The 57,671-nt window shown below is 51.8% G+C and carries 44 protein-coding genes, 1 tRNA gene and 1 other RNA gene (1 of these 46 running past the window's edge); 13 read left to right on the top strand and 33 right to left on the bottom strand.

The window, feature by feature from the left end; all coding sequences use genetic code 11:
• Positions 1 to 1,702, bottom strand: partial view of a 3-hydroxyacyl-CoA dehydrogenase NAD-binding domain-containing protein gene (locus BCM14_RS01145; protein ID WP_106226173.1) — the 5' portion only. The gene continues 398 nt to the left of window position 1, outside the view; the window shows 1,702 of its 2,100 coding nt (coding positions 1–1,702); the start codon lies at positions 1,700 to 1,702; the stop codon falls past the left edge of the window.
• Positions 1,703 to 1,970: 268 nt separating this feature from the next.
• Here BCM14_RS01145 and BCM14_RS01140 point away from each other — a divergent pair, with 268 nt between their 5' ends.
• Positions 1,971 to 2,645, top strand: coding sequence for an outer membrane protein (locus tag BCM14_RS01140; RefSeq protein WP_106226172.1), 675 nt, complete (start codon positions 1,971 to 1,973; stop codon positions 2,643 to 2,645).
• A gap of 16 nt (positions 2,646 to 2,661) precedes the next feature.
• On the opposite strand, the gene BCM14_RS01135 is transcribed toward BCM14_RS01140, so the two are convergent.
• From BCM14_RS01135 to BCM14_RS01120, 4 genes are read right to left on the bottom strand one after another with little or no spacing between them, the layout of a single operon-like run.
• Complete coding sequence (locus BCM14_RS01135) at positions 2,662 to 3,858, bottom strand: acetyl-CoA C-acyltransferase (protein WP_106226171.1); 1,197 nt, start codon at positions 3,856 to 3,858, stop codon at positions 2,662 to 2,664.
• Between the two features lie 21 nt (positions 3,859 to 3,879).
• Entirely contained in the window at positions 3,880 to 6,321 is a 2,442-nt protein-coding gene (locus tag BCM14_RS01130) for a 3-hydroxyacyl-CoA dehydrogenase/enoyl-CoA hydratase family protein (RefSeq protein WP_106226170.1), read from the bottom strand.
• Between the two features lie 10 nt (positions 6,322 to 6,331).
• On the bottom strand, positions 6,332 to 8,119 hold the full coding sequence (locus tag BCM14_RS01125) for an acyl-CoA dehydrogenase C-terminal domain-containing protein (protein ID WP_106226169.1): 1,788 nt from the start codon (positions 8,117 to 8,119) through the stop codon (positions 6,332 to 6,334).
• 35 nt (positions 8,120 to 8,154) lie between these two features.
• Entirely contained in the window at positions 8,155 to 8,796 is a 642-nt protein-coding gene (locus tag BCM14_RS01120; protein WP_259673347.1) for a TetR/AcrR family transcriptional regulator, read from the bottom strand.
• Positions 8,797 to 9,030: 234 nt separating this feature from the next.
• Here BCM14_RS01120 and BCM14_RS01115 point away from each other — a divergent pair, with 234 nt between their 5' ends.
• Together BCM14_RS01115 and BCM14_RS01110 are read left to right on the top strand one after the other, a co-directional pair.
• Positions 9,031 to 10,728: a long-chain-fatty-acid--CoA ligase gene (locus tag BCM14_RS01115; protein ID WP_106226168.1), complete on the top strand. Its 1,698-nt coding sequence runs from the start codon at positions 9,031 to 9,033 to the stop codon at positions 10,726 to 10,728.
• 116 nt (positions 10,729 to 10,844) lie between these two features.
• Positions 10,845 to 12,059, top strand: a complete 1,215-nt coding sequence (locus BCM14_RS01110; RefSeq protein WP_106226167.1) for an ABC transporter substrate-binding protein — start codon at positions 10,845 to 10,847, stop codon at positions 12,057 to 12,059.
• An 18-nt stretch (positions 12,060 to 12,077) separates the two neighbouring features.
• On the opposite strand, the gene BCM14_RS01105 is transcribed toward BCM14_RS01110, so the two are convergent.
• Positions 12,078 to 12,683: an MSMEG_1061 family FMN-dependent PPOX-type flavoprotein gene (locus tag BCM14_RS01105; protein WP_106226190.1), complete on the bottom strand. Its 606-nt coding sequence runs from the start codon at positions 12,681 to 12,683 to the stop codon at positions 12,078 to 12,080.
• A gap of 88 nt (positions 12,684 to 12,771) precedes the next feature.
• On the opposite strand from BCM14_RS01105, the gene BCM14_RS01100 reads away from it, so the two are divergent.
• From BCM14_RS01100 to BCM14_RS01085, 3 genes are all read left to right on the top strand, one after another.
• Complete coding sequence (locus BCM14_RS01100; RefSeq protein ID WP_106226166.1) at positions 12,772 to 14,580, top strand: tetratricopeptide repeat protein; 1,809 nt, start codon at positions 12,772 to 12,774, stop codon at positions 14,578 to 14,580.
• 102 nt (positions 14,581 to 14,682) lie between these two features.
• A complete protein-coding gene (locus BCM14_RS01095) occupies positions 14,683 to 15,954 on the top strand; it encodes an NRAMP family divalent metal transporter (protein WP_106226165.1) in 1,272 nt (423 codons plus the stop codon).
• A gap of 369 nt (positions 15,955 to 16,323) precedes the next feature.
• Complete coding sequence (locus BCM14_RS01085; RefSeq protein ID WP_106226163.1) at positions 16,324 to 16,611, top strand: hypothetical protein; 288 nt, start codon at positions 16,324 to 16,326, stop codon at positions 16,609 to 16,611.
• Between the two features lie 104 nt (positions 16,612 to 16,715).
• Here the strand turns inward: BCM14_RS01085 and BCM14_RS01080 are convergent.
• From BCM14_RS01080 to BCM14_RS01065, 4 genes are all read right to left on the bottom strand, one after another.
• Positions 16,716 to 16,791 (bottom strand) — tRNA-Lys (locus BCM14_RS01080).
• Between the two features lie 36 nt (positions 16,792 to 16,827).
• Positions 16,828 to 18,066 carry an amidase gene (locus tag BCM14_RS01075; RefSeq protein ID WP_106226162.1) on the bottom strand — a complete coding sequence of 413 codons (1,239 nt, stop codon included), beginning with the start codon at positions 18,064 to 18,066 and terminating at the stop codon, positions 16,828 to 16,830.
• A complete protein-coding gene (locus tag BCM14_RS01070) occupies positions 18,066 to 20,234 on the bottom strand; it encodes a glycoside hydrolase family 31 protein (protein WP_106226161.1) in 2,169 nt (722 codons plus the stop codon). Before BCM14_RS01070 ends, BCM14_RS01075 begins: the two co-directional genes overlap by 1 nt.
• A gap of 44 nt (positions 20,235 to 20,278) precedes the next feature.
• On the bottom strand, positions 20,279 to 21,880 hold the full coding sequence (locus BCM14_RS01065; protein ID WP_106226160.1) for an FAD-dependent oxidoreductase: 1,602 nt from the start codon (positions 21,878 to 21,880) through the stop codon (positions 20,279 to 20,281).
• Between the two features lie 108 nt (positions 21,881 to 21,988).
• Here BCM14_RS01065 and BCM14_RS01060 point away from each other — a divergent pair, with 108 nt between their 5' ends.
• The 3 genes from BCM14_RS01060 (at position 21,989) to mgtE (ending at position 25,569) form a co-directional block, all read left to right on the top strand.
• Entirely contained in the window at positions 21,989 to 22,834 is an 846-nt protein-coding gene (locus BCM14_RS01060) for an inositol monophosphatase family protein (protein WP_106226159.1), read from the top strand.
• A gap of 67 nt (positions 22,835 to 22,901) precedes the next feature.
• The gene (locus BCM14_RS01055) at positions 22,902 to 24,098 is read left to right on the top strand and encodes a M20 aminoacylase family protein (protein ID WP_106226158.1); all 1,197 of its coding nucleotides are present in this window, start codon (positions 22,902 to 22,904) and stop codon (positions 24,096 to 24,098) included.
• A gap of 4 nt (positions 24,099 to 24,102) precedes the next feature.
• Positions 24,103 to 25,569, top strand: coding sequence for a magnesium transporter (gene mgtE / locus BCM14_RS01050; RefSeq protein ID WP_106226157.1), 1,467 nt, complete (start codon positions 24,103 to 24,105; stop codon positions 25,567 to 25,569).
• Positions 25,570 to 25,597: 28 nt separating this feature from the next.
• On the opposite strand, the gene ydiK is transcribed toward mgtE, so the two are convergent.
• Complete coding sequence (gene ydiK / locus BCM14_RS01045; RefSeq protein WP_106226156.1) at positions 25,598 to 26,644, bottom strand: AI-2E family transporter YdiK; 1,047 nt, start codon at positions 26,642 to 26,644, stop codon at positions 25,598 to 25,600.
• A gap of 126 nt (positions 26,645 to 26,770) precedes the next feature.
• Here ydiK and BCM14_RS01040 point away from each other — a divergent pair, with 126 nt between their 5' ends.
• A complete protein-coding gene (locus BCM14_RS01040; RefSeq protein ID WP_106226155.1) occupies positions 26,771 to 28,456 on the top strand; it encodes an N-acyl-D-amino-acid deacylase family protein in 1,686 nt (561 codons plus the stop codon).
• Between the two features lie 27 nt (positions 28,457 to 28,483).
• On the opposite strand, the gene BCM14_RS01035 is transcribed toward BCM14_RS01040, so the two are convergent.
• Genes BCM14_RS01035 through BCM14_RS01025 form a run of 3 tightly spaced genes read right to left on the bottom strand, consistent with a single transcriptional unit; the run spans position 28,484 to position 33,096 of the window.
• Positions 28,484 to 29,611: a M20 family metallopeptidase gene (locus tag BCM14_RS01035; protein WP_106226154.1), complete on the bottom strand. Its 1,128-nt coding sequence runs from the start codon at positions 29,609 to 29,611 to the stop codon at positions 28,484 to 28,486.
• A 27-nt stretch (positions 29,612 to 29,638) separates the two neighbouring features.
• Positions 29,639 to 32,395: a preprotein translocase subunit SecA gene (secA, locus tag BCM14_RS01030; protein ID WP_106226153.1), complete on the bottom strand. Its 2,757-nt coding sequence runs from the start codon at positions 32,393 to 32,395 to the stop codon at positions 29,639 to 29,641.
• A gap of 35 nt (positions 32,396 to 32,430) precedes the next feature.
• On the bottom strand, positions 32,431 to 33,096 hold the full coding sequence (locus BCM14_RS01025; RefSeq protein WP_259673344.1) for a M23 family metallopeptidase: 666 nt from the start codon (positions 33,094 to 33,096) through the stop codon (positions 32,431 to 32,433).
• On the opposite strand from BCM14_RS01025, the gene BCM14_RS01020 reads away from it, so the two are divergent.
• Entirely contained in the window at positions 33,090 to 33,569 is a 480-nt protein-coding gene (locus BCM14_RS01020) for a DciA family protein (RefSeq protein ID WP_106226151.1), read from the top strand. The genes BCM14_RS01025 and BCM14_RS01020 overlap by 7 nt on opposite strands.
• A 14-nt stretch (positions 33,570 to 33,583) precedes the next feature.
• Here the strand turns inward: BCM14_RS01020 and lpxC are convergent, their stop codons facing one another.
• The 16 genes from lpxC to rnpB all read right to left on the bottom strand — a co-directional run bounded on the left by lpxC (position 33,584) and on the right by rnpB (position 52,423).
• A complete protein-coding gene (gene lpxC / locus BCM14_RS01015; RefSeq protein ID WP_106226150.1) occupies positions 33,584 to 34,507 on the bottom strand; it encodes a UDP-3-O-acyl-N-acetylglucosamine deacetylase in 924 nt (307 codons plus the stop codon).
• Between the two features lie 127 nt (positions 34,508 to 34,634).
• Entirely contained in the window at positions 34,635 to 35,816 is a 1,182-nt protein-coding gene (ftsZ, locus tag BCM14_RS01010) for a cell division protein FtsZ (protein ID WP_106226149.1), read from the bottom strand.
• A 232-nt stretch (positions 35,817 to 36,048) separates the two neighbouring features.
• Positions 36,049 to 37,272: a cell division protein FtsA gene (gene ftsA / locus BCM14_RS01005; RefSeq protein WP_106226148.1), complete on the bottom strand. Its 1,224-nt coding sequence runs from the start codon at positions 37,270 to 37,272 to the stop codon at positions 36,049 to 36,051.
• A gap of 4 nt (positions 37,273 to 37,276) precedes the next feature.
• Positions 37,277 to 38,083 (bottom strand): cell division protein FtsQ/DivIB, encoded by an 807-nt coding sequence (locus BCM14_RS01000; protein WP_106226147.1) that lies wholly within the window; start codon positions 38,081 to 38,083, stop codon positions 37,277 to 37,279.
• Between the two features lie 12 nt (positions 38,084 to 38,095).
• On the bottom strand, positions 38,096 to 39,070 hold the full coding sequence (locus tag BCM14_RS00995) for a D-alanine--D-alanine ligase (RefSeq protein WP_106226146.1): 975 nt from the start codon (positions 39,068 to 39,070) through the stop codon (positions 38,096 to 38,098).
• Positions 39,067 to 40,464 carry a UDP-N-acetylmuramate--L-alanine ligase gene (gene murC, locus BCM14_RS00990; RefSeq protein WP_106226145.1) on the bottom strand — a complete coding sequence of 466 codons (1,398 nt, stop codon included), beginning with the start codon at positions 40,462 to 40,464 and terminating at the stop codon, positions 39,067 to 39,069. The genes BCM14_RS00995 and murC overlap by 4 nt, the downstream gene beginning before the upstream one ends.
• Positions 40,461 to 41,534, bottom strand: coding sequence for an undecaprenyldiphospho-muramoylpentapeptide beta-N-acetylglucosaminyltransferase (gene murG / locus BCM14_RS00985; RefSeq protein WP_106226144.1), 1,074 nt, complete (start codon positions 41,532 to 41,534; stop codon positions 40,461 to 40,463). The genes murC and murG overlap by 4 nt, the downstream gene beginning before the upstream one ends.
• Entirely contained in the window at positions 41,531 to 42,718 is a 1,188-nt protein-coding gene (gene ftsW, locus BCM14_RS00980; protein WP_106226143.1) for a putative lipid II flippase FtsW, read from the bottom strand. The genes murG and ftsW overlap by 4 nt, the downstream gene beginning before the upstream one ends.
• Positions 42,715 to 44,241: a UDP-N-acetylmuramoyl-L-alanine--D-glutamate ligase gene (gene murD, locus BCM14_RS00975; RefSeq protein WP_106226142.1), complete on the bottom strand. Its 1,527-nt coding sequence runs from the start codon at positions 44,239 to 44,241 to the stop codon at positions 42,715 to 42,717. The genes ftsW and murD overlap by 4 nt, the downstream gene beginning before the upstream one ends.
• Positions 44,242 to 44,246: 5 nt before the next feature.
• The gene (gene mraY / locus BCM14_RS00970; RefSeq protein ID WP_106226141.1) at positions 44,247 to 45,419 is read right to left on the bottom strand and encodes a phospho-N-acetylmuramoyl-pentapeptide-transferase; all 1,173 of its coding nucleotides are present in this window, start codon (positions 45,417 to 45,419) and stop codon (positions 44,247 to 44,249) included.
• Positions 45,409 to 48,249 carry a bifunctional UDP-N-acetylmuramoyl-L-alanyl-D-glutamate--2,6-diaminopimelate ligase MurE/UDP-N-acetylmuramoyl-tripeptide--D-alanyl-D-alanine ligase MurF gene (gene murF, locus BCM14_RS00965; protein WP_106226140.1) on the bottom strand — a complete coding sequence of 947 codons (2,841 nt, stop codon included), beginning with the start codon at positions 48,247 to 48,249 and terminating at the stop codon, positions 45,409 to 45,411. Before murF ends, mraY begins: the two co-directional genes overlap by 11 nt.
• Positions 48,249 to 49,979 (bottom strand): peptidoglycan D,D-transpeptidase FtsI family protein, encoded by a 1,731-nt coding sequence (locus BCM14_RS00960; protein ID WP_106226139.1) that lies wholly within the window; start codon positions 49,977 to 49,979, stop codon positions 48,249 to 48,251. Before BCM14_RS00960 ends, murF begins: the two co-directional genes overlap by 1 nt.
• A complete protein-coding gene (gene ftsL / locus BCM14_RS00955; protein ID WP_106226138.1) occupies positions 49,976 to 50,278 on the bottom strand; it encodes a cell division protein FtsL in 303 nt (100 codons plus the stop codon). The genes BCM14_RS00960 and ftsL overlap by 4 nt, the downstream gene beginning before the upstream one ends.
• Positions 50,278 to 51,342: a 16S rRNA (cytosine(1402)-N(4))-methyltransferase RsmH gene (gene rsmH / locus BCM14_RS00950; protein WP_106226137.1), complete on the bottom strand. Its 1,065-nt coding sequence runs from the start codon at positions 51,340 to 51,342 to the stop codon at positions 50,278 to 50,280. Before rsmH ends, ftsL begins: the two co-directional genes overlap by 1 nt.
• A gap of 3 nt (positions 51,343 to 51,345) precedes the next feature.
• Positions 51,346 to 51,774: a division/cell wall cluster transcriptional repressor MraZ gene (gene mraZ / locus BCM14_RS00945; RefSeq protein WP_106226189.1), complete on the bottom strand. Its 429-nt coding sequence runs from the start codon at positions 51,772 to 51,774 to the stop codon at positions 51,346 to 51,348.
• Positions 51,775 to 52,013: 239 nt separating this feature from the next.
• An RNA gene (gene rnpB / locus BCM14_RS00940) (RNase P RNA component class A) lies at positions 52,014 to 52,423 on the bottom strand.
• A 100-nt stretch (positions 52,424 to 52,523) separates the two neighbouring features.
• Here rnpB and BCM14_RS00935 point away from each other — a divergent pair.
• Positions 52,524 to 54,335, top strand: coding sequence for an ATP-binding cassette domain-containing protein (locus BCM14_RS00935; RefSeq protein WP_106226136.1), 1,812 nt, complete (start codon positions 52,524 to 52,526; stop codon positions 54,333 to 54,335).
• Here BCM14_RS00935 and pyrC read toward each other — a convergent pair.
• Together pyrC and BCM14_RS00925 are read right to left on the bottom strand one after the other, a co-directional pair.
• Positions 54,332 to 55,402, bottom strand: a complete 1,071-nt coding sequence (gene pyrC / locus BCM14_RS00930) for a dihydroorotase (RefSeq protein ID WP_106226135.1) — start codon at positions 55,400 to 55,402, stop codon at positions 54,332 to 54,334. The genes BCM14_RS00935 and pyrC overlap by 4 nt on opposite strands.
• 2 nt (positions 55,403 to 55,404) lie before the next feature.
• Positions 55,405 to 56,598: a M20 aminoacylase family protein gene (locus BCM14_RS00925; RefSeq protein ID WP_106226134.1), complete on the bottom strand. Its 1,194-nt coding sequence runs from the start codon at positions 56,596 to 56,598 to the stop codon at positions 55,405 to 55,407.
• 166 nt (positions 56,599 to 56,764) lie between these two features.
• Between BCM14_RS00925 and BCM14_RS00920 the strand changes: the two genes are divergently transcribed.
• The gene (locus tag BCM14_RS00920; RefSeq protein WP_106226133.1) at positions 56,765 to 57,040 is read left to right on the top strand and encodes an SWIB/MDM2 domain-containing protein; all 276 of its coding nucleotides are present in this window, start codon (positions 56,765 to 56,767) and stop codon (positions 57,038 to 57,040) included.
• A 70-nt stretch (positions 57,041 to 57,110) separates the two neighbouring features.
• Here the strand turns inward: BCM14_RS00920 and BCM14_RS00915 are convergent, their stop codons facing one another.
• Positions 57,111 to 57,458 carry a DUF4870 family protein gene (locus BCM14_RS00915; RefSeq protein WP_106226132.1) on the bottom strand — a complete coding sequence of 116 codons (348 nt, stop codon included), beginning with the start codon at positions 57,456 to 57,458 and terminating at the stop codon, positions 57,111 to 57,113.
• Positions 57,459 to 57,671: the final 213 nt, after the last annotated feature.

Here is a 57,671-nt window from a genome sequence, read left to right as displayed (position 1 = left end):
CTTTGCCGACTTTTTGACCATAGCGACCTTGTTCGCAAAGCAGGTCAGCGATCTTGCTGTATTTCATATGGGGCTTTTCTAAATAACGACGCTTGCGGATCGCCCAACCAATATCGTTGCCAGCTAGATCCCCCATTCTGAATGGGCCCATCGCAAAGCCAAACTTCTCGATTGCCTTATCGACTTGTTGTGGTGTGCAGCCTTCTTCGATTAGAAAACCTGCTTGACGAACATACTGTTCAATCATACGGTTGCCAATAAAGCCATCACAGACACCAGAAACGACAGCCGTCTTCTTAATCCGTTTCGCGACATCCATGACAGTCGCCATGACATCTTTAGCGGTCGCCGCACCACGAACCACTTCGAGCAGCTTCATGACATTAGCAGGACTAAAGAAGTGCATGCCCACCACGTCTTGTGGCCGTTTGGTGAAGTGAGCGATCGCATTGACGTCAAGTGTCGAGGTATTTGATGCCAGAATAGCACCTGGTCTCATCACCTCATCGAGCTTTTTAAAGACCAGTTCTTTCACGCCAATTTCTTCAAACACAGCCTCGATAACCAGATCAACATCCTTGATGTCTTCATAACTCAGTGTCGGTGTCAACAAACTCATGCGTTGTTGAAACACTTCTTCTTTGAGCTTGCCCTTCTTGACTTGCGCTTGATAGTTTTTCTGAATGGTCGCAAGCCCTTTATCCAAGGCCTCTTGCTTCGTTTCAAGGATCCTGACCGGAATCCCCGCATTCAAGAAGTTCATGCTGATGCCGCCACCCATGGTGCCCGCACCAATCACGGCGACTGTTTTGATTTCACGCTTGGGCGTATCAGCGGGTACGTCGTCAATCTTGGAGGCGGCGCGTTGGGCAAAGAACATGTGCCTCAGCGCTTTCGACTCGGGCGTTGTCACCAGACTCAGAAAACCCTCCCGCTCAACACGCATCCCATCATCGAACTTGTTCGTTGTTGCGGCTTGCACCGCTTCGAGACACTTCAATGGAGCAGGATAGTTTTTCGAAACGCCCGCAATCATGTTGCGAGCAAATTGAAAATACGCGTCGCCTTGTGGGTGCGAACAGGGCAAATCGCGCACGCGCGGCAGAGGCCGAATGGCAGATATGCCACGAGCAAATGCAATGGCTTCGTCCAACAAAGAAGCAGCGCTCGCGGCCATCTTGTCGAATAGCTTCTGACCGGGCAAGGCTGCAAGCTTTTCACTCTTGACAGGCTCGCCACTTACGATCATGTTGAGCGCAGGCTCAACACCAAGCACGCGCGGCAGGCGCTGCGTGCCCCCTGCACCGGGCAAGATACCTAGTTTTACTTCGGGCAAAGCGATATCTGCGCCAGGTGCGGCCACTCGATAATGGCAACCCAAGGCCAGCTCCAAACCACCACCCATGGCAATGGAGTGGACGGCAGCAACAACAGGTTTAGTACAGTTTTCGATCAGACTAATCACGCTGCTCAAGTGAGGCTCTTGGGTTGCCTTAGGCGTACCGAACTCGCGAATGTCCGCGCCACCTGAAAACGCCCTGCCTTGCCCTGTCAACACGATGGCGTTAACCGCCGGATCAGACAGCGCTTTTTGTACCCCGTCCGCGATCGCCAGACGGGTAGAGAGACCAAGACCATTAACAGGCGGATTATCGAGCGAAATCACGGCCACCTCGCCATGAACAGCGTATTGAGCACTCATGCAGTCTCCTTTATTAATTTTTTTGAATGGCTAATTTTATTTGTTGTCATCCAATATAAAACAGGTTGATCCCAAAAATTCACACAGACGAGGAAATCACCTTCTCGACTGGCTTGCATTGACTATGTCTCAGGGCTTTTTTAGTCCTCCAAGCATTGATTTGCAAGGGAAAACGATTATTGTCCTTTGCAAAATCAATCTCTAAAGTTGATCCTATGGTTACGCTGCAAAGCTATCCACAAAAACATTAAATAAAATCGGAGCAATCATGAAAAAAGCCAAATTATTAGCCGGCATCGTGGCAACGGGCGTACTGAGTCTAGGTGCGAGCGCTTCTTTTGCGCAGTCAGAGGCATGGAAAGGATTCTCGGTACAAGCTGGCGTTGGTGTAGCAGACTTCTCGCCCGGATTTTCTGGTGGCAAATACTTGAATGCCTATCCCTATACTGCAACGAAAGATGACCTGGTCACAGCTGTTGGCACCGTTACCGCTGGTTACACGTTCGCCTTGTCAGGCCCCTGGACCTTGGGTATCGCAGCAGGCATCATCCCCGGCACCAGTTCATCCGCAAATTACACGGTATTGATAACCACACCGCTGGGGGTGAGTCAGTCACCCGGCACCTACAGCATCAGTAACTCTTACTCAATTTCGCTGCAGCCGGGTTTCGCTATCGATAGTGAGAAACTGATTTACGCTAAAGCAGGCTTTACCGGGACCACGGCCAACACCAATTCAGCCGCCTATGGCACTGCCACCTCTACTTTGAATGGCTATGTAATAGGCCTTGGCTATAAGCAAATTATCACCGGTGGTTTGTATGGTTACGCGGAAATCAATTACGCCAACTACGGCAACGTGAATGTGCCTTACTCTGCCTTGAGCGGCACAATCAATGCATCAGCTGTGGACGGTTATATTGGTATCGGCTGGAGATTCTAAACTCGGGCGCTGTCGTTCAACAGCGCTCAAATAAACCTGCGGCACCCATGCCCATGCCAACACACATGGTGACCATGGCGTATCGCAGGTTTCTTCTTTGTAAAGCATGAAGCGCTGTTGCAGCCCTGAGCGCACCGGTAGCACCCAGTGGATGACCCAAGGCGATTGCTCCACCTAAGGGATTCACTTTACTTGAGTTCAGTTGCAAATCCCTTATGACGGCTAAAGCCTGAGCTGCGAAGGCCTCGTTCAGCTCAATCCAGTCTATGTCTTGCAAGCTTAAGCCGGCCTTTTTCAAAACCGCAGGAATCGCCTCTTTAGGCCCAATACCCATAATCTCAGGCGGTACACCCCGCACTGCAAAACTGACAAAACGGGCTAACGGCGTCAGGCCAAAGGTCTTGATAGCGTCTTCGCTAGCAAGAATCAACGCACCCGCGCCGTCGGACGTTTGAGAGCTGTTGCCAGCTGTTACGCTACCCCCATAAGCAAAAGGCGACTTTAACTTGCCAAGTGCTGCGAGAGAGGTATCGTGGCGAGGACCTTCGTCTTTGCTGAACTCGCTCCACTGAAGAGCCACTTCACCTCGCGCTAAATCCATGGATCGGTTGGCAAGCTTGACCGAGAATAGCTCATCAGCAAACTCTCCCGCCGTTTGCGCAGCGATCGCTTTCTGATGCGACGCTAAGGCAAAGGCGTCTTGGTCTTCACGACTGACCTTCCATTGCTGCGCTACTTTCTCAGCAGTTAAGCCCATCCCGTAAGCGAGACCAATGTTTTCATCGCTCAGAAAGATACTCGGGGAAAGCGATGGCGTGTTCCCGCCCATCGGCACCATGCTCATGGACTCGACACCACCAGCGATCATGACGTCAGCCTCGCCCACTCGAATACGATCTGCCGCCATCGCTATCGCATTCAAGCCTGAAGAGCAAAAGCGATTGATCGTCACGCCACCAACCGTATTGGGGAGTCCGCCAAACAGTAAGGCTTGACGTGCAATGTTTAATCCTTGCTGAGCCTCGGGCATTGCGCAGCCGATGATGGCATCTTCAATCGCAGCCGGATCCAGCGTTGGGACTTGCGTAAGAACGTGCTTGAGCGCGTAACCAAGCAAATCGTCTGGGCGTGTGTTCCTCAAGGCCCCTCTGCCTGATTTGCCGACAGGGCTTCTTGTCGCGGCAACGATGTAAGCTTCTTTAATTGGTTTCATGATGAATATTTTCTCGAGCAATCAATTTCTAAGGGGTTTGCCAGTTTGGATCAGGCCCATTATTCTTTCCATCGTCTTGGGATGCCCGATCAAGTCTATAAAGGCTTGACGTTCCAGCTTGAGCAACCAATCCTCAGTGACAAGCGTTCCTGCATCCACATCACCACCCGCCAGAACATGAATGATTTTGTGCGCAATGTGGGCATCGTGCTCAGAAATAAAGCCCCCGTCGCGCATATTGGCCAGTTGTCCCCTCACCGTTGAAATCACCGACCGTCCGCCAACTGGGATCAGCGTCTGGATTGGCGCTCGATAGCCTGCATAGTGCATTGACTTAACTTGATTCTGGGCCTGCGCCAGCAACTCATAAACGTTTGCCACCAGGATGTCGCCTTTTTGAAGATAAGCCATTTTCATGGCCTCTTGTGCAGACGATGACACTTTAGCCATCGCCGCATTCTCAAAGGAGGTTTTGAGGAAGTCCAGATAATTTGTGTTGCCTGCGTGTTCAATACCGACCGCTGCGCGAATCGCGGCTTCTTTAAGCCCTCCGCCTGCCGGCAGCAAGCCCACACCAATTTCTACCAGACCGATAAAACTTTCCATGGCAGCCACCCGCCTTGAGGCGTGCAACAGCAATTCACAGCCACCACCTAGCGCAATACCGGCAACCGCAGCAACCACCGGCACTTGCGCGTACTTCACTTTCATCATGGTGTCTTGAAAAAGCTTCACCAGCGGTTCGACACCTGCAGGGCCAGACTTCATGACGAGTGGGATTGCACCTTCGAGGTTGGCACCGGCAGAAAAAGGCCCACCAGGCGTACCGAGCTTCAAGGACGCTGTTTGCCAGATAACTAAACCCGCATAATTCGCCTCAGCCAGATCGACTGCTTGTTGCAGTCCGTTCAATACGTCAGCACTGAAAGTGTTCATTTTGGATCGGAACGACGCAATCAATACCTCGGGCTGACTGGTCTCGACCCATACCCGAAGGTCTGAATTTTCATAAACAGTCGAACCCGCAGTGCTGGGATCGGGCGAACCATCACCGAGCAGGGGTGCACGGAAAACCTGCTTTTTGTAGACGGGCAAGCTCGAGCGCGAAATATATTGATTGGCCGACGCTGACCACGAACCCTCTGGAGTATGAACAGCTTGACTTGCACTCATGCTCGCCGCAAATACCCACTCAGGCAAGGGCGCATTGCTTAAGGCCTTTCCTTGATCAATATCCTCTTTAATCCAGCCTGCAACTTGTATCCAGCCTGCCGCTTGCCAATCCTCGAACGGACCGCTATCCCAGCCATAACCCCATCGCATGGCTAGATCAATCTCTCGTGCCGACTCGGCAATATCACCCAAATGAATTGCACAGTAATGGAAAATATCCCGAAAGATCGCCCATAAAAACTGAGCCTGCGGATCATCCGTTGTTCTGAGTAGCTCAAGTCGCTCGGCTATCGGTTTCTTGAGAATGCGATCAATCAGTGGCGAACTGGTTGTGTCAGAAGGTTGGTAATCCATCGTATCCGGGTTCAGGACGAGAACTTTTTTACCCTCTTTACGATAAAACCCTGCTTGCGTTTTTTGTCCTAGCGCGCCCTTCGCAATCAATTTCGCTAAGACATCTGGTGTCTTGAATAAGTGAGCGAAAGGATCGTCTGGTAAGGAGTCTTCCATGGTCTTGATGACATGCGCGAGCGTGTCTAACCCAACCACGTCGCTGGTTCGAAACGTTGCAGATTTGGATCGGCCTAATTTGCTCCCCGTGATTGCGTCCACTGCATCAAAGCTCAGCCCATATTTTCTTGCTTCCTCAATGACAGCCAAAATGGAAAAAACGCCTACACGATTACCCACAAAGTTTGGCGTGTCCTTAGCTCTCACTACCCCTTTACCCATCGTCGACGTCATGAACGTTTCAAGTTCATCCAACACCGCCGAATCGGTATCGTCTGCAGGAATCAACTCCAGCAAATGCATGTAACGTGGTGGATTGAAGAAATGCACGCCGCAAAATCGTTTCTTCAGATCATCCGGAAACCCTTTAGCCAAGGCGCCGATAGACAGGCCCGATGTATTCGTTGCAAATATTGCATGCTCAGGGATATGCGGCGCCACCTTTTCATAGAGGGTATGCTTCCAGTCAAGTCTTTCTGCGATTGCCTCGATAATCAATTCGCAATCGGCCAGCAGATTCAGATCGTCATCGTAGTTGGCTGCTTGAATCAGGCTGGCTCGGTCAGCCAATCCAAGGGGTGCTGGTTTTGCCTTCTTCAGATTTTCAATTGCCTTTAACGCGATCGCATTTTTATTGACGGCTTTACCTTCGACAGGTTGAGACGCCAGATCGAACAGCAAGACAGGAATCCCAACGTTAATGCAATGCGCTGCAATTTGCGCACCCATCACGCCTGCGCCAAGGACGGCTACTCTTTTAATCAGTTTTCGGTCAGTCATAGCAGTTCACTTAAAAAAGATCGGCAGGCATTGCCATTAAGGTCTTTGATCCCGCGCTGGCCGCACGAATCAACTGGGCTGTTTCAGGTAACAGTTTTGCAAAGTAGAACCTGGCCGTGAAAAGTTTCGCCTGATAGAAAGAATCCGGGCTGGCTTTATTCGTCAGGGCGATCTTGGCCATGCGTGCAAAGAAATAGGCATAGACCAGATGACCGACCAACCTGAGATAAGGTACGGCAGCAGCCCCCACTTCGTCATGATTCATCATGGCCTTCATGCCAATTTCTTTAGTCAACTTCTCGACTTTCGAAGCCAGATCTGCCAAGGGATCAATAAATTCCTGCATATCCTTACGAACACCCTCGTCTTCAATGAAAGCCTCGACAATCTTGCCAAACTTTCGCAGCTTCTGTCCCATATCACCCAGCACTTTTCGCCCTAATAAGTCGAGCGACTGGATCGTGTTGGTGCCCTCATAAATCATAGTGATTCGCGCATCCCTGACATATTGCTCCATCCCCCATTCAGCGATGTAGCCATGTCCGCCGAATACCTGCAATCCTTCGTTTGTTGCAGTAAATGCGTTATCTGTCAGGAAGGCCTTCACAATCGGTGTCAACAAGGTCACCATATCTGCCGTATCTTTGCGAACGTCGTCGTCGGGATGATTGAGCTCAGTGTCGATCATCAGTGCGACCCAATAGGCAAAGGCTCGGGCACCCTCCGAATACGCCCTTTGCGTCAACAGCATTCTGCGGACATCTGGATGAACGATGATCGGATCGGCTGCTTTATCCGGCTCTTTTGGCCCGGTCAGGCTGCGCATTTGCAGGCGGTCCTTTGCATAGGCCACTGAATTTTGATAAGCCACCTCTGTCAACCCGAGGCTTTGCATGCCGACGCCAAGGCGGGCTGCATTCATCATGACAAACATTGCGCTGAGGCCCTTGTGAGGTTCGCCGACCAAACTACCCAGCGCGCCATCAAAGTTCATCACACACGTTGCATTGCCGTGAATACCCATTTTGTGTTCAAGCGATCCGCACGAAACACGATTTCGCTCGCCCAGTGAACCATCAGGATTAACTAAAAATTTCGGAACAGCGAAAAGAGAAATCCCTTTTGTCCCCTTCGGAGAATCGGGAAGCCTTGCCAGCACGAGGTGGATGATATTTTCAGACAAATCATGCTCACCGCTCGAGATGAAGATTTTGGTGCCGGTAACAGAATAAGCACCATCCGACGTGGCGTGCGCTGTGGTTCTCAGCATCCCGAGATCTGTCCCACAATGTGGTTCAGTCAGGCACATCGTCCCTGTCCAAAGGCCCGAAACGAGTTTGTCCAGATAAAGTTTCTTCTGCTCCGGCGTGCCGTGCGCGTGAAGGCATTCGTATGCACCGTGAGACAGTCCGGGATACATAGCCCAAGCTTGATTCGCTGAATTCAACATTTCATACAAAACCGTGTTGAGCAATTGCGGTAATCCTTGGCCACCGTATTCAGGATCGCACGAAAGAGAGGGCCACCCACCTTCGACGTATTGCGCGTAAGCCTCTTTAAATCCAGCCGGTGTGCTAACTGAACCGTCATCTCGGCGCACGCAACCCTCTTTATCGCCCACTTGATTCAAAGGAAAAGCGATCTCACTGGCAAATTTGCCTGCCTCTTCAATAATCTGATTAAGTGTCTCTTTATCGACCTCTTTGTAGGCTGGCAAGCTGGCAAATATTTTCTCAGCACTCAGCAATTCGTGGATAACAAAATGAATATCGCGCAACGGTGGGGTGTATTTAGGCATGATTTTTCAGAGTAGCCAGGAAAATAATGGGATGATCACTTTGCTTGGTGATCAGAGATAATTTGTTTGATCAACTTCTTAGCCAGGGCGAGGCTTTTAGTGTTCTGCAAAAAGCGGGCGTCATGGTGCACACCTAGTACGATGCTGTACACCTGAAACAAAAGAGCGTTTGCGTCTACCGTTTTCTTGAGATGTCCGCTCGACACTGACTCGTTAATCGCCCTGAGCAGTGCGGCCCGCCAGTCTTCCACGCTTTGTTTCAGCTCGTCTCGTACGATACCGGGGCGATCATCGAATTCGGCCGCGCCAGCGATAAAAAAGCAGCTTGACGTGTCAGCACCCGTGCTCATCTTCAGCCATGCATTAAGCATATGTAATAAACGCGGCAAACCCTTTGACTTTGAAAGAGCAGGCAAAAAAACCAATTCTTTAAAGCGCTGTCGGTATTCTCTAACGACCTCGACCTGCAAGTCTTCTCGTGATCCAAAATGCGCAAACACCCCACTCTTGCTCATACTGACCGTTTCGGCCAGCGTACCAATTGTGATTCCTTCAAGCCCAGACTTGCTAGCAATGTCTAAAGCTGCGCTAAGGATTAACGCTTTAGTCACGAGCCCTTTTTTAGGCTCGATCGAGAAAGTTGGGTTGATCGTTTGCTCAAGCATGAGTTCGCGCATTTAAGAATGGTAAACAGAGATAATAAATAATACGATCGTTCGTTTATATTAAATCAGATATTGCTAAATGACGCAGTAAGAAAACAGTTTTTGCAGTGCCGCATAAATAATTGCGGGAAAACCCGATCTACCGAAGGGCCTGAATTAGTGATGTTATTGCGTCAACAGACTTACGCATGATGAAAACTTGTTGTTAATACCCTGATCGAATAACCATTACTAAGAGCTGTCACGATGACGAACCCCAGTAAGCCCTGGCTCAAAAGCTACCCCGAAGGTGTCCCACACGACCTTGGCACGCTGCCATATGACTCGTTAGTAGACATGTTCGAAGTGTCTTTTGCTCAGTATCCGGATCGCAATGCTTGCGAGTACATGGGCAAGTTCATGACTTATCGTGATCTGAACAATTTTTCACAAAACTTTGCTGCTTATTTGCAAGGTCTGGGCTTAGAACCTGGGGCGCGCGTTGCCATCATGCTGCCTAATATCCCGCAGTTTCAGATTGCAATGCTAGGCATCCTGCGAGCTGGCTATATCGTGGTCAATGTCAATCCACTCTACACTGCCCGTGAGCTGCAGCACCAGTTAACAGATAGTGGGGCGTCCGTTTTGATTATTCTAGAAAATTTCGCCCACGTCCTTGGGCAAATTTTGACCGAAGTCTCGCTCAAGAAAACGATTGTCACGAGCCTGGGTGAATTGATCGGATTGAAGGGAAAACTGGTTGACTTTGTCGTGCGTCATGTGAAAAAAGCAGTGCCCGCTTGGCATCTGCCTCACATAAGCTTTAGGGCCGCGGTGAAGCTTGGAGCCAAGCGAACGGTGATCAGACCAGAGATCTCTTTAAACGATATCGCGTTTCTGCAATACACGGGCGGTACAACAGGGGTGGCAAAAGCTGCCACACTTATGCACAGAAATATTCTTGCCAATGTGATGCAGACCGATTTGTGGCTTGAGCCGGCGATGCGAAACAAGCATATTGAACAGCTCGTGTTCTTATGTGCTTTGCCTATGTATCACATCTTCGCTTTAACTGCCTGCGCACTTTTCGGGATGCGTAAGGGCGGTCTGCTGATACTAGTCCCTAATCCACGCGACATAGCGAGTTTGATCAAACTACTGGATTCTCATCCCGGTATCCATATTTTTCCTGCGGTAAACACCTTGTTTAATGCGTTGGTTCGGCGTCCCGAATTCTTAGAAGTTAAGCTACCCAACCTCCTTGTTGCCATCGGTGGGGGCATGGCCGTCCAACAAGTGGTGGCAGACCAGTGGCAGGCCGCAACAGGCGTGCCGATTGTCGAGGGCTATGGCCTGTCTGAGACATCCCCTGTTGCTTGCGTCAACAGCACCTTAATTACTGGCTTTACTGGAACAATCGGATTGCCGGTACCCGGTACTGAAGTCGTTATTCTGGATAATAACGAGCGTGAAGTGCCATTTGGGACGCCGGGCGAGGTATGCATCAGAGGCCCACAGGTGATGGCGGGCTACTGGAACAGGCCAGAAGACACCAAACAAGTGTTCACCAAGGACGGATTCTTCAAGTCCGGCGACATCGGCGTCATGAACCAAGACGGCTACACCAAGATTGTCGACCGAAAGAAAGACATGATTAATGTGTCAGGGTTCAATGTGTATCCCAATGAGCTTGAAGAAGTCATCGCCAAAATGCCCGGTGTATTGGAAACTGCAGTCATCGGTATCCCGAATGAAAAAAGCGGCGAAGCCGTGATGGTCTTTATCGTGAAAAGTGATCCCAGTCTGACTGAGGAGCAGGTATTTGAATACTGCAAGCAAGAGCTCACAAATTACAAACGCCCCAAACTGATCCAGTTCAGAGACGAGTTACCAAAAACTAACGTCGGAAAGATTCTGCGCCGTGAGTTACGAGAGATCGCCGCACGCGAGAATCGGACAAAGTAGAGAGTGAGGGATGACCGACGGATCCCCGTGTAAGCCACCATTGACAGGACTAAACCGAAGAACTAAACAGTATTCAAGGCAACGTAAACGTGGCCAAAAACCGGAGGAGGATAAAAATGACAAAAAAACGATCGTTGCTCTCGAATCTGCTGATCGGCATAATGTGTGGGCTTGCAATCAGCCCTGCTTTAGCTGAAAAAAAATATGATGTTGGCGCAAGCGACACAGAAATCATCATCGGTCATTTCGGGCCTTACTCCGGACCCGCTTCTGCATACGGCGCGATCGGCAAGATAGAAACCGCTTACTTTGAAAAAATCAATGCTGAGGGCGGCATCAACGGGCGCAAAATCAAATTTATCAGCTACGACGACGCCTATTCACCACCAAAAAGTGTCGAGCAGACTCGCAAGCTCATTGAGCAGGATAAGGTTCTGTTTATTTTTCAAAGTCTGGGTACTGCGCAAAACAGTGCGATCCAAAAGTACATGAATAACAAGGGAATCCCTCAGCTATTCGTCGCAACGGGTGCAACCAAATTCGGCGATCCGAAAAATTTCCCCTGGACGATGGGATGGCAGCCGAATTATTACGCCGAGGCAAAAAACTACGCTCAACACATACTTGAAACCAAGCCCAACGCAAAAATTGCGGTGCTGATGCAGAACGATGATTACGGCAAGGATTATCTCAAAGGTTTTGAAGATGGCTTGGGTGATAAAGCGGCAACCATGATCGTTGCCAAAGTCACCTATGAATCAACGGATCCAACGGTTGATAGTCAAATGATCCAGCTAAAAGCATCGGGAGCCGATACATTTTTTAATGTGACGACACCAAAGTTCGCAGCTCAGGCGATCAAAAAAGCAGCTGAAATCGGCTGGAAACCAACTCAGTATCTGAACTCGATCTCAAACTCGGTTGGTTCTGTCATGAATCCAGCTGGTGCTGAGAATGGGCTTGGCATTGTCACGGCTCTATACCAAAAAGACCCTACCGACCCTCAGTGGTTTGACACCAAAGAATTCAAAGACTGGGCTGACTTCATGAAGAAGTATGCCCCTCAAGGTGATTTGAAGGATATCAATAACGTTTTTGGCTACAACGCCGCTCAGACACTAGTCGAAGTGCTCAAGAAATGCGGAGACAACCTGACTCGTGAAAACATCATGAAACAGGCTGCTAGTATCAACGATCTGCAATTGCCAATGTTACTGCCGGGCGTCAACATTCAGACTGGGGCCGATGATTTTTCGCCGATCGAGCGTGAGATGATGGCTCGCTGGGATGGAAAAGGCTGGGTGTTATTTGGCAAGCTCTACGGTAAATAATGCTTTTTACGTTTCAGGTCAAAGCTCTGCCTGATATCTAGCCAACATCTGCTCCTGGGTCTCCATTGGCCCAGTGCTGTTGGTTTGCTTATAAATCATCTCATTCATGGTGGGCATGACGGAGCGATTGGCAAGCGCCTCAGCGGTCCAGAGTTGCGACCGCATGAAAGCCTTAGGACAATGCAGGTATACATCCTCGATCTGCACTTGAATAACCGCTCTCGGGGCTCGCTCAAGGCCAGAGAATCGGGCAAGCAACGCGTCATCATTACTAATCAAGGCCCGACCATTAATGCGCAAGGTCTCGTCAAACCCGGGGATCATAAACAGCATAGCAATTCGACCGGTTTCGACAATATTTTGTAATGAATCAAGCCGATTATTACCGGATGAATCCGGTATCAGTAAAGTCTGTGAATCGATGACTTGCACAAAACCAGGCACGCCCCCACGAGGAGACGCATCAGTCTGATAGACGGCATTCGTGGTCGCCAAGACAAAAAAGGGGGACAGCGACAAGTATTGCCTTGCATACTCGTCAAGCGACGCTAGCTGCTTCTTGATGGCTCGTTCTTTGGCGGCTGGATAAACTTGCCTGAGTTGTTCAAAACTCTCAATTTTCATTTCATCCTCACGATTGATGCGATACATCTTAAACTAAGTCGCTATTATTACTTGACTGCGCCCCAACTAAACCTCTTAGAAGCCTCACATGGACTCTCAACCCAATCCGTCAGTAGAAGCAAAGCAGGGAGAAGCCGAGAGACTGGCGAGACTTGGCGCCATGCTTTATCAAATCGGATCGATTGAAGATGCGATCAGCACTTACGAGCAAGTTCTAGCACTCGCGCCAGAACATTTTGATGCGTTGCAACTGCTGGGCGTTGTTGCGGCAAGAAAGAAAAACTACGTCCAGGCACTGGATTTCTTGTCAAGAGCGATTGCCATCAATCCAACTCACCCACAGTCTTACAACAACCTCGGTAACGCACTACAGGATTTGAACAGGCTAGACGAAGCGCTCGTCAATTATGACCAGGCAATCAGTCTCAAACCAGATTTTGCCGAAGCGCACAACAACCGAGGCAATACGCTGGCGCACCTCAAACGCTGGGATGAAGCAATCGCAAGTTTTATCAGCGCAACAACTTGCAAACCCGACTATACGGATGCTTATCTCAACTTAGGCGACAGCCTGGTAGAAATAAAGCTTTACGACGAAGCACTCATTATTTACGCCGAGGCAGGTCGGGTCGAACCAGGCTCTTTTGAAGCGTTCTTTCGGCACGGCAACGTTCTTTTGCTGCTCAAGCGCTGGGACGACGCGCTCGCAAGCTTTGCAAAAGTCGTCGAGATCAAGCCGGATCACCTTGATGTTTATATCAATCAAGGGATCGCGTTACACCAATTAAAGCGCTTGGACGACGCCCTGATCAGTTATGAAAAAATCCTCGCCATTAATCCAGGTCATGCCGAAGCACATAACAATCGCGGTGGCGCCCTGCTTGCCTTAAAAAGGGTTGACGAGGCGATCAATGCGTTCACCAGTGCCATTCATTGCAAACCTGACTTCGCCGACGCTCACGTCAATTTATCTCTCAGCCATTTGTTGCTTGGCAACTTCCGCGAAGGCTTTCTCAGATACGAGTGGCGCTGGAAGAAATCTGGCCTGCCATCCTTCAACGAAAAAAGAAATTACCCACAGCCTCTCTGGCTTGGCGATCAGTCCTTACAAGGAAAAACCATCTTGCTCTACGCGGAGCAAGGATTAGGAGACACGATTCAATTTTGTCGTTATGTTGATTCAGTAGCCAAGCTTGGCGCAACCATCATCCTGGAAGTGCAACGACCGCTAGCTCAATTATTAAGCAATCTACGGGGCATCAGACAAGTGGTGGCATCCGGCGATGCGCTACCTGATTTCGATTACCACTGCCCCTTAATGTCGTTACCGTTGGCCTTCAAGACAGAGTTAGACACTATCCCTTCAGTTAGTCCTGACATCCAAAGCAACCCAGAAAAGTTAAGGCAATGGGGCCTGAAGCTGGGCAATAAAAACAGGTCACGCATCGGACTTGTTTGGGGTGGGAATTCCGTCAATATGAACGATCATATCCGTAGCGTAAGCCTGTCACTGCTTCTAAGACAGTTGCCCGCGGGGTTTGACTACATCAGCTTACAAAAAGATTTCTCTCCTGACGATCTGACTTTATTGGATCAAGAAAAAAAGATCATCTGCTTTGGCGACGATATACATGACTTCAGCGACACAGCTGCTCTCTGCGAACTGATGGATGTCATCATCAGTGTTGATACCAGTGTGGCCCACCTGGCCGCGTCACTGAACAAACCAACATGGATTCTTCTACCTTATACGCCTGACTGGCGCTGGCAATTAGGTAGGACTGACAACCCGTGGTACCCCTCGGTAAAACTCTATCGACAAGAGTCCCTCTACGACTGGGATACCGTTTTGACCAAGGTAGCTGTGGATTTAAAAACCGAACTGAAACGCCTTTAGTCTTTTGCTTAAGGGCTCAAAGGTCTCAATTTTTTAATTTGCGACTCAAAGCAAGTTCAGGGATACACTGACCCTCATGACAATCGCCCAATCAGACCTCAGATGAAAGTAGCCGAATGGTGGGGCAGGATCAGACAGCATCCGCTAACAAAAGTGGGGCCAGGTTTTGTAACGGGCGTCGCCGATGACGACCCTAGTGGCATCGTCACCTATTCTCAGGCGGGTGCGCAGTTCGGCCTGAACATGCTATGGACGATGCCACTGGCTTACCCTCTCATGTCAGCCGTTCAAGTCTTGTGCGCCCGGATTGGCCGGGTGACGGGACAAGGCTTAGCTGCGAATATTAAAGCCAGCTTTCCACCTATCGTTCTGGTGTCGTTGGTGGGTCTTCTCTTAGTTGCAAACATCTTAAATATTGCTGCAGATTTGGCTGCGATGGGGGAAGTTGCCTCTTTGGTGACTGGCCTGAACTGGCATCTGATGACCGCGCTGTTCGTATTTATCACGCTCATCTTGCAGATACTGTTGCCTTATCATCGCTATGTATATTTTCTTAAGTGGCTAACCGTCTCGCTGTTGGCTTATGCAGCAGTGTTGCTGACTATCCATGTTCCTTGGGACGAAGTCGTTTGGCGCACATTTGTACCGTCCTTTGAAATGAACGCTAGCGCAGCCGCAGTCATCGTTGGCGTCTTCGGTACCACCATCAGCCCTTATTTGTTTTTTTGGCAAGCCTCGCAAGAAGTCGAGGATATGAATCTTCGCCATCAGAAAAGCTTACTGGATGAGAATGACTCAGTGGTTCAATCCGAGTTGACGAGAATCAAATGGGATACTTGGGGTGGGATGTTTTACTCTAATCTAGCCGCGTACTTCATCATTTTGGCAACGGCTTTGACATTACATACCGCAGGCATTACTGACATCACCACGGCGGCACAAGCTGCCTCGGCCCTCAAGCCTCTTGCCGGGGATTTTGCCTATTGGCTCTTTGCCGCTGGCATTTTAGGGGTTGGGCTGATTGGCGTGCCTGTTCTGGCTGGCTCAGCAGCCTATGCAGTGGCTGAAGTCTTTAACTGGCGCTCCAGCCTTGAGGACACGGCACAACAGTCCAAAAAATTCTATACCGTCATCGCCACCAGCGTTCTCGTTGCTCTGGCGATTCAATATTCACCCATTAGTCCGATGAAGGCGTTGTTCTGGAGTGCTGTGATTAACGGCGTTGTCGCGGTCCCGTTGATGGTTGTCATTTTGCTGCTCTCTGCAAAACCTGCTGTGATGGGTTCGTTTACCGCATCCAAGATAATCCTATTCTTGGGTTGGTTGGCAACAGGAATTATGGGGATTGCGGCGGCCTGGATGTTTGTCGGATAGCTAGCAGCAACGCCTCATTACTTCTCACTGACCAGTTTCTTGCTCAAGAAGCCACACAGTGGGGCGACTTAATCACTGCACTAAAACTTAATCTTTGAGCAGGCGGTAGCAATGAAAAGAACCACCAGGGTGGCCAACTATTTACTTTACCTAAGTCTGTTGATGAGCACTGCGGTCACGTTCGCTAATGAGTGTTCGGATAGGTTGTCATCAGTTTTTGAGGCTCAGGATTTTGCAATAGCTTCACGCGACATGCTGATCATCGTAAGACGACAAGCGCAAGATTTTAAAAACGTTTTGCTGCGTAACGGCACAAAATCGGTAGACACGATGCGTTCGCGACTCAAGCAACGCGAAGAATAGTTTCAAGTGCAATTGGCGTCGTTGGATACCTGGTCAACTAAAACCAGTCACTATAGAGATGTTGTGGCGTTGGTGAAGGCGGAAGGAGCCAAGGTCGCTCAGGCCTATTCTGACGCAATAGCTAGCCTTGACTCTCTGGATCGACTGACTTCTTTTAAAGCGGACGAAATCGCCCAAGGGGTGGATGTACCAATTTTTCGTCATCTTGAGGGGCTAATCAAGCAGACTAGCGATGATCTGAGCAAAACCCAAGCGTTAGTGGTACTTGCTTGCACAAAGTCCATCGGACAGTGATATTTGTGCAAATAATGAGTTAGGTTTGTACTGATCGACTGGTTTTAGACGTAAAAAAGGACTTGTTTTTATACAAGCCCTTATTTTTTACGACTACTTTTTCTTGGTGGGTCGGGCGAGACTCGAACTCGCGACCAACGGATTAAAAGTCCGCTGCTCTACCGACTGAGCTACCGACCCCAAGCCAGACATTATGACTTATTTATGATAACTGTGTCAAATCGGCTGGCGTGGAAACATCTTCTCAAGCTGACTAGCTATTTGTAACAATCTAAAGTCACGGCCCACTGCGCTCACCAGTTGAACACCTAACGGCAAGCCTGCCGCGCTCTTGGCAAAAGGTAAGTTGATACAAGGCGTACCTAGGCTTGTCCAAGCGCGATTAAAGACTGAATCACCGGTGCCCTGCTCAAGCAGAGGCGCCTCGCCGACAGCGCTGAACGTAAGGATGGCATCGACACTCTCCAAGGTCTGAGCAAACTTCACCCTGCACCGCTTCAAATGCTCGACTTGCGCCTTATATTCAGCCTCTGGGATCGCCATGCCCTTTTCAATCATCGCGCGTGTCGCGGGCCCCAGCAACTCAGGCCCCCTGGCGTAAACATATCGGTGGTACTGCGCGCCCTCATAGGCGGCAATCACGTTATTGCCCTCTGTCAAGTCGATGAAGTCTTTGGTTGGCAATTCAAGATTGACGAATTCGATACCCGTTCGCTTCAGCAAAGTTGATTTGGCCAATTTCAGCACTTGCTGCATCTCTGGGTCAGCCCGTTCTGCGAGAGGACCAGGGAACCAACCGATCTTCAAATCATAGCTTTGTTGAATCGGCGGCATCGTTTGCCCACGAAGTACCGAATACATTACGGCAGCATCAACTACCTGTTTGGCATGAATGCCAATCGTATCCAGAGTCACCGAGAAAGGATTAACCCCTGTCAGAGGAATTAGCCCGTAAGTTGGCTTGAATCCAACAATGCCACAAAAGGAGGATGGCCGAATCGTCGATCCGCCTGTCTGCGACCCGAACGCCAGGGGCACCATGCCATCGGCCACCGCCGCGGACGAACCACTTGATGACCCGCCTGGACTATGCGCAAAATTATGTGGGTTGACTGTTGGGCCAGCATGCGTATGAGCGAACTCAGTCGTTACAGTCTTACCCATGATGATTGCGCCTGCGGTTTTCAAGCGCGCCACGACAGCCGCATCAGCCTTGGGGCGATGACCCGCGAAAGCTTTAGATCCGTATTCAGTCGGCATATCGACTGTATCGATAATATCTTTAACCGCGACGGGGACACCGAACAAAGGCAAATTCTTTGAATTAGCCGGTAGGCGATCGTATTGAGCCCTGACCTCGTCCGGCTGGTGCCAGACAAATGCTTTAACTTTGTCATCCCGCTCTGCAATGCGAGCGAGGTATTTTTCTAGGCTATCTCGAGATGAGTCTAACATTATCGTGCTCTTGAAATACGCACTTCGGCGCCACGTCGCTTCACCTCCAGACCTTCTGACGGAAGGATTCTCAATCCTTCCAGCCCTTTGATATAACTCGATCCTTGCATTTGCATCACCCGAATTTTGTTACGCATCACCACAGGATTGTGGATTGGCATACCGAACATCCAAACTTCATCCAAAATACGCGCTGAATTAAATTCACCCGTGTGCTGAGCTGTCGGTCCTAGGCACAACATATGGCCTTCACGACCGAACACAGGCAGCGTGTCAAGACCACAATCCATCGTAAGCGTTATCCCGCCTTCGTAGCGCCACCCGGTGTTCAAATCCCACCAAGCCTCGCCTTTAGGCAGATAAACCTGAATTTCACGACCTGGTTGCATCGCTGGAGCGACCAGAACCGCAGGCCCCAAAAGATATTGAGTATCCCAACGGTGGGCCTGAGCGTCAGACGGGAACGACATCGCCATGGATCGTTGCACAGGCAAACCAGTTCTCGCAGCATCTTCGATCGCCCCCAAGACATAGGGGATCAATCGATAACGCAACTGCAACCAACCTTGAACGATCGTTTGCGTCTGCTCATCCAGCGAGGTCGGTGTCAGCCCTTCATTACCCTGAAAACAGAAATTACCGGACAGAACAGCCATACCAAGCCAACGCAGATAAAGCTCAGGCGTCATGTTATCCAACGGTGCCAGGGCGTTGCCAATCGAGTGAAACTGCACGGGGACACCGCTCGCACCAACCGATAAAGCAGTACGCAGAGTGTGTTGCAATCCCGACCAGTCATTGGCAACGCGAGGAGCCTGCTGCCACAACAATCTTTGCGACGCCGGGAACAGATCGTTACTGAAGACAACACCCTCAGGGGGTACTTTGTGGCCGGCAGCAGCTTCAAACAGCGCACGCCGCGCCAGTGCAGGGTACAGTGCTCGCAATGCGGCACCACTTTCGCCACCACGAGCGGTCACATCATCCGGGATATCAAATTGCACATCGCATGCAGTGGCCCCAACACCTTCTTCGGCCAAGTGACGATGGCGTTCTGCCCACGCGTTATAGACATCTTTGTGCGTCAAGTCGAGCAACGCGAAAGGTTCGCCTCGTGTGACTGCATTACCCTGAAACACGTTGGCTTCGCCTGACTCTTTAATCAGCAACCACCCGCGATCTTCGAGCTCTTCAAATAACGAACTGCCGACGAGCACGGCCGGCAAGGTATGCAAACACAGATGAATCGAGCGTTTAGCAAACAAATCCAGCACTTGCTTAGCGTCTGGAAATCGCAGCGCATCCCAATCGGGGGTCAACTTGGAATCTTGATAAGACCACGCCGCGGGCGTCAACATCAGCACACCGTCAACGGCAATCTTTCTTTTGCGGAAATCGGCAATTGTCTCAGCGGTTTGTGTCGCAGTCTGACCAGCCGCTTGCTCAAGCCACACGCCCATAGACCACAAAACCGGTTGGCCAGCCCGGCCCGTCAACTGGGTGTACTGATTCAGAATTTCTGCGGGCTCACCGGCAAACAGAAACAGATCGAGTGTTTCGTCTTCAACCGACAACTGATAAACACTGGAAGAGTCGACACCTAAGTCATGCTCGACTCGTTTCAAGGAGTTGACGTAAATACCCCAGCCAGAAGTACTCCAAGCCAGAGGCAAAGCCCGATGGGTAGGCTCGTCAGAGACGATCACTTCATTGCGACGATCGAGATCGCCCTCTGATTCGCCAAGGCCAAAAATCTTCTCTTGCGCTTCGAGATCAAAGCCAAGGTACCAGGCAGTATCAACATACTGAATGCCCGCGTCCGACAAGGTGAGCACTTTATTGCCCTGGCGATTCAAGGTTAACGAGAAGGGGCGGCTGGTAAGCTCAATACTTACTTCGCCTTGAGTCAGTCGCCAGCCAGTGGTCGTATTTTCGAGCGGCTCAACTTGCATCTCAGAGACAGCCTCGGGCCGGGCAAGCAAATAATCAGCGTGCACTTTTGCACGCGTGCCAGGCAAAATATCGCCTGCAACGGATTCTGCTTTACCCACGCGAACGCGAAACACGCCAGGTGCATGCGGTTCGACAACGAGTTTTAATCCACTACCGAGATCAAAACCGACTTTAGTCGGCAACGTATCGGAGAGCTTGAGCGAGTCGAGATGCATGTTTTCTTAAGTTGTCATTTCTCACAACATTGTAGCAATTATGCTCAATTAGGATTCACTTCTTTAAGTAAATCGTTTTCTAGCGGGATTGGCTGCCCTTCGAACGCCGCCAAAATCAAGTCTGCTGCGAGGGATGACCACGTCAAGCCACGCGATGCAAACCCGGTCGCAACCCATAAGCCAGGGACCTCATTGAGTGGTCCGATTGCCGGAAAACGGCCCGGCAGGACGGCTCTCAGCCCAGCCCACCCTGCTAACTCATCTGCCGCCAGGGACTGCCCAAGCAAGGGCAAACCAAGCAGATCGGCTGCCCGATCAAGATTGCGATGGCGCCCGGCGTGCGTCGTTTCTACCCTTTGAGGGGCGTGAATATAAGTGGCGCCCGATACGCACAAGCCGTCTTTTGCAGGCAATACATAGCCATCCCCACCAATAATCATTGACGGCCCACCGTCAACGGCACTCAGTGGGATTAGCGAAATCTCGCCGCCTAAAGCGTGCAAACCTTGCAATCTCGCTCTTTCTGCCAACAGATTGCTTTGCGCCAGCAGACCTTTACTCTGAGTGCTATTAGCTAAAATTATTTTTGTTGCCGAAGCCAACAACCGGTCACATGACTGCTCGTAAGTCTGCCAGACATCCCCAGCTCGAGCGATACGGCCTACCTGTTTTTTTACAATGGCAATACCGTCGATATCTGCCAGCCAAGCAACCAGTTGGTTCGGTTGGACCTGGCATGACATCGAAAAATACAAGCCACCTCTGTTCACGGGGCTGCCTGCTAACACGCTGGCCTCATCGCGATCGACATATCTCACCCACCCCAGGTCAAAACCAAGTGTTTTGGCCTGGTCTTGCAGATCAACCACGCGGCCGCCCTCCAGTCTTTCGAGCTGAATCGAGCCGCACCAATTAGCAATGCTGGCTGGCACATCACGCCATTGGGACAGTGCGCTCAGCAGCCCAGCTCGGGACAAGCGTGCGCGATGATCATCGTCTGTTGAAATCTGTGGGGTAATCGCTGCGCTGTGATGACCTGAATGCAAGGACGGTTCAGTGACCCCATCACCATCGAGGACGGTCACTTGCCACCCAGAAGAGGCCAAGGCCCGCGCGATGGTCATACCTGCAAGACCACCGCCCACAATGATGACAGTTTTTTCTTGACCCTTAGCAGACTTAACCGCTGGCGGATGGCGCTCAGCCAGCCAAGGATCTCTCTCCAAGCGGTTACGCTTGAGCAAGCTCTGGATCGCGCCTGCGTCGCACACCAATCGTTTCTCAGTCCATACCGCGTCCACGTGCCCACGCAATTGGGTCACTGCGGCTATCCTTTCACCGACAAACAGGGTCAACGTCACGCACGCTTCGTCGAGCGAAATTCGATGTACGCCCGGCAAATCCGGGGGTAACGCTTGTAACGGCGACGACAAGGATAACGATGAAGGATCAGCCGTTATCGCTTCACTGAGAACGCTTATCCGGTCAACCCAGCCTACGATGTGCAAACGGGCTGGCTTAGCGGGATCGCTGCGCCACCACGACAAAATCTGACTCAAACGCTCTGCGTCAATGGCCAAATCAGCCAATGTGAAACTGGGTAAACCTGCCCAAATCCATTTAAGTCGTTGAAACTCATTCGTCATTGTTAACAGCTCTGCTCGAGACCAAAATCGATGTCCGCCAGCAACCAGGCCGACAGCGTAAACTCAACATCCTAAACGGAATTTGACCATCTCTCGGAAAACATCCTCATGACTGACCTCAACCGCGCGCAAACTACCGCCATTGAAGCTGCCAGAGCAGCTGCTGAGGTGCTTCAGTCCTTTAGCAAACGTCGCGCCGAACTTGTTATTGACCACAAGGGCAGAAACGATCTCGTCTCTCAGGCCGATCGTCTCGCAGAGCAAGCGTGCCTGGCGGTACTCAAACGCGGTACGCCCGAGTTTGGCATTGTGGCAGAGGAAACCGGTGGCAAGCCCAGCGGCCGCGCGACTTGGTATATCGACCCGCTGGATGGCACCACAAACTACCTGCACGGCATCCCACAATATGCTGTATCGATCGGGCTCATCGGTCATGCGGGAACACCTGATCAAAATGGCTCGCCTCTGCTGGTCGACACGCCATTGGTCGCAGTCGTGTATGACCCCTGTCGAGACGAAATGTTCACGGCGATCCGTGGTGCAGGCGCTCAGCTAAACGGCTCACCCATCCACTGTTCAAGGACCACCGAGTTCAGCCAGGCACTGCTTGGCACTGGTCTGCCCTTCAGAGACTATTCTTTCACCGACGAATACATGCCTGCATTAAAAGATGCCATCCATCAGACCCGCGGCATCCGGCGCAACGGCGCCGCCGCGCTCGACCTTGCCTGGGTAGCCTGTGGGCGCTTCGATGGTTATTGGGAGATGGGCTTAGCCCCTTGGGATGTTGCGGCAGGAACATTATTGGTGCGTGAGTCCGGAGGGATCGTTGAAGACCTGCGCGGCAAACACCCTTGGCCTATTGATGGCAATATCGTATCGGGTAACACTGCCATCCAGCCAAAATTGTTTGATATGGTGAGGCCTTACCTTAACCCTTTGGCTCCTCGTTAAGACTAGAGTTGAAAAACCGCCCAATTAGTCGATAATGTGATTACCTTTCCGCACAAGAGTAAATCCCATGAAAATTCTCGAACCTTTTTTAAACTGGCAAGCTGAAATCCAGGCCATCCGTCGCGATATTCACGCCCATCCTGAGCTCGCATACGAAGAAAACCGTACGGCTGATGTCGTCGCTCAATCCCTCGAGAAATGGGGTATTCCGATTCATAGGGGTCTTGGCGGTACGGGTGTTGTTGGCATTATCAAAGGCAAGATTGCAGGAACCCGCGCAATCGGCTTGCGCGCAGACATGGATGCACTGCCCATGCAAGAGGTCAATACGTTTCCTCACGCCAGCAAGCACGAGGGCAAAATGCATGGTTGCGGGCATGACGGCCATACCGCCATGCTATTGAACGCTGCCCACTATCTGGCCGAGCACAACGATTTCGCTGGCACTGTGTATGTGATTTTTCAACCGGCAGAAGAGGGTTATGCCGGCGCGAAGAGAATGATGGACGATGGCCTGTTTACGAAATTCCCCATGGATGCGGTATTCGGTATGCACAACTGGCCGAATAGCAAAGTAGGTAGTTTTGCAGTGACACCAGGCCCGATGATGGCCTCGAGCAATCGCTTCATCATCACGGTCAAGGGTAAGGGCGCCCATGCAGCCCTCCCACATCTCGGTGCCGACCCAATCATGGCTGCCGTTCAAATAGCCCAATCCCTACAAACCATCATCACCCGCAACAGAAAGCCAGTTGACGCCGCGGTGTTAAGCATCACTCAAATTCACGGGGGTAGCGCAGATAACGTCATTGCAAATGAGACCGTGCTGCGAGGTACAGTCAGAACCTTCACACTCGAGACGCTCGATTTAATCGAAAAGCGGATTAAAGAAATTGCCGAAAACACGGCCATTGCTTTGGGTTGCGAGGCAGATTTTGAATTTGACCGCACCTATCCGCCGACCATCAACCATCCGAAAGAAACCGCCTTTGCAGCAAAAGTCATGCGTACGATCGTCGGCGATGAAAACGTCAACGACTCTGTCGAGCCGACGATGGGGGCAGAAGATTTCGCCTTCATGCTGCAAGAGGTACCAGGTTGCTACGTCTTTATCGGCAATGGCATGGGCGATCACCGGTTGGCGGGGCATGGCCTTGGCCCGTGCACGCTTCATAATGGCTCTTACGATTTCAACGACGACTTGTTGCCCCTCGGCGCTACCTATTGGGTGAAGCTGGCACAAGAATGGATGGCACAGTCGTGATTGCATGACACATCCCTCGACCGAATCCCCCGCAGCCCTCCGCCGGCTGGATCCTGAAGATGCCCAGCTTGCACTCACCCGTGTACAAGAGGTTCTGCACCGGCACGAGGTAATTGAAAATCTCGTTCATCGCCAGGCCGAAGGTGGAGATCGGGCGGATTTGGTTGAAAACCTGCTGCAACGCCAACATGAGGCTGAGCTGCAGGGTTTCGTCAACTCACTGCATCCAGCAGATATCGCTTTTATTCTAGAGTCGCTCCCTAAAACTGAGCGGCAGATGATCTGGCGCCTGGTCTCAGCGGCTTTTGATGCGGACGTATTGCTCGAAGTAAGCGATTGGGTGAGGGAGTCGCTGCTTGAAGCCATGAACCGGCAGGACATCATGGCCGCGACCAGTGAGATGGACGCAGATGAGCTGGCGGATCTGGCACCTGATTTGCCACCGGACATCGTCACCGAAGTTCAGAAAGGACTGACCGTTGAAGAACGTGCACGTCTGATCGAAGCCATGGGATACCCCGATGACAGTGTCGGTGGGATCATGGATTTTGAAATGGTGCGCGTTCGCGAAGATGTGTCGCTAGAAGTCGTACATCGTTATTTACGACGACTACCCGAACTGCCAGACCACACCGATCAGATTTTTGTTGTTGATCGACAGGATAAATTACTTGGGACCTTGTCACTGTCGGCGTTGCTCGTCAACGAACCCGAAATCGAGGTGCGCGACGTAATGGGTACAGATTACCTATCACTAAGCCCGCTTGATACCGACTCTGACGCGGCCAATGCCTTTGAACGCTATGACCTGATCTCAGCACCTGTTGTCGACGGGATTGGTCGACTGATCGGTCGAGTAACCATCGGCGAGGTCGTCGATGTGATCCGCGAAGACTCTGACGAGCAGGCGCTCTCGCGCGCTGGTATGCAAGAAGAGGACATTTTCGCCCCTGTCGCGATGGCCTTGCGCAATCGCGCGCCGTGGCTGATGCTCAATCTGTGCACAGCCTCGATCGCGTCGTTTGTAGCCTCGCGATTTGAAGATACCGTTAGCACCATCGTCATGTTGGCATTTTTGATGTCCATTGTTGCCGGTATCGGGGGTAATTCTGGTAATCAGACCATGACACTCATCATCCGTGCATTAGCAGTTGGTCGCGTAACCGGACAAAATCTTTGGGCTTTGATTAAGAGAGAGCTGCTGGTCACATTTCTTGTCGGCTTGATGGGCAGTATCGTGGCTGCTGGATTCTCGTGGGGCATCTCCCGATCCTTACCGATTGCCTTAGTAATGATGGCTGCCATGATTGCCAACATGCTAGTTGGGGCGTGCGTGGGCGTCCTAGTGCCCATGACGCGGGCCCGTTTCGGTAAAGATCCTGCGCTAGGGTCCTCTGTACTACTTACCTTCGCCACAGATTCTCTTGGATTTTTGATTTTCCTGGGATTGGCGACGATCTTTTTGATTTAAGCTCGAAGCCGACGCGCCCGCAACCAAGCTAGGCGTGCTCGCCCTCTTCGAGCCAGGATTGCATCAAGGTGTAAGTGACTGCCAGTGTGACAGGCCCTACAAAAATACCAATCAACCCGAAGGTCAGCAAACCACCTAAGACCCCAACCAGAATCAAAAGTAGCGGCAGATCAGCACCTCTTCTGATTAGCATGGGTCGCAGGATATTGTCTAGACTCGCTACCATCAGGCTCCAGATCAGCAGCACGGTTGCCCAAGTGTGATCACCTTGCCAGTACATCCAGCCGACGACTGGTAACAGAACCAGCATCGGGCCCGCCTGTGCAATGCAAAGCATGAGCATCGCTGCCGACAATACCCCGGCAAAAGGAACGCCCGCCACAACAAGGCCTAAACCTCCCAGTGTCGTCTGAGCGACTGCCGTCACGCCCACCCCGAGTGCCACGCCGCGGATGGCTTGACCTGCCAGAATCATCACTTTCTCGCCACGTGCGCTGCCCAGGCGATACCCAATTTTTTTAAGCAAAATCGCTGCGTCTTCACCACTGGCGTACAAAATAGCCGCAATGAGTATCACGAGCAAAAACTGAACTAAGAGACCCCCCAGACCGCCGAATTGCGAAAATATCCATCTGCCCGTTTGGGTTGCGTAGGGAGCGACGTGTTCCGTTAATCCCTCAGCACCACCGGCAACCAGGTCAGCCCAAGCGGTCGCCAACTTTTCACCAACCAAAGGAGTTGTTTTAAGCCACTCGGGTGCTGCAGGCAAACCACCTGCTGCCAAGTGGCTGCTCACCTGAATGATGTCGTCTGAATTTTTGACAATGGTGCTGACCGCCCACCACAAGGGCATGACCAGCAACAACAGCATCGCCAACGTCATCACGGCAACCGCCGGGCCTCGCCGACCACCAAAGAGGCGTTCGAGCAAGATCAGCGTTGGCCAAGTCGCCACAACAATCATACCTGCCCAGACTGTGGCAGCCAAGAATGGCTTGAGCACCCATATGGACAAAGCAAGTAGCGCAAAAATGCAAACAACAGCCAAGGTATTACGCGTGAGGTTATTTTGCATAGCAGCCTAGTGAAGTAACGTTTCGGATATGGGGCTTGGATCTGATTATAAGTGGTACGCAGAAGCGTTATAGTCGAAGAAAAGATAACAATGTGTCATCGCAACCGACTTTGATCAGGAGACAGGATGTACGATTTCATCATTCGTAACGCTCAAGTGTTTGACGGACTGGGCAACCCAGCTCACTTTGCTGACGTAGGTGTTGCAGACGGCGTCGTGAAAAAAATCGGACTAATTGCCGATACTGCCGCGCACGAACTCGACGCGAAAGGCTTATCTCTCATGCCCGGCATCGTTGACTTACATACGCATTTCGATGCGCAAGTAACGTGGGATAGAACCATGTCGCCTTCGCCTGCGCTTGGGGTCACCACGGCAGTGATGGGAAATTGCGGCTTCGGTATCGCCCCCTGCCCCGCCAATCTGCGCGAAACAATGATTAAGAACTTGTCCGTTGTAGAAGGCATGGATTTAAACGCATTGCGCATGGGGATCAAATGGGAGTTCGAATCCTTCAAAGAATATATGGATCAGCTCCGGGCCACCAAGCCATACCTAAATACTGCGGTCTTCGCAGGGCATTCGGTTGTGCGCACTGCGGTCATGGGCGATGAAGCGTCTGAAACAGAGACACCTACCCCCGCTCAGCTACAGGCGATGCAAGCTCTGATTGCCGAAGCAATGGATGCTGGCGCAATCGGCTTCGCTTCCTCATTTTCGCCAAACCATAGTGGCTATGGCGGTCGGCCAATGCCATCGACCATCGCCACCGAAGAAGAGCTTTATGCGTTAACCAACGTCTTGGGCGAGAAGAAAAAAGGCGTCTTTATGATGGCGACCGGGTCGCGTGCCAACCCAGATGTGATGGAAAAAATCGCCGAAAATACTGGGCGTCCGGCTTACATCTCAACCGTTTTGAGCATGTACAACCCAGCCACGCCAGAGCAAGGCCTGAGCTATTACGAAAGATGTGCACAAGCCCAGGCTCGAGGCAATGAGTTATACATGCTAACGAGCTGTCAGCCTTTATCTTTTGACTTTACTCTCGATGAGCCCTACCCGTTGCTTAGTCACTCAGCGTTTGATGCGATCAAAGGACAAGATCATCAAACGATCAAAGAGATTTACGCGACGCCTGCGTTCAGAGCAAACTTCAAAGCCAATCTGGCTGAGCCCAAAAAAGGCATACTGTTTCTTGGTGATTGGCGCTACATCGAAGTTGGTGAAACCTTTATGGCCGAGCATCAACCATTAGAAGGTATGTCTATCTTTGCGATTGCAAAAGAGCTCGGCCAAGACCCACTGGATGTATTTTTTGATCTGTCCATCAAAGAAGACCTGAAGATCCACTTTACCGGCAAGTTTTATAACCATATAGATGAAGGCGTCGCGCCTTTATTGAAACACCCTGCCAGCGTAATTACTCTGTCTGATGCGGGTGCCCACCTGATCTATATGTGCGATGCAGCCTTTGGCTTGCATTTTTTATCTCACTGGGTTCGCGAGACAGGCCACTTCACACTTGCTGAAGGCGTTCGACGCCTGACCAGCGACGCCGCAGATCGATTTCGCATCCCCAATCGCGGGCGGCTGCTCGAAGGATCACCAGCGGATATGTTGCTGTTCGATCCCGCGACCATAGGGATGTCAAAACTTGAGAATAAAAATGACTTGCCTGGTGGAGGATCGAGAAAGGTTCGATCCCCTCGTGGCATTCACGGTGTCTGGGTGAATGGCTGTCTGGTGCACGACGGCAAAAACTACGTTGAGATGGCCGAAGGTCCTGGCCATGTGCTGGATAGCTTCAACTAAGCAAACCTGACAACGCACACCTTCACTTCAATCAAGATTGCTGAAGGTGTTGCGCCAGAACTGCAGGCGTTTGGGCAGCGTTGAAATCAAAATGTGCTCTGACAAGGTATGGGCGCCGTCGCCGTCTGCACCCAATCCGTCAATCGACGGGACGCCCATCGCTGAAGTGAAGTTTGCATCACTGCCACCACCGGTCATCGGCGCTTCTTCGAGCTCGAACCCCGCCGCCATCGCTTGATCTTGTATACGAGCGAGCAAGGCTGCGGACTGAAGTGTCTTCACCATAGGTGGTCGGTTCAGTTCGACATCCACGTCAACCGTAACATCTGCACCGACCGCCTTGAGCGATTTGAATTTAGCCAAAATCTCGTCACCCGCAGGCGCATCAGGGATTCGGAAGTCAACAATCGCCTCACAAAACCCCGGCACGGTATTGGTTGCTGTGCCGCCTGCAATTTTGCCAACGCTGACTGTAATGCCTCTTTGGTAATCAGTGAAAGACTCGATCGCCAACACTTGATGAGCCATTTCTTTGATAGCACTGCGACCTTTCTCATGATTAACGCCGGCATGGGATTGACAGCCGGTCACACAGATTTTGACCATCCCCGTGCCTTTACGAGCGGTAACGCATTTGCCACCATCGGCTCGCGCTGGCTCGGCGACCAAGGTGTACTTGGCTTGTGCCGCATATTTTTCGATAAATCGCCTCGAATCATGGCTACCTACTTCTTCATCTGGTACCAAAAGGTAATCAACAGGTAGCTTGGTGGATGCTGCGGGCACGTGCTCACAAAGCGCAGTTAACGCCAGATAAGCACCGGCTTTCATGTCGTAGCTGCCAGGGCCATACAATCGGTCGCCTTCAATGCGCAATTTATTGAGGGTCTGAATGGTGCCAACAGGATGAACGGTATCCAGATGCGCCAGCACGAGAATGCCGGGGCGAGTGTCGCCTTGGGCGCGATTACTAACGAGCAGTAACGGCAGCTTTTTCTCTCCGATCGAAGTCAGCTCAACCTTAAGACCGCTCACGCGGGCTTGACTGGCGGCAATCTCCGCCATCCGATGCAGCGCAGCAGTATCGCTTGAAGGAGATTCGCACTCAATCCATTTAGAGATATCACTCACTAGTCGTTGTTGTTCGTCTGACATCTCTATTCCCCTTTGCTTTTTCTGGATTTATTGAATCTGTCCGTGACAGTGCTTATATTTTTTACCACTACCGCAAGGACAGGCGTCGTTGCGGCCTACCTTGGGCAAGACGTTACGCACTGTGGCGACGCCTGATGTAGCTTGAGCCTTATCAACCGGCTCGCTCTCCACATCCGCATCCTGATAGTCTGCGTGCTGAAACTGCACATTTTGCGCTTGCGCTAAATTGGCGGCCTCTAGCTCGGCCTGAGCAATCTCCTCTTGAGACTGCACTCGAACCGTCATCAGGATTTTCATGACCTCATCACGCACGCGATCAAGCATGTCAGAAAACAGCTCAAAGGCCTCACGCTTGTATTCCTGTTTAGGATTCTTCTGCGCATAGCCACGCAGGTGAATACCTTGTCGCAAATGATCCAGCGATGAAAGATGCTCACGCCATTGTGAATCGATCACTTGCAGCATAATTGAGCGTTCAAAATGTGACCACGATTCAGTGCCAACCAAATCTGCTTTGTGCTGATAGGCCTGGCGCGCAAACTCAAGCACGCTTTCAAGCACATCCTCGTCAGACATGGATTTGGATTGCGCGAGCATGGTCACGAGCGGCACTTGAACTTGCCAATCTGACTCTAGCGCCATTTGCAAACCAGCCAGATCCCATTGCTCTTCTACTGAACCAGCTGGTACGTAGCGATTGACGATTTCACTGAAACAACCCACTAACAGATTATCAATCGTATCGGTGATCGATGCAGATTCAAGTACATCATTGCGCTGGGCATAAAGTACTTTGCGCTGGTCATTGGCGACATCGTCGTACTCGAGCAGCTGTTTACGAATGTCAAAGTTACGCCCTTCGACTTTACGCTGAGCGGTCTCGATTGATCGGCTCACCATGCCTGCCTCGATAGGTTCACCTTCAGGTAACTTGAGCCTATCCATGATCGCACGTACACGATCACCTGCGAAAATCCGCATCAAGGGATCTTCAAGGGACAGATAAAACCTTGACGAACCTGGATCGCCCTGACGTCCAGCACGACCGCGCAACTGATTATCGATCCGGCGCGACTCGTGGCGCTCTGTGCCAACAATACGCAAGCCACCAGCAGCTTTAACCCGATCGTTTAAGGGTTGCCATTCAGCTCGTATCGTTGCTATCTGCGCTTCCTTGTTTTCATCAGACAAACTCGCGTCAGCACGAATGTGTTCAATCTGACGCTCAATACTGCCACCCAGCACAATGTCGGTCCCTCGACCGGCCATGTTGGTAGCGATCGTGATGTTACCGGGTTTGCCTGCTTGCGCAACAATCTCTGCTTCGCGAGCATGTTGCTTGGCGTTTAACACTTCATGCGCGACACCAGCTTTTTTCAGTAAACCAGAGAGCAACTCAGAATTCTCAATGCTCGTCGTACCGACAAGAACTGGTTGACCTCGCTCTTTGCAGTCCTTGATGTCAACGATAATCGCGTTATATTTTTCGGTGGTGGTTTTGTATATCTGATCATTTTGATCCGCACGCACCATGTTGCGATTAGTGGGGATAATGACGGTTTCAAGACTGTAAATCTCTTGAAATTCATACGCTTCAGTATCAGCGGTACCCGTCATACCTGCCAATTTTTCGTACATCCGGAAAAAGTTTTGAAAGGTGATCGAGGCAAGGGTTTGATTCTCGAACTGAATCTTGACGGCTTCTTTTGCTTCGACAGCCTGATGCAGACCATCGGACCAGCGGCGACCTGTCATCAGGCGACCGGTAAATTCATCAACAATCACGACTTCGCCGTCTTGGACGACGTAGTGCTGATCGCGGTGAAACAAGCTGTGGGCGCGCAGCGAGGCCATTAAGTGATGCATCAGCGATATATTGCGAGGCTCGTACAAAGACTGGCCTTGGGGCAACAGCTGAAGATTGCCCAGAATGGTTTCGGCCTTCTCGTGACCAGCCTCAGAGATATAGACTTGCTGATTTTTTTCGTCTACCCAGTAATCGCCTTCGGGTTCGGGTTCGGTTGGCTTGGGCTCTGACGCCATCCTGGTCAATAACGCAGGCACCGCATTCATTCGTAAGTAGACTTCAGTATGGTCTTCTGCCTGACCTGAAATGATCAATGGCGTTCTGGCTTCATCAATCAAAATCGAGTCGACCTCGTCAACAATAGCAAAGACTAGCGTGCGCTGCCTGCGATCCTCAACGCGGTATTCCATATTGTCACGTAAGTAATCAAACCCGAACTCATTGTTGGTACCGTAGGTAATATCAGCGGCATAGGCTCGGATTTTTTCATCGTTTTCTTGCTGCGGTACAACGACACCGACGCTTAAACCCAAGTACCCGTATAGTCGCCCCATCCAGTCAGCGTCTCGACGCGCGAGATAATCGTTCACTGTGACGACGTGAACCCCTCTGCCAGTCAAGGCATTGAGGTACACCGGTAAGGTCGCCATCAAGGTTTTGCCTTCACCCGTGCGCATTTCTGCGATCTTGCCCTGGTGCAGTACCATGCCGCCGATTAACTGGACGTCAAAGTGGCGCATACCAAAAACTCGCTTGCCTGCCTCACGCACGACCGCAAAGGCCTCTGGCAATAAGTCGTCGAGTGCTTCACCGCTAGCTAAACGATCCTTAAATTTCTGCGTACTGGCCCGTAAATCATCATCTGACAATGCTTGCATGGTCGGCTCAAGCGCATTGATTTGCGCCACCTGCCGACGATATTGCTTAAGCAAGCGGTCGTTTCGAGTGCCAATAAGTTTTTTAAGCAGGGAAAGCATGCGTTTAAGGCCCAGATTGAACGTAGCTTCGCAGTTTAACGCAGGCTGGGACTAGCAGTTGTCTCAGTCGACGCTCTGGCTGTTATTGGTGCTCGCATAAGCTGCCCAGTCAGGAACCGCGTTGGGTCAACCGCCCGCTCACGCACTCTGACTTCAAAATGTAAATGAGCGCCTGTCGAAGCCCCGGTCGAACCGACGTGGCCAATCACCTCGCCCTGGCCTACGATTTGCCCTTTGCTCACCAGCACCGAACGGGCATGGGCATAGCGAGTCACCAAGCCTTTGCCATGATCAAGGTCGACCATGTAACCATAACCGCTGTGAAAGCCCGCTTTTTTTACGATGCCGCATGACGCAGCATGAATGGGTGCCCCCTCGCTAGCGCTGAAATCCAACCCTTGGTGAAAAGTGAGCTGGCCAGAAATCGGATCAATTCTGTTGCCATACGGTGAACTGAGCCTGCGGTAGGCGATCAACGGCCAACTTAGCACTGACGTGACCGAATGGTCTTGATGTAACCACAAGACCGTTGATGGCAGTGGGTCTGTTCGGGGTCGCGCAGCAAGTTCAAAGTCAGTAAAACGGAAATTTGCTACTGGTTCATCAAGCGCTTCGCTCGCCCCCGCCGCATACCCCACACAAATAGCTGCGAGTATCAGGGCAATCAACGTGCTGGTCTGGTATTGTGTTTGATATGGCAAGTTCAAAATCCTTTATATCCCCTGGGCGCTCAACCGGCACTCACCTTATTGGCTGGCTGGATAGCAATAGCCAGTACGGCAATGTTTTGGCGACAGCACAGCTTCATCTCAAACTAAAGGGTGCGATTGATGAGGCCCTGCCTGCTCCGATTCGAGGCGTGTTTGATGTCATCAAAATTGAAGCGGCGACTTTGACACTAACGGTCAGCAGTGCGGCCTTCGCAGCCAAGTTTCGTCAACTGGCGCCAAGCGTAACCAAGCACCTGAACCAAAAAGGCTGGAACTTTACAGAGGTCAAATTGAAGGTGCAAGGCGCGGTGGATGTTCACACCCCGATTAAGGCGCCCCGCGAGGCACGATTATTGCAAGCAAGTGACCTGGAGTCTTTCGAGAAACTACTGAAATCGCTTGAGCCTGGCCCGCTAGCAGACTCGGTTGCGAAGCTGATTGCCCATCATCGCCGATCAGTTTGAACAACGCCGAGGCTTTAGGCGAACTTCCATTCGTGACGGAAAGCTGCCGGCGCATCGTTCTGTGAGGCAAAAGTCACTACTTCAAACGCATCTGGCTGAGAAAGCAACTCACGACACAGGCGGTTATTGAGTGCATGACCCGACCGGCAGGCCACGTACTTGGCCATCAAGGGCATCCCAATCAAATAGAGGTCGCCCACCGCATCAAGAATTTTATGTTTAACGAATTCGTCGTCGTAGCGTAAGCCATCGCTGTTAAGCACACGGTACTCATCCATCACAATGGCATTATCCAGGCTGCCACCACGAGCTAGGCCCATGGACCGCAGCGTCTCGACTTCGTTGACGAAACCGAAAGTGCGTGCGCGGGCGATTTGTTTGACGTAGGACTCAGTTGCAAAATCGATTTCAGCGAAATTTGCGGTTGAATCAATTGCGGGATGCTGAAAATCAATAGAAAACGCAAGCGTAAACCCATCATGCGGTTCGAGTCTGGCCCATTTTTCTTGTTTGCCATCGGGTTCACGAATCTCTATGGGCTTGACGACACGGAGAAACTTCTTTGGTGCAGCCTGTTCTTCAATACCAGCCGAGCGAAGCAAATAAACGAACGTGGCCGCGCTACCATCCATAATGGGCACTTCTTCAGCAGTCAGGTCGATATGCAAATTGTCGATACCTAAACCCGCTAGCGCAGACATCAAATGTTCAACCGTCGAAACGCGAGCGTTACCTACCTGTAGCACTGAAGCCATACGGGTGTCACTCACCGTGCTTGCCAGTGCAGGAAAATCGACGACTTCAGGCAAGTCGACACGATGAAACACAATCCCTGTGTTCGGAGCGGCCGGACGCAGGGTAAGCTCAACCCGCAGGCCAGAATGCAGGCCCACACCGGTCGTCTTAACGAGATTTTTGATCGTGCGCTGTTTAAACATGTGTTCTGTAATAAAACCCTCGGATTGTACATCGTTTGGCGGATGTAGCGACCCAGGCATTCAACAGCATTACCCACTCTGGCTGGGGAGGCCACAGTGGGGTGATCAGAGGGAGTTAGCTATGCGATCAGTCTGCTTGCCGGCGCAAAAACGCCGGAATGTCGTAGTGATCCATACCTGACGTTTCCAGCGCACGCACTTGGGCGGAAGCCTGTGTGCGAGGATTACGAATGACGGTCGGAGCTTTCAGTTCGTTCAAATTACCACCAGAGACTGGCATGTTGTCGGTACCGGTACGCTGAACGACTTCCATTTGTTCGACTTGATGTTGCGAACTCACCAACATCGGGCGCTTGGCTGCGCGTCCAAGACCGGTAGCAACAACCGTGACGCGAATATCGTCGCCCATCGCTTCGTCGTAGGCGGTTCCGAAGATAACCGTCGCGTCTTCAGCTGCGAAGCTCTTGATATGCTCCATGATGACACGGGTTTCTTTCATTCTCAGCGACTTGGTAGCAGTGATGTTGACTAGAACGCCGCGCGCGCCGTTCAAATCCACGCCTTCGAGAAGGGGACATGCAACGGCCTGAACCGCGGCGCGCATCGCGCGATCTTCACCGCTCGCTACAGCTGTACCCATCATCGCTTGGCCTGGCTCGCCCATGATCGTCTTCACGTCTTCGAAGTCGACGTTAACGTTACCTTCGACGTTGATGATTTCGGCAATCCCCGCGCAAGCATTGTGAAGGACATCATCGGCTGCATTGAAGCAATCAGCCTGCGTGGCATCATCATCCATCAATTCATACAGATTCTCGTTCAGCACGACGATGAGCGAATGGACATGACCTGATAACGCATCAATACCCTCTTCAGACATTTTCATGCGTTTGCCGCCTTCGAACTCGAAAGGCTTAGTCACAACGCCCACAGTCAAAATACCGAGGTCTTTAGCAACCTCTGCTACAACAGGTGCAGCGCCTGTACCCGTGCCACCACCCATACCCGCAGTGATAAACACCATGTTTGCGCCGTTCAAAGCAGCTCGAATTTCTTCGCGGGCCAGCTCAGCAGCAGCCCTGCCTTGATCGGGCTTGGCGCCCGCACCGAGGCCGGTACGACCCAGACGGATTTGCACAGGCGCATTAGTGGCCGCCAATGCTTGTGCATCGGTGTTGCAGCAAATAAAGTCAACGCCTTGCACACCAGATCGGATCATGTGAGACACGGCGTTACCGCCCGCGCCACCAACACCGACCACCTTGATCACAGTGCCTTTGCTTACGTTATCTAACATCTCGAATCTCATTTTTGTGACTCCCTCAAGTCTTACTTGCAAACGGTTTCTAAAATCCCCAACTACTTTTAGAAATCGTTTCAAACTTATCGCCGACTTGGTCCGCGCCGAGTTTGAAACGCCTCTCTAGCAAATCAATCGATGAATGGATCGATCAATCTGATCTAAGCCTTACGGCTTCAATTATCTACTGAAAAACAAAAATCAATTCCATGAATACAGACCAAGACTGCTTGCGTTTCATCTAATTCACAAACCATTCTTTCATCCGCGCCAATAACCCGGTGAAAGAACCCGTCGGCGCGGCTTTTCTGCCACGCAAACGTTGCATCCTCGCTTCGCCCAAAAGACCCATTACGGTCGAGAACCTCGGATTCCGCATCACATCAGCCAAGCTACCATCATAATCAGGTACCGCAACCCTCACAGGCTTAAGGAAAACATCTTCGGCAAGCTCAACCATACCCGGCAACAACGACGTACCGCCAGTCAGGACAACCCCTGAGGATAACAAGTCTTCGTAGCCTGACTCACGAATAGCCTGCTGAACCAGGTTAAAGAGCTCTTCAACCCGAGGCTCGATGACAGCACCCAGAGCCATGCGTTTCACCTGGCGAGGCTCCCGGTCACCAAGACCCGGAACCTCAATGCTTTCGTCTGGGCTAGCCAATACTTGCTTAGCCAAACCGTGCCGCAACTTGATATCCTCTGCGTCGGGGGTTGGGGTGCGCAACATGGCTGCGATATCACTGGTAATTTGATCCCCGGCGATTGGCAAAACAGCCGTGTGGCGAATAGCGCCAGAGGTATAAATGGCAACATCGGTTGTCCCGCCACCGATATCGATCAGCACCACGCCTAATTCTTTTTCGTCGGCTGTCAAACAAGCCAGGCTCGAAGCCAGCGGTTGCAAAATGAGGTCCTGAACCTCAAGACCGCAACGGCGAACGCATTTGACGATATTCTGGGCAGCGCTCACCGCACCAGTCACGATATGGACTTTAACCTCCAGGCGAAGACCGCTCATACCAATTGGTTCGCGAATATCTTCCTGTCCGTCAACAATGAACTCTTGTGTCAGGACATGCAACACTTGCTGATCAGTCGGAATATTGACGGCTTTGGCTGTTTCAATGACACGCGAAACGTCGGTTGCGGTGACTTCTTTGTCCTTAACCGCCACCATGCCACTCGAGTTGAAGCTGCGGATATGGCTGCCAGCAATACCGGTATAGACCTCTCGGATTTTGCAGTCGGCCATGAGTTCAGCCTCTTCGAGTGCGCGCTGGATGGAATTGACGGTCGTCTCGATATTGACAACCACACCTTTTCGCATGCCGCGCGACTCGTGCTGACCCAAGCCTAGCACTTCAAAACGACCTTCGGGTAAGATTTCGGCAACCACGGCAACGACTTTGCTGGTACCGATATCTAGGGCGACGATCAAATCCTTGACATCACGAGTCATGACATTACCGCTTCTTTTTGGTTGATGGGGTTTCTGGTAGTGCAGCCAACGTCAGTGCAAAGCCGTTGGGGTAGCGTAAATCGACATGGGTAATTTCTCGCCCTTGGGTTCTTTGCAGTACGACAGGCCAAGCCTGCACAAATCGTCGAATCCGCACCGTAAATGGCAGGGCTCCTGGAATTCCAGCCTGCGGATCCGGCGCCTCGGCTCCTGGATCTCGTCCGAGCTCGAGTGTCAGCCCATTGGAAAGCGTCACACTCATTGCATAGCGTTCGCTCAGTACCACCTTTCGCACTGTGGCATTTAGTGGTGCAAGCCAGCGTTCGAGTTCGGCATAGCGCTGTATGAAAAGAGCTGGCGTGCCCTCGGGGCCGATGAACTGTGGGAGCAACGCATCGTCGTCCAGCTCGCCCTGGTTGGCCGTAAAGATCTGGCCCCAAGTGCTGATCATCTGATTTTCGTTCCATAACGCCCATGGTTGTTGCTCTTCGATTGTGACTCGCAGCGTGCTGGGCCAAACCCTTCTCACCATGGCCGTTCTGATCCACGGTACTGTCTCCAGCACGCTGCGCGTTTGATTCAAGTTGATTGTAAAGAAATTGCCCTGCAATTTGCCGGCAATGGCTGCTTGAACGCTCATTGGCGAGACATATTTCAAGTTTGTGTTGGCCGCCGGCTCGATTTCGATCGTTTGTACCCGAAAGATGGGGCGATTGATCAGCCAGAACACACAACCGGCGAGCATAGCCAACACCGCCAGTACCGCGATGGTATTGGCTAGTCGGTTGATAATGCGCGCTTCGCTCCACACAAATTGCTCCTGTTAGGCCGTCATCGATTGGATGGGTTTGACAATCACGTGAGGCGAACCGACTTTACAACGCGCGGTCTCAAGTATCTCGACGCAAAGCTCCGGATAACTCATGCCAACAGCTTTCGCCGCCATTGGCACAAGCGAGTGCCCCGTCATACCTGGGGCGGTGTTGATTTCAATCAACCAAGGGCGGTCTTGCTCATCCAGCATGAAGTCTGCTCTTGCCCAGCCCTCACACCCAAGTGCGTGATACGCCCGCAACGCTAGCGCCCCTATGTGTTCACTTACATTATCAGCGATCGGTGCAGGGCAAAAATACTGCGTTACGTCGGTAAAATATTTATTCTGATAATCGTAGTTACCTTCAGGTGCAACGATCTGTATAGGCGGGAGGGTTTTCGCTTGCTCGCCAGAGCCGATGATGGCCACAGTAATCTCTTTGCCTTTGACAAATTGTTCAGCGAGAACGACTTTGTCGTATTGCGATGCTTCGCGATAGGCTGCCGAAAGTTCGCTAGGTTTCGTGACTTTGACCACGCCGAGGGTCGAACCCTCATTAGGCGCCTTCAGCATCATCGGCAAGCCTAACTTACTGACCGCCTTCTCAAGTTGATCTTCACTCACAATCTCTGCAAAGCCGGGGGTCATTAAGCCTGCCTGCAACCAGACTTTTTTCGTCATGATTTTGTCGATAGCGATGCTAGACGCCATCGGCCCACTGCCAGTGTAGGGAACGCCCAGCAGCTCAAGTAAGCCCTGCAATGTGCCATCTTCACCGTAACGACCATGCAAAGCAATAAACACGCGATCAAATTTCTGATCAATCAATTCCGCAATCGAGTGCAGCCCTGTATCGAAAAGATGGGCGTCGACTTGTTTGCTTCTCAGCGCCTCGCAAACACCATTGCCGGACATCAGCGAAACTTCGCGCTCAGCGGACCGGCCGCCACACAAAACACCAACCTTGCCGAACTGTGCGTTCATGCAGTTTCTCCGAAGCTATAAGCCACTTTACTAATGGATCCAGCACCCATGACAACCACCACATCACCATCGAGAGCGATATCCCTGATTGCTTGCGGCATTGCGCCGACATCCTCAATAAAAATCGGTTCAACTTTGCCTGCAACTCTGACGCCTCGCGCCAGGGCTCTGCCATCGGCCGCAACCACGGGCTGCTCACCTGCCGCGTAAACCTCTGTCAAAACCACCGCATCGGCGAGGCCGAGTACCCGCACAAAATCTTCAAAGCAGTCACGCGTGCGCGTGTAACGATGCGGCTGAAAAGCCAAAACAATTCGGCGATCGGGCCAGGCACCCCGGGCTGCAGCGAGCGTGGCGGCCATCTCTACTGGATGATGGCCATAATCGTCAATGACAGTAAATTTGCCGCCCTTTGCTGCGGCAAACTCACCCACTTGGGTAAAACGACGACCAACTCCTCTGAACTCAGATAGCGCGCTTGCAATAGCTTGGTCAGAAACACCCAACTCCGTCGCAACCGCAATGGCCGCTAACGCATTTAAGACGTTATGGCGACCGGGTAAATTCAATTCGATCGACAAGCTAGGTAGAACTTCGTTTCTGTCCTTGCGCTGCACATTGAATGACATTCGAGTGCCATTTGCCTGGAGATCAGTCGCGTACACCTGAGCGTCAGCAGTGAACCCATAGGTAGTCACTGGTCGTGAAATAAAGGGAATAATTTCTCTGACGTTCGCGTCATCCACGCAGACCACAGCACTGCCATAAAATGGTAGGCGCTGCGTGAATTCCACAAAGGCACTCTTGAGCTTGGCCACATCATGGCCGTAAGTATCCATGTGATCCGCATCAATATTTGTGATGATGGCCATCACCGGTAAAAGATTCAAGAAAGAGGCATCTGATTCATCCGCTTCAACAACGATGTACTCTCCCTGGCCAAGCGCAGCATTCACACCAGCTGAATTTAGCCTGCCGCCAATCACAAAGGTTGGATCAAGCCCGCCAGCTTCAAGCACATTGGCGACTAGGCTGGTCGTTGTGGTTTTGCCGTGAGTCCCCGCGACAGCGATCCCTCGCTTCAGTCTCATCAACTCTGCCAACATGACAGCCCTCGGGACAACCGGGATGCGTGCCTGTCGCGCGGCAATCACTTCTGGATTGGTATTGGCAACCGCGGTCGATGTCACGATCGCATCAACACCCGTGACGTTGTCTGCATGATGACCAACCGAAATTCTGGCCCCCAGCTTGGCCAGCCGTGCCGTCACCGCGGACTCGGCCAGATCAGAGCCAGAGATGCGATAACCCAAGTTCAACAGAACCTCTGCAATACCGCTCATCCCTGAACCGCCGATGCCGACAAAATGGATCTGCTCGATGCGATGCTTCATGACGTAACCTTACAAACTTGTTCACAAATATCAGCGATGCGATTCGCTGAATCCGGTTGCGCATAGCGCTGAGCTTGAGCTGCGACTTCAGCTAATTCCGCTCGTGTTCTCGCTTGCAACCATTGACTTAACCATAATGCGGTCAAATCCTTTTGCTGTATCAACCACGCGCCGCCCTGTTCAGTTAAATAAACGGCATTGGCTGTTTGATGATCATCAACCGCATGCGGAAACGGCACAAAGAGAGCCGCGACACCTGCTGCTGCCACTTCAGCGACTGTCATCGCGCCCGCGCGACATATAACCAAATCAGCAGTGGCCAAGGCATTTGCCATATCGTCAATGAACGGCAAGCACAGTGCATCGACACCCGCCTGTGCATACTGCTCACTCATTGCGGTGATGTGTTGTGCGCCAGATTGATGAGTGATGACGGGGCGATCTTGCTCAGTAATGAGGCCGACAGCCTGGGGCATAATTCTGTTTAATGCTGTTGCTCCAAGCGATCCGCCAAGCACAAGCACATTAAGCGCTCCGCTTCGTTTAGCGTAACGTTGAGTAGGAGGCTCTAATTTCAATAGATCTGCGCGGACCGGGTTTCCCACCACGCGAGCTTCGGGCAATGAAATGGGGAAGCCTGCAAGCAAGCACTGCGCGAATTTGGCTAACACCGTGTTCGTCATACCCGCGACTGCGTTTTGCTCGTGCACAACCAGTGGCACGCCTTTTAGCCATGAGACCAACCCGCCAGGCAAGGCCACATAACCACCCATGCCCAAGACCACGCTGGGTTTCATCCGAGTAAAGTGACCCCAAACCTGAAACATCGCGCTCAGCAATTGAAAGGGTGCCTTCAGCTTAGTCAGTAGCCCTTTACCTCTAACCCCCGCAAAGTTCACTGCGGATAGCGGATAGCCGCGGGCTGGAACAAGGTGACCCTCCATTTTTTCAGGATTACCCAGCCACGCAACTGACCAACCCCGAGACTTCATCACATCCGCGACAGCAAGGCCAGGCATGATATGCCCGCCTGTACCCCCTGCCATGATCAGAATCAGAGGGTGGCTCATCCGCGTCCTCCTCTCATCATCAAGCGATTCTCAAAATCGATCCGTGCGACCAGTGCTAGCGCACAAAGATTCATCACAATGCCCGAACCACCATAACTCACCAGCGGCAGAGTTAATCCCTTGGTCGGCAACAACCCCAAGCAGACGCCAATGTTGATGAACGTCTGCACTGCAATCCATATACCGACGCCTTGAGCGACCAGGCCGTTAAACACGCGATCCATTGCAATAGCTTGTCGACCAATTTCGAAACACCGTTGCACCACAATAGCAAATAGCAAGATCATTGCTGAAACACCTGCAAAACCGAGTTCTTCGCCTATAACAGCCATGATGAAGTCGGTGTGAGCTTCAGGCAGATAGTGAAGTTTTTCTACACTCGAACCCAAGCCAACGCCAAACCATTGGCCACGACCAATTGCGATGAGTGAATGTGATAACTGATAACCACTACTGAGCGTGGTGGCCGGATTCCACGGATCCAGATAAGCAAATATTCGCGCACGTCGCCACGGTGCGAGCCAAATCAGCAGGGCAAAAACCAAGGGCAACAAAGCTGCCAGTGCGATGAAAATGCGTGCATTGATCCCGCCCAGAAACAGGATGCCGATTGCAATACTAACAATCACCATTAACGCGCCAAGATCTGGTTCGAGCAACAACAGACCAGCAACTGCCAGCAACGCGCAGGCCATGGGTATAAACCCACGCCAGATGTTTTGCATATACTCTTGCTTCCGAACTGTGTAGTCAGCGGCATAAAGCAGCGCGGCGACTTTCATCAGTTCAGATGGCTGGAAATTGATCGGACCAAACGCCAGCCACCGAACCGCATGATTGACCTCTTTACCGACAATCAGCACCAGCAACAGTAATATCAGACAACCGATAAAAATCGCGATGGTGATTTTTTGCCAGGCACCGACTGGTACGGTGTAAACCAGTGCAGCGGCAAGAAAACCGATAGCAACAAAGGCCGCGTGTCTTGCCACAAAATAATATCGGCCGTAGTTGGCAAAGTGAGGGCCATCTGCCAGAGCAATCGACGCCGAATAAACCATCAGCAAACCCACAGAAACCAAGGTGATAACTGCGATCATCAAAAGCGGATCGTAATTACGCATATTGGTGCGATTGGGCCTCACGGCGTTGACGCTATTGGTTAGGTCCGCAAACAGGCTCATACGAGCTCCCCTTGCTCAAGCGCCATTTCATTAACTGCTTCGACAAAGCACTCACCGCGATGTGGGTAGTTGTTGAACATATCAAAGCTTGCGCAAGCCGGCGAAAGCACCACTGCATCCCCGTCAACTGCTTTTGAAAATGCTTTACTGACTGCGTCTATCATGCTGTGCGCGTCTTCACAAACAACGTTTGTTAAAGCTAACGTGTCACGTATCGCAGCAGCAGCCTCACCGATCAGTACGACATGCTTGACGTGCCGACTGACCGCTTCAGCCAGAGGAAGGAAATCCTGACCTTTCCCGACACCGCCCGCGATCAGAATGCTTGGTTTTCCTAAACCTTCGAGCCCAGCCACCGTCGCGCCGACGTTGGTACCCTTGCTGTCATTAAAAAAATCAACACCACGAACTGATCTGACAAACTGCATTCGATGAGGTTCACCCGCGTACTCACTCGCTGCCCGAAGCATCGTTCCCCACGACGCACCTGCCGCGTGAGCCAACAGCAATGCAACCTCGCAATTCAACGCGTTGTGCAGGCCTTTGATAGCGAGCGCTTCAGCGGGCATCATGCGAACAACACGCCCAGGGTGACGTTTCGGTAGGACAGCATCTTTTTTACGCCTTGGGGCAGGCGATTGCTCATTGGCAAATTCGTTGGCTTCGCACTTGACCAACCAATGCACGCCATGACTGGTCTCAAGCCCTAAATCCCCTGACAGGCTCGGTGCACTGCGACCAAACGAGCGTACGTTAACGCCTGCTGGCTCGGCGCACATTTTCATCACCAGTGCGTCATCGCGATTAACGATACTCAAGTCAGCCGATTGGTAAATTTTCTGCTTGGCGGCAGCGTAGGACGCCATATCACCATGCCAGTCCAGATGATCTTGTGTCACGTTCAGCACAACAGCTGCCGTGTAGCGCAAGTTGTGGATCGTTTCCAGCTGAAAGCTCGAAAGTTCAAGCACCCACACCTCGGGCAGGTCGTCTTCGTCCAGTGCGGACATCAAGGCGGTCAGCGCGGCTGGACTGATATTGCCCGCCGCTCGAGCCTTGATGCCAGAGCTCTCAAGCATGTGTTGCGTCAATGCAGTAACGGTCGTTTTACCGTTGGTGCCCGTAATGCCCAGCACTTTTGGTTGGTACCCTGTCCGCTGCTGCAAACTTTGCAACGCCTGAGCAAATAGCTCAATCTCACCAATGACAGGTATGTTGGCCGAACGAGCCGCTTGCAAGAGTTCAGCAACAGGCGACTGCATGGGCGAAAGACCTGGGCTCAACACTAATTGTGAAATGCCCTCAAGCAGCAAGGGCTCAAGGGTTTCACAGCCAAGACGGTAATCAATTGATGCGTCGGGACAACTACGTTGTAATTGCAACAAGCCACCAGGGGCGACACGCGTGTCCGCAACACGCACTTGCCACCCTTGTCTGACACACCACTTCGCAGCAGCGACACCTGTCTCTCCCAACCCTAGGATCAGGAGCTGCTCGTTTGTCGTTTGTAGCAATTGACTCATCTTACTCAACGTATTTTCAAAGACGACAGACCAACCAGAACCAGCATCATGCTGACAATCCAAAACCTCACGACGACCTGTGTTTCTTTCCAACCACTGGCTTCAAAATGGTGGTGAAGCGGGGCCATACGAAGAATCCGGCGGCCTTGTCCATATTTCTTCTTGGTGTATTTGAACCAGCTCACTTGCAACATCACTGAAAGGGTCTCGGCGACAAAGACGCCTCCCATGATAAACAGGACTATTTCCTGTCGGACGATCACCGCAATTGTTGCGAGCATGCCGCCTAGCGCAAGCGCACCGACATCGCCCATGAAAACCTGTGCGGGATAGGCGTTAAACCATAGAAAAGCCAATCCTGCGCCTGCCAGTGCAGCGCACAGAATCATCAGTTCACCAGCGCCAGGTATGTAGGGAAACAAGAGATATTTAGAGTAGTCAACCCGACCGACTACATAGGCAAATACGCCAAGTGCTGAACCAACCATCACCGTGGGCATAATTGCCAAACCGTCCAGGCCGTCAGTCAAATTCACTGCATTGCTGGTACCAACAATCACACACCAGGTTAACGCAATGAAACCAAGGGTTCCAAGAGGGTAACTGACAGACTTGAAGAAAGGCACAATCAAATCAGCGCGTGTTGGCAGGGTGAGCGTGAAACCACTCGATATCCAATCCGAGATCAAGACCCACAAGTTCGCATTGTTTGGCGCCGAGATTGCGAAGGTTAAGTAAATCGCGGCAATTAAGCCGATCACCGCTTGCCAAAAAAACTTCTGCCTGGCTGACATCCCCTCAGGATCCTTATCCACCACTTTTTTATAGTCGTCCGCCCAGCCAATCCAGCCAAACCCAAAAGTGACTAACAAAACGGCCCACACGAAACGATTGGTTAAATCAGCCCACAGGAGCGTGCTCACACCGATAGCAATCAAGATCAGCGCCCCACCCATTGTCGGGGTCCCCGTTTTGACGAGATGAGACTCGAGACCGTAGCTGCGCACCGATTGACCGATCTTCATGGCAGTCAGCCGACGAATCACCAACGGACCGGCAATCAATCCGATTATCAGCGAGGTGGCGCAAGCCAAAACCGCGCGCAAGGTAATGTACTCAAATACCGAGAAGCCTCGAAGTTGATTGTCCGCGAGCCATCCGAATAGCTTAAACAGCATGTTTCACCATATCACTATGCGCTGCCTCGGATATTTCCAGGCAACGCGAGACGATTCTTTCCATGCACATGAAGCGCGATCCTTTTATTAATAAACTCACCGGATTAAGGCTGCGAATCGCATCAACCGCTTGTTCGACTGACTCGCAAACCACCGCAGCAACGCCGAACGCACGTGCGGTTTCCTGAGTCGCATCACCTAAGGTGACTAAATGATTGATTCCGCGCTGCCGGGCGTAAGCGCCGACTTCATGGTGCATCGCAGGGCCGTTTGCGCCCACCTCGCCCATATCACCCAGCACGAGAACGGTAGGGGATTGCATGCCAGCCAACACATCAATTGCGGCACGAACGGAATCCGGGTTGGCATTATAGGTGTCATCGATCAGGATGCTGTCCGGGGCGATTCGATGACACTGCATTCGCCCTTTTACCGCGCTAAAACCCGCTAGCCCTCGTGAAACAGCGGAAATGGGCGCGCCTGCGGCCAGGCAGCAGGCGGCGGCAGCTAATGCGTTACGAACGTTGTGCATACCCGGTATGGACAACGTCAACCGAGACTCACCAGCAGGGGCGTGCAAGTGAAGTGAGGATCCAAACGCATCGACCTCAAGGTCTGTTGCATAGACTGTCGCATCAGACTGCAAACCAAAAGACTGTTGGCGACACTTGCCTGCAAGCGTGCTCCAGAGACTTGAATATTCATCAGCAGCAGGAAAAACAGCAATGCCCTCTGCTGGCAAAGAGCGAAAGACTTGACCATTTTCGACTGCAACCGCTTCGATCGTGGCCATGAACTCTTGATGCTCGCGCTGTGCGTTGTTGACCAGTGCAACCGTTGGCTTGGTCGCGTCAGCAATGATCGAGATCTCACCGGGATGATTCATACCTAACTCGATCACTGCCGCACGATGTATCGAACGCAGGCGCAACAAGGTCAATGGCACGCCAAGGTCATTATTGAGATTACCTTGCGTTGCGAGCTGATTGTCCGCGCCTAGCCAGGCGGCCAACACCGATGAGATCATCTCTTTCGTCGTTGTCTTGCCGTTGCTACCCGTCACGGCGATCACAGGGATATTGAATTGCGACCGCCATGCCTTGCCGAGTTGAAGCAAAGCTGCCCGCGTCTCACCTAAAGCAATCTGGGGAATGGCAGCGGCCAGTACTGGTTCTGCAACGATTGCTGCGCAGGCCCCAGCTTGCGCGACCTGCTGCAAGTAAGCGTGACCGTCGAATTGGTCGCCTCTGAGCGCCAGAAACACTTCACCAGCCCTCAATTTGCGCGAGTCCGTCTGAATGCTGGGCTCTCGCCGCAGCAGCAAAGCAGCGCGTGCCCATTGTCTATCATCGAAGGGGTAGCGGACATTACCGATTTCTTGGTAGGTCTCGTGTCCTTTGCCTGCAAGCAATACCAGATCGTTGGGTTGTGCTTTGAAGATCGTTGTCAGAATCGCTTGAGCGCGATCTGCTTCCGTTGCAACATTTAAATGAGTTGCTGACAGTCCGGACCGAATCTGTTCAAGAATCAACTGAGCAGACTCATGGCGAGGATTATCGCTGGTCAGGACGACATAGTCGGCGGCGTCGGCGGCAATTCTTCCCATCATTGGGCGCTTAGCCGAATCGCGGTCGCCACCGCAGCCGAACACACACCAGAGTTTGCCACCCCCAGCGTGGGCAAGCGGGATCAAACTCGTCAACACCCGCTGCAAAGCATCCGGGGTATGCGCGTAATCAACCACCACAGAAGGCAGTGAGGGGTCCGCTACAACGGGTTCCACATATTGCAAACGACCATCAACCGACGTCAACGAACCCAGTGCGCCCGCAATACGTCCTGCATCCACGCCAAGTTCGGACAACACGCCAGCGACACACAATAAATTAGACACATTGTGCTGACCGACAACCTTTACTGCAATCGGTTGCATAGCTTGTTTGACGCATAGGTCAAAGTTGACGCTCGCGGAACCAAGCTTCACCGCTGCGGCTCGTATGTCGGCTAGTTGACTCAACTTGGTCGAGTAGGTCAATGCCTTAAATCGCATTGACTGAGCAAATCTTTGACCAACCACATCCTCAATATTGATCACTGCTCGCGTCAATTCAGGCCAGTCAAACAAGGCTCGCTTAGCTGCCTCATAGCTTGCCATATCGCCATGATAATCAAGATGATCATGAGATAGATTCGTAAATGCAGCGACAGCCAGACGAACACCGCTAAGCCTTCCTTGTTCAATGCCCACTGATGATGCTTCGATGGCAACGTACTCAGCTCCTGCGGCACGCAGTGAGGCTAAAGCACGATGAACAGAGATGACGTCAGGCGTGGTGAGGTCACTCGACTCAAGGCGTCCATCAGGAAACGAAACCCCCAGCGTTCCAATGGTTCCGGCTTTTAAGCCGAGGCTGTTCAAAGCAGTCGCTAACCAATTGACGCAAGAGGTCTTCCCATTCGTTCCGGTTACTGCGACGATGTGCAAATGCGAAGAGGGTTGGCCGTACCAACGATCGGCCAGCTCAGCCATACGCTGCTTAAGGCCCACGACACCTAGCAACAGCGCGCCCTGAGGCGCAACAGACAGCACAAACTGCTGATACTCAGATTCATCCGTGACATCAATCAGCACGGCCGCTGCACCTCGACTGACGGCATCGCCGACGTAACGTCGACCATCACCGATCACGCCGTCGCACGCCACAAATACATCGCCAATTTGGATTGCCCGTGAGTTGCCACTCAAATTCGCTTGAGGAGACGAATGCAGTCTCAGCAGGTCAATTAATGTCTGGGTATCTGTCGTTGCTTCGATGAGGCTCGAGTGCATTATCTGACCACCCCTGGCGTCACGGTGGCGACACTCGAATCAAACGGTGCATCAGGCTGAATACCAAGAATTCGCAAGGTACCGCCCACAATATTTGAAAAGACCGGGGCGGCAATCTTACCGCCGTAATAAACCCCAGCCTGCGGCTCATCTATGGTGACAGCGACGATAATTCGGGGATTTGACACTGGTGCCATGCCAACAAACGAAGCGCGATAACGACTGGTGCTGTACTGGCCGTTGACAATCTTGCGAGCTGTACCGCTTTTACCTGCCACGCGATAACCCTGCACATGCGCTGCCTTCGCCCCATCCGGGCCAGCCGCGGCCTCAAGCATCACTCGAATCTTTTCCGCAATTTCTGGAGGATATACTCGATTGGTCTCTGGTATTTGATCGCGCTTGAGCAGTGTCAACCCGATCATGTCACCTTGTCTCGCAAAGGTCGTATAGGCACGCGCCATCTGCAGCAAGGATACCGATAGCCCATAGCCGTATGACATGGTGGCTTTTTCAATCAGACGCCAGCGCTCCCAAGGCCTTAACCTTCCCGCTGCGGCACCTGGAAAGCCGGTCTGAGGCGCCTGACCTAAGCCCAACTCGGTAAAGCGACTCCACATTTCTTTCGCTTCAAGGCGCTCCGAAATCATGGTCATACCGATATTGCTCGATTTAAGTAAAACGCCTGCTGGGGTCAAGACCCCATTTCTACTCACGTCGGTAATCGTGGCACCCTGATATTGAAACTTGCCGTTGCCGGTGTTGAACTGCGTATTCATGTCAATACGCTTGAGATCCAGTGCAAGGGCGACGGTGAATGGTTTCATGATCGAGCCTGGCTCGAAGGTGTCGGTTAGCGCCTGATTACGCAAGTTACCGCCGTGAAAACTATCGCGCAGATTTGGATCGTAAGTGGGCATATTGCCAAGCGCCAGGATTTCGCCGGTTTGCACATCGACCACGACAGCGGCAGCGCCCTTGGCGTTATTAGCTGTCATGGCCTCTTGCAAGGCACGATAGACTTGATACTGAATGCGCGTATCAATCGTCAGCTTCACATCGCGCCCATCAACCGGCAGATTAACCGCGCGGACATCTTCGATCACCCGACCGAGCCGATCAGCCATGACGCGACGACTGCCGGGTCGCCCTTTCAATTCATCGTTGAAGGCGTACTCAACGCCTTCCTGCCCTTTATCTTCAAGGTTATTGAAGCCGACGATATTAGCCATGACCTCGCCTTCGGGGTAATAGCGCTTGGTTTCGTCATCTTGATTAACACCCGGTATTTTTAGTTCAGCGATTTTTTGCGCAACATCTAGCGGCACCTGCCGTTGTAAATAAACGAAGCTCTTGTCTTCGTTTTGCAATTTTTTATCCAGCTCAGCTGGTTTCATCGACAGCAACTCAGCGAGGGCATTAAGTTTTGCACGCGGGGCGTCGTTGACGTTTTCCGGTACCGCCCAGATTGCCTTGGCTGGCATACTGGCCGCTAATACCACCCCGTTACGATCTGAGATTTTGCCGCGAGTCGCTGGCAGAGAGCGCGTGCGCGTGTACCGCTCATCACCTTTCTGGATCAAGAAGTCGGTGGTCACCACCTGCAAGTAAAGGGCTCTTGCCACTAACGCAGCAAAAGCCAAGAACAGCAATATCTGCACAAGTTTTGCACGCCACAAAGGAAAACTCACATGCAAAACGGGGCTATTGAAAAATGGCAGGCGCTTCATTTTCTATCCCCCTCTTGAGGGACCGTGGGGACACTTGGCGCTTGGTTTATGTAAGCGGTACGGTCAGGAACAATGGACACCATTTGCAGACGCTCACGAGCAATCCGATCGATGCGGGCGTTGCGCGAAAGCTCCGATCTCTCAAGCTGAAGCTGACGCCAGTCGACTTCATGGCCACGAGCAATTGTTCTAGCCTGCTCAAGCTCAACAAATGTCTGACGCGCCTGATATCTGGATGTGACCAAAGAAATCGCTGACAGCATCAGCAACACGGCAACGACCAGATTCAGACGCCCCATTACTGCCCCCCTTTTCGGACTCGTCGCTTTGCGGGCGCTGTCGAGGTAATAAAGGCTTGAGCACCCTCTGCCGGCAATGGCGTAGCCGTTCGTTGAGCAACTCTCAGTACGGCTGAGCGTGAGCGTGGGTTTTCTTTGATTTCTTGCTCGCTAGCTAGGACTCTTGCTAGTGCATTGAGCACTGGTTGAGGCATTTCACTTTCACGCAGAGGTAACCGAGCGTAGGCGGCTTCAGGACGAGATGCCGCTGCAATGAACTGCTTGACAACGCGATCTTCCAGAGAGTGGAAGCTGATCACGGCCATACGTCCGCCTGTTTTTAATAAAGTTAAAGTTGCCTGGATGGCGCCCTCGAGTTCCTCGAGCTCCCGATTGATGTAAATCCGTAGAGCTTGAAACGTCCTTGTCGCTGGATGTTGGCCCTTTTCGCGCGTGCGGACGGTGTTTGACACGAGCTCGGCGAGGTCGAGCGTTGTGTTAAATGGCCGTGCTGCGCGGCGAGCAGCAATCGCCTTTGCAATCTGAAAAGCAAACCGTTCTTCGCCATAATGACTAATGACCTCCTGCATGTTGTCAACCGTTGCTACTTCTAGCCACTGCGCAGCGGTTTCACCGCGCGAAGTGTCCATCCTCATATCAAGCGGGCCATCCCGCATGAAAGAGAATCCACGTTGTGCGTCATCAATTTGGGGAGACGAAACCCCAATATCCAACATCACACCGTCCACCGCTTCGATGCCCAAGTCGCCCAGCGACTCAATCATCGAACTAAAACCTTCGTGTACCACCGTCACGCGCGAATCGATCCGAGCAAGATCTTCAGCCACTTCAATAGCCTGAGGATCTTTATCAAACACAACCAGCCGCGCATTGGCACCCAGTTTGGTCAACAACAACCGACTGTGCCCGCCTCGACCAAATGTTCCGTCTACAAACACCCCATCCGAAACACTAGCAACCAGGCCAGCGCTCGTCGTACCGACCTTGCGCTTACCAAACTGCTCTAGCACTAAAGCATCGACGGTCGGCTCAAGCAAAACTGGCCGATGAACAAAATTATTCACGGCTTAAAACGAGAACTGATTCAGTACGTCACCCATGCCTTGCGACAAATCAGCAGCCTCTCGCTGAGCGAGGGCCGCTGCATCCCATAGTTCAAAGTGGCTAGCCATGCCCAACAGCATGACGTCTCGCTCGAGACCAACCGCCTGACGCAACTCAGGGGCAATCAAAATACGGCCAGAGCTGTCAATCTCGACATCTTGCGCACTGCCTAGCAACAGCCGCTGTAACCCGCGAGCCTGCATCGGAAAAGCGGCAATTTGCTCACGCTTTTTTGCCCACTCGGGACGGGGGTACATCAACAAGCAACCATCAGGGTGGCGCGTCAACGTCAGGCAGCCAGCGGCCAGCTCGACGAGGACGTCGCGATGCCGGGTTGGAACGTTAATCCTCCCCTTGCCATCCAACGTCAGTGCGCTGCTTCCTTGAAACACTTGAAATCCCCACAATTTTGCACAAATATGCACTTTTCACCACTTTAAGGGATGAAAAAATAGCGGTCAAGCTAAATATTGGGAAATTTCAATGACAGCAAGGACTTAGAAGTTTTTTATAATATTTTTTTGAAAAAATAATTCAATAAATCAATATGTTGAAGAGTGATTTAAAAGTGGTTTGTGCGCTGAGGTTTGAACGCCCTAGGGGAAACCCTAGGACAAATAAAGGAGGGGAGTTGCAAAGCAGATCTATAGGCCGGATTTTGTAAACCGGTTTTCACCGGTCGGCAATCATTCCTCTGGGCCTGCCATTGCTGACAGGCTCTAGCCATCTACCCGCATACTTGAACGAACCGCCCGTCGCGACCGAGGTCACACGCATGCCTATTTGATGTTGCTCCGGATAGAGGTTGCCGCGTTTCACCCTGCAGTGCTGCGTCGCTTGCGCAACGCTTCATCACGGCCAGGCCGTGGCGGAGTGAGTTTTAAGGCTCACCCACACTGCAGACTCGTCTCTGTGGCCCTATTCCTCAGATCATTTCGCGCCAGGCGCGTCAGTCACTGGACGGTCGTTAACCGTTATCCTGTTCTACGGAGTCCGGACCTTCCTCGATGCCGATAGCACCGCGATTGCCCAATCTGCTTTGCACTCCCATTGTACGGCCGCCACGTGAAAGCGTAACAACCTGCGACAATACGGGTCTTTCTCGACAAACTGGTCGAGGTTCAAATTTTAAAATCGATCCATGGCCACTCAAGCTCTCATCACACTCAACAAGGTGCATCTCGCCTACGGCCATCATCCCCTTCTCGACGGAGCAGATCTGGCAATTCAATCTTCTGAGCGAATCGGACTGATCGGCCGCAATGGCGCCGGCAAGTCATCGTTGCTTCGTATCCTGGATGGTCGAACTGCACCGGATGATGGTGCCATCAACATTGCAGGCCATGTCAAAGTCGCGACGGTCGAGCAAGAGCCAACGCTAGATGAGACACTCACCATCGAAGAGACGGTGTTTGGTGAGCCAGATCCGGATGATGAGGATTGGCAGCGGGCGTCGCGGGTGAAAGCTTTGATTGATAAGTTAGGGCTACCTCCGGAGGCGCTTGTCGGTGGGCTCTCAGGCGGGATGCGAAAACGAGTTGCCTTGATCCGTGCAATCGCAGATCAACCGTCTTTGCTGTTACTTGACGAGCCGACCAATCACCTAGATCTTGATGGGATTAATTGGCTCGAGGCAACCCTCAAACAATGGCCTGGCAGCGCAATCATCATTACCCACGATCGAAGATTTCTCGATGCAGTGTCTACACGAATTGTCGAACTCGATCGCGGTCAGTTATTGAGTTTTCCGGGTAATTTTTCAGACTGGCAGATCCACAAGGCGCAATGGCTCGAAGCCCAACGATTAGAAAACGCCCGGTTTGATAAGTTACTCGCGCAAGAAGAAATTTGGATCCGCAAAGGCGTTGAGGCAAGACGGACTCGTAATGAGGGACGCGTGCGGCGCCTGCAACAATTACGCCGTGAACATGAACAGCGCCGTGATCGGCAAGGCAACGTTCAACTCGCACTCGATGCTGGCCAGCGTTCAGGCAAACTAGTAGCCGAACTCGAAAATGTCTGCAAGAGTTTCGGCGATAAAGTGGTGGTGAACAACTATTCGACCACGATTCTGCGTGGTGATCGTATTGGCTTGATCGGCCCGAATGGTGCAGGCAAATCAACGCTATTGAAACTAATCCTGGGCACACTACAAGCAGACAGTGGCTCGATCAAGCTCGGTACCAATTTGAGTGTGGCCTATTTTGATCAAATGCGTACGCAACTCGACGAAACCGCCACGCTGATGGATGTGATCAACCCGGGCAGTGAGTGGATCGAGATTGGTGGCGAACGCAAACATGTGATGAGCTATCTCGGTGACTTTCTATTTGCACCCGCCCGCGCGAAGTCTCCAGTCAGTAGCCTGTCGGGGGGCGAGAGAGCGAGACTATTGCTGGCACGACTATTCGCGCGGCCTGCCAATATTCTGGTCCTGGACGAACCCACGAACGACCTTGATATCGAAACGCTAGAGTTACTCGAAGAACTTTTACAAGATTACCCGGGCACCGTTCTGTTAGTCAGTCACGATAGAAGCTTTTTGGATAATGTGGTGACTCAGACCATTGTCAGTGAGGGCGATGGCACCTGGCGCGATTACGTTGGTGGCTTTGCCGATTGGCAGAGACAACGCAGCACTCAAGCTGTTACGTCACAAACCAGTCAATTAAAAGACGCTGGCGCCAAAGGCGGCGCGAGCGCCAGTAACGTGACAAAAAGCAAAGTGACTAAACTGGCTCCCTGGGAGGTCAAAGAACTGGAGCAGTTGCCAGCCGAAATTGCTGGGCTCGAGCAAGAGCAGGAAAAGCTCGTCTCTGCACTGAGCAGCGGGGAGTTATACACCGACCGAGCTAGTGAGCGCCTTGAGATCGAAGCAAAACTCAAAAAGCTCGAGGAAACGATGTCCCTCCGCTTCGCCCGATGGGAAGCACTCGAAGCGAAGTCCGTCTAGCCCTGTGGCGCGATGCTCCAGGGCAATGACTCGCCCGCCGCCAAGGGCACCAAATGCTCTGAGCCATAGCTTAATTCGTTGGGTATCTGATAAGGCGTGCGTACGAGCGTAATCGTGTCCCTGTTGCGCGGCAAACCATAAAAATCAGGCCCCCGTTGACTGGCGAAAGCCTCAAGCCGATCTAACCGACCAGCCCGATCGAAGGCTGTAGCATATAGCTGCATGCCATGCACGGCTGTATAGCAACCAGCACAGCCACAAGAGTGTTCTTTTAAATGTTTCGCGTGCGGCGCACTGTCGGTACCCAGAAAGAAACGATCGCTATCGCTCGTTGCAGCATCAAGCAGTGCCTGCCTGTGCAATTCACGCTTTAAGATCGGCAGACAGTACCAATGCGGTCGCAGGCCACCTTGAAAGATGGCATTGCGGTTGTAAAGCAGGTGCTGTGCTGTGATTGTCGCAGCAACTGGCCCATCCGCATCACGCACATAATCAACGCCTTCTTTCGTTGTGAGATGCTCAAAAACAACCTTTAATGAAGGAAACGCCTGACGCAGTGGCTTCATCACCTGATCAATAAATATTGCCTCGCGATCAAAAACATCGACGGAGGGATCGGTCACTTCACCGTGCATCAATAAAGGCAGCCCATTTCGTTGCATCCGCTCAAGTGTGCGGGCACATTGACCGAGCAGATCGGTCACGCCTGCATCTGAGTTAGTGGTAGCCCCAGCGGGATAAAGCTTTACGGCGACAACGTGTTCGGATTCGCTCGCTCGATCAATCTCGTCTGGCGTTGTTTTATCGGTCAGATATAAGGTCATCAGCGGGTTAAACTTTTGCACGACGCTTGATTGATCAGATTGAGCCGCCAACGCCTGCATGATCCTCAAACGATATTCCAAGGCTTGCTTGACAGTCGTAACAGGTGGCTTCAAATTAGGCATGACGATCGCACGACCAAATTGTCTTGCAGTATCCGCCACAATGGCCCGTAACCCTTCCCCGTCCCGCAGATGAATATGCCAATCGTCTGGCCGTGTCAGCGTAAGCGTATCGGTTGTCATTCTTATTCGCTCAAAGGCAAGGCACGCTCGACTAAGGCAGCGAACATGGCACTACCCGTAGGGATGACGGCATCATTGAAGTCGAAGCGAGGATTGTGTAAAAACTTGCCCTCTTCTGCACCGCCTTGTCCCAGCCGAAAATAAGCGCCAGGTTTCACTTGAAGCATATAAGCAAAATCCTCACTTCCCATAGAGGGAGTGAGATTGCCGATAACTTTATCAGCGCCAAAGAGATCGGTTGCCACATCTATTAAAAAACTTGTCTGTTTAGCAGAATTGATGGTGGCGGGATAGCCGCGTTTATAAGTGAACTCTGCTGTCGCACCATACCCTTCCGGTACAGACTTGATCAAGTCACGCATGCGTTGCTCGACTAATTTCTGCACATCTTCTTTAAAGGTTCGGACTGTCCCCACCAGTCGCACTTCACTTGGAATGACGCTAGATGCCGCAGGATTGCCGGCCTGTATGGCACCAAAAGAAATCACAGCCGAGTCCGCAGGATGGACATTTCGTGACACAACAGTTTGCAACGCAGTGATCAATTGCGCCGCAATGACAATTGGGTCAATGGCAAGGTAGGGGTGAGCTCCATGACCGCCACGGCCTTTAATCACAATTTCAAACCGATCAGAAGCGGCCATCATCGGTCCTGGATTAATCCCGATCACCCCTGCTGGCAGGGCTGGCCAGTTGTGCATCGCGTATATTTCATCACAGGGAAACCGCTCAAACAGGCCATCCTTGAGCATAGCGGTGGCTCCGCCAAGTCCTTCTTCTGCTGGCTGAAAAATTACCACTGCCGTACCATCAAAGTTTCTTGTTTGCGCGAGGTATTTAGCCGCACCCAGCAAAACCGTTGTGTGTCCATCATGGCCACACGCATGCATCAATCCATTTTGCTTCGAGCAGTAGGACGCATCGCCTTCTTCGTTGATGGGCAAGGCATCCATGTCGGCGCGCAGTCCCACCATACGTCCTGTCGTATTTTGCTTGCCCCTGATAACCCCGACGACACCTGTCTTCCCGACCTGGCGATGAACCTCTATACCCAAGGCCTCCAGTGCGCCAGCGACGATACCAGAGGTGCGAACCTCTTCGAAGCCCAATTCAGGGTTAGCGTGCAAATCTCGACGGATTGCGGTGAGTTCTTCATGAAAAAGACGGATAGCATCGAGCGGTGAGCGTGCTTTCATATTTGGGCGCGAGGGTAAACGTGTAAGATAGTTAAGTGTAACTCTGTTACAAAATTGCTACATTGGTGATGGACATTGATTTTGTCACCACAATGAGTGTGATTGTCGCCCAAAGCAGTTATGCTTTGGGATTGTGTTTATTCATCCTGACAAGGAGAGCCCGAAAATGGCCACTGCAACAAAAACGGCAGCGCGAAAGCCAAACGCCGCATTTATGAAACCACTGACCCCCAGCCCGATTCTCGCGGCCGTGATCGGTGCCGAGGCAGTGCCTCGTACTGAAGTGACCAAGCGTATTTGGGATTACATCAAAAAGCACGACCTACAAGATCCTGCAAACCGTCGCAATATTAACGCTGACGCGAAACTCAAGCCCTTGTTTGAAAAAGATCAGGTGTCGATGTTTGAATTGACAAAAATCGTCAGCGGCCATCTGAAGTAAGCCCACGCGGTTGTGTATAAATAAAAAGGGCTCTGGAGCCCTTTTTTATTATTGGCCTATGACGACAAACCTAGGGTGTTTTGAATTCAAGCAAGGCTAGCCACCCTTTGACCACACGATAGAGCGCCCAGACCGTTGTTACAACAAGGCCGAGATAGCCAATAAATATGTATGTCCCCAACAGGCTGACTAAAACCCATAGCAATGCCCACCAGAAGGTGTAAGAAAGCCAATTGAAATGGCTTGCGTAAACAGTGCCCGCGACGTCACCTCGTTTGACATAAATAATCACGATGGCAGCAACGGTGGCAGCGGCAAAGACCCAGGTGACTAGGCCAAGTGCAAACAAGCCATACACCACGTGAGTTAACACACGCAAATCAACTTGTTTGAGCTGGTCAGGCGTTGGTTCACTCATCATAAATTCTCCGTTAAACAAGTTAGCTTTTATCTTACCTGACCTTGCTCAGACTGTTTAGATGAAAACATCTTTTTGTCGCACTGATTGCCAGACAGCTTTTGGTTAAAGTGTCCATGCAAAGACAAACCCCCGCGAGCTTGATGCTGGCGGGGGTTTGAGGGGTAAGAGCTTGACAATGACCTACTTTCACAGACGTACGTCCACTATCAT

Source organism: Jezberella montanilacus (assembly GCF_003003055.1).
Lineage (GTDB): Bacteria > Pseudomonadota > Gammaproteobacteria > Burkholderiales > Burkholderiaceae_B > Zwartia > Zwartia montanilacus.
This window is presented reverse-complemented; position numbering and strand designations above follow the sequence as displayed.

Excerpts from the sequence above, each read along its gene's own strand:
- BCM14_RS01140 (WP_106226172.1), top strand. The coding sequence starts at position 1,971 with ATGAAAAAAGCCAAATTATTAGCCGGCATCGTGGCAACGGGCGTACTG.
- BCM14_RS01135 (WP_106226171.1), bottom strand. The coding sequence starts at position 3,858 with ATGAAACCAATTAAAGAAGCTTACATCGTTGCCGCGACAAGAAGCCCT.
- BCM14_RS01130 (WP_106226170.1), bottom strand. The coding sequence starts at position 6,321 with ATGACTGACCGAAAACTGATTAAAAGAGTAGCCGTCCTTGGCGCAGGC.
- BCM14_RS01125 (WP_106226169.1), bottom strand. The coding sequence starts at position 8,119 with ATGCCTAAATACACCCCACCGTTGCGCGATATTCATTTTGTTATCCAC.
- BCM14_RS01120 (WP_259673347.1), bottom strand. The coding sequence starts at position 8,796 with ATGCGCGAACTCATGCTTGAGCAAACGATCAACCCAACTTTCTCGATC.
- BCM14_RS01115 (WP_106226168.1), top strand. The coding sequence starts at position 9,031 with ATGACGAACCCCAGTAAGCCCTGGCTCAAAAGCTACCCCGAAGGTGTC.
- BCM14_RS01110 (WP_106226167.1), top strand. The coding sequence starts at position 10,845 with ATGACAAAAAAACGATCGTTGCTCTCGAATCTGCTGATCGGCATAATG.
- BCM14_RS01105 (WP_106226190.1), bottom strand. The coding sequence starts at position 12,683 with ATGAAAATTGAGAGTTTTGAACAACTCAGGCAAGTTTATCCAGCCGCC.
- BCM14_RS01100 (WP_106226166.1), top strand. The coding sequence starts at position 12,772 with ATGGACTCTCAACCCAATCCGTCAGTAGAAGCAAAGCAGGGAGAAGCC.
- BCM14_RS01095 (WP_106226165.1), top strand. The coding sequence starts at position 14,683 with ATGAAAGTAGCCGAATGGTGGGGCAGGATCAGACAGCATCCGCTAACA.
- BCM14_RS01075 (WP_106226162.1), bottom strand. The coding sequence starts at position 18,066 with ATGTTAGACTCATCTCGAGATAGCCTAGAAAAATACCTCGCTCGCATT.
- BCM14_RS01070 (WP_106226161.1), bottom strand. The coding sequence starts at position 20,234 with ATGCATCTCGACTCGCTCAAGCTCTCCGATACGTTGCCGACTAAAGTC.
- BCM14_RS01065 (WP_106226160.1), bottom strand. The coding sequence starts at position 21,880 with ATGACGAATGAGTTTCAACGACTTAAATGGATTTGGGCAGGTTTACCC.
- BCM14_RS01060 (WP_106226159.1), top strand. The coding sequence starts at position 21,989 with ATGACTGACCTCAACCGCGCGCAAACTACCGCCATTGAAGCTGCCAGA.
- BCM14_RS01055 (WP_106226158.1), top strand. The coding sequence starts at position 22,902 with ATGAAAATTCTCGAACCTTTTTTAAACTGGCAAGCTGAAATCCAGGCC.
- mgtE (WP_106226157.1), top strand. The coding sequence starts at position 24,103 with ATGACACATCCCTCGACCGAATCCCCCGCAGCCCTCCGCCGGCTGGAT.
- ydiK (WP_106226156.1), bottom strand. The coding sequence starts at position 26,644 with ATGCAAAATAACCTCACGCGTAATACCTTGGCTGTTGTTTGCATTTTT.
- BCM14_RS01040 (WP_106226155.1), top strand. The coding sequence starts at position 26,771 with ATGTACGATTTCATCATTCGTAACGCTCAAGTGTTTGACGGACTGGGC.
- BCM14_RS01035 (WP_106226154.1), bottom strand. The coding sequence starts at position 29,611 with ATGTCAGACGAACAACAACGACTAGTGAGTGATATCTCTAAATGGATT.
- secA (WP_106226153.1), bottom strand. The coding sequence starts at position 32,395 with ATGCTTTCCCTGCTTAAAAAACTTATTGGCACTCGAAACGACCGCTTG.
- BCM14_RS01020 (WP_106226151.1), top strand. The coding sequence starts at position 33,090 with ATGGCAAGTTCAAAATCCTTTATATCCCCTGGGCGCTCAACCGGCACT.
- lpxC (WP_106226150.1), bottom strand. The coding sequence starts at position 34,507 with ATGTTTAAACAGCGCACGATCAAAAATCTCGTTAAGACGACCGGTGTG.
- ftsZ (WP_106226149.1), bottom strand. The coding sequence starts at position 35,816 with ATGAGATTCGAGATGTTAGATAACGTAAGCAAAGGCACTGTGATCAAG.
- ftsA (WP_106226148.1), bottom strand. The coding sequence starts at position 37,272 with ATGACTCGTGATGTCAAGGATTTGATCGTCGCCCTAGATATCGGTACC.
- BCM14_RS00995 (WP_106226146.1), bottom strand. The coding sequence starts at position 39,070 with ATGAACGCACAGTTCGGCAAGGTTGGTGTTTTGTGTGGCGGCCGGTCC.
- murC (WP_106226145.1), bottom strand. The coding sequence starts at position 40,464 with ATGAAGCATCGCATCGAGCAGATCCATTTTGTCGGCATCGGCGGTTCA.
- murG (WP_106226144.1), bottom strand. The coding sequence starts at position 41,534 with ATGAGCCACCCTCTGATTCTGATCATGGCAGGGGGTACAGGCGGGCAT.
- ftsW (WP_106226143.1), bottom strand. The coding sequence starts at position 42,718 with ATGAGCCTGTTTGCGGACCTAACCAATAGCGTCAACGCCGTGAGGCCC.
- murD (WP_106226142.1), bottom strand. The coding sequence starts at position 44,241 with ATGAGTCAATTGCTACAAACGACAAACGAGCAGCTCCTGATCCTAGGG.
- mraY (WP_106226141.1), bottom strand. The coding sequence starts at position 45,419 with ATGCTGTTTAAGCTATTCGGATGGCTCGCGGACAATCAACTTCGAGGC.
- murF (WP_106226140.1), bottom strand. The coding sequence starts at position 48,249 with ATGCACTCGAGCCTCATCGAAGCAACGACAGATACCCAGACATTAATT.
- BCM14_RS00960 (WP_106226139.1), bottom strand. The coding sequence starts at position 49,979 with ATGAAGCGCCTGCCATTTTTCAATAGCCCCGTTTTGCATGTGAGTTTT.
- ftsL (WP_106226138.1), bottom strand. The coding sequence starts at position 50,278 with ATGGGGCGTCTGAATCTGGTCGTTGCCGTGTTGCTGATGCTGTCAGCG.
- BCM14_RS00935 (WP_106226136.1), top strand. The coding sequence starts at position 52,524 with ATGGCCACTCAAGCTCTCATCACACTCAACAAGGTGCATCTCGCCTAC.
- pyrC (WP_106226135.1), bottom strand. The coding sequence starts at position 55,402 with ATGACAACCGATACGCTTACGCTGACACGGCCAGACGATTGGCATATT.
- BCM14_RS00925 (WP_106226134.1), bottom strand. The coding sequence starts at position 56,598 with ATGAAAGCACGCTCACCGCTCGATGCTATCCGTCTTTTTCATGAAGAA.
- BCM14_RS00920 (WP_106226133.1), top strand. The coding sequence starts at position 56,765 with ATGGCCACTGCAACAAAAACGGCAGCGCGAAAGCCAAACGCCGCATTT.
- BCM14_RS00915 (WP_106226132.1), bottom strand. The coding sequence starts at position 57,458 with ATGAGTGAACCAACGCCTGACCAGCTCAAACAAGTTGATTTGCGTGTG.